The sequence below is a fragment of the Psychromicrobium lacuslunae genome, assembly GCF_000950575.1.
GTDB classification, from domain to species: domain Bacteria; phylum Actinomycetota; class Actinomycetes; order Actinomycetales; family Micrococcaceae; genus Renibacterium; species Renibacterium lacuslunae.
This window is the reverse complement of the sequence record NZ_CP011005.1, coordinates 803145-860815: the sequence shown is the minus strand read 5'-3', so window position 1 is coordinate 860815 and position 57671 is coordinate 803145. Positions and strand designations below refer to the sequence as shown.

General features: G+C 59.0%; 55 protein-coding genes (2 of these 55 cut by a window edge). 19 read left to right on the top strand and 36 right to left on the bottom strand.

Translation table 11 applies throughout. The annotated features are described in order from the left end of the window. Both UM93_RS03960 and UM93_RS03955 read left to right on the top strand, forming a co-directional pair. Positions 1 to 9, top strand: the 3' end of a protein-coding gene (locus UM93_RS03960; RefSeq protein WP_045073809.1) for an ABC transporter permease. 774 nt of this gene lie to the left of the window's left edge; the window shows 9 of its 783 coding nt (coding positions 775-783); its start codon lies beyond the left edge, outside the window; the stop codon is at positions 7 to 9. A 1-nt stretch (position 10) separates the two neighbouring features. Continuing rightward, on the top strand, positions 11 to 928 hold the full coding sequence (locus tag UM93_RS03955; protein ID WP_045073808.1) for a COX15/CtaA family protein: 918 nt from the start codon (positions 11 to 13) through the stop codon (positions 926 to 928). A gap of 94 nt (positions 929 to 1022) precedes the next feature. Here the strand turns inward: UM93_RS03955 and UM93_RS03950 are convergent, their stop codons facing one another. Continuing rightward, positions 1023 to 1976 carry a heme o synthase gene (locus tag UM93_RS03950; RefSeq protein WP_045073806.1) on the bottom strand — a complete coding sequence of 318 codons (954 nt, stop codon included), beginning with the start codon at positions 1974 to 1976 and terminating at the stop codon, positions 1023 to 1025. Between the two features lie 217 nt (positions 1977 to 2193). Between UM93_RS03950 and tkt the strand changes: the two genes are divergently transcribed. Genes tkt through pgl form a run of 6 tightly spaced genes read left to right on the top strand, consistent with a single transcriptional unit; the run spans position 2194 to position 10465 of the window. Then, positions 2194 to 4335 (top strand): transketolase, encoded by a 2142-nt coding sequence (gene tkt / locus UM93_RS03945; protein WP_045073805.1) that lies wholly within the window; start codon positions 2194 to 2196, stop codon positions 4333 to 4335. 30 nt (positions 4336 to 4365) lie between these two features. Next, positions 4366 to 5499, top strand: a complete 1134-nt coding sequence (gene tal / locus UM93_RS03940) for a transaldolase (RefSeq protein ID WP_045073803.1) — start codon at positions 4366 to 4368, stop codon at positions 5497 to 5499. A 1-nt stretch (position 5500) separates the two neighbouring features. Next, the gene (locus UM93_RS03935; RefSeq protein WP_045073801.1) at positions 5501 to 7117 is read left to right on the top strand and encodes a glucose-6-phosphate isomerase; all 1617 of its coding nucleotides are present in this window, start codon (positions 5501 to 5503) and stop codon (positions 7115 to 7117) included. Positions 7118 to 7124: 7 nt separating this feature from the next. After that, entirely contained in the window at positions 7125 to 8699 is a 1575-nt protein-coding gene (gene zwf, locus UM93_RS03930) for a glucose-6-phosphate dehydrogenase (RefSeq protein WP_082057010.1), read from the top strand. Continuing rightward, a complete protein-coding gene (locus tag UM93_RS03925) occupies positions 8696 to 9634 on the top strand; it encodes a glucose-6-phosphate dehydrogenase assembly protein OpcA (RefSeq protein ID WP_045073799.1) in 939 nt (312 codons plus the stop codon). Before zwf ends, UM93_RS03925 begins: the two co-directional genes overlap by 4 nt. Further along, positions 9635 to 10465, top strand: coding sequence for a 6-phosphogluconolactonase (gene pgl / locus UM93_RS03920; protein WP_045073797.1), 831 nt, complete (start codon positions 9635 to 9637; stop codon positions 10463 to 10465). It begins immediately after the preceding gene. Between the two features lie 112 nt (positions 10466 to 10577). On the opposite strand, the gene UM93_RS17910 is transcribed toward pgl, so the two are convergent. The 4 genes from UM93_RS17910 to UM93_RS03900 all read right to left on the bottom strand — a co-directional run bounded on the left by UM93_RS17910 (position 10578) and on the right by UM93_RS03900 (position 12875). After that, positions 10578 to 11063: a DUF5946 family protein gene (locus UM93_RS17910; RefSeq protein WP_267884342.1), complete on the bottom strand. Its 486-nt coding sequence runs from the start codon at positions 11061 to 11063 to the stop codon at positions 10578 to 10580. After that, positions 11060 to 11317: a preprotein translocase subunit SecG gene (gene secG, locus UM93_RS03910; RefSeq protein WP_045073794.1), complete on the bottom strand. Its 258-nt coding sequence runs from the start codon at positions 11315 to 11317 to the stop codon at positions 11060 to 11062. The genes UM93_RS17910 and secG overlap by 4 nt, the downstream gene beginning before the upstream one ends. A 98-nt stretch (positions 11318 to 11415) precedes the next feature. Continuing rightward, on the bottom strand, positions 11416 to 12231 hold the full coding sequence (tpiA, locus tag UM93_RS03905) for a triose-phosphate isomerase (protein WP_045073792.1): 816 nt from the start codon (positions 12229 to 12231) through the stop codon (positions 11416 to 11418). A 47-nt stretch (positions 12232 to 12278) separates the two neighbouring features. After that, complete coding sequence (locus UM93_RS03900; RefSeq protein ID WP_045073790.1) at positions 12279 to 12875, bottom strand: TetR/AcrR family transcriptional regulator; 597 nt, start codon at positions 12873 to 12875, stop codon at positions 12279 to 12281. Positions 12876 to 12968: 93 nt separating this feature from the next. Here UM93_RS03900 and UM93_RS03895 point away from each other — a divergent pair, with 93 nt between their 5' ends. Next, a complete protein-coding gene (locus UM93_RS03895; RefSeq protein WP_045073788.1) occupies positions 12969 to 13448 on the top strand; it encodes a DoxX family protein in 480 nt (159 codons plus the stop codon). A 15-nt stretch (positions 13449 to 13463) separates the two neighbouring features. Here UM93_RS03895 and UM93_RS03890 read toward each other — a convergent pair whose 3' ends face one another. The 6 genes from UM93_RS03890 to UM93_RS03865 are packed head-to-tail and all read right to left on the bottom strand — an operon-like array spanning position 13464 to position 18868. Continuing rightward, positions 13464 to 14435: an ABC transporter substrate-binding protein gene (locus UM93_RS03890; protein ID WP_045073786.1), complete on the bottom strand. Its 972-nt coding sequence runs from the start codon at positions 14433 to 14435 to the stop codon at positions 13464 to 13466. Between the two features lie 24 nt (positions 14436 to 14459). Further along, positions 14460 to 15425: an ABC transporter substrate-binding protein gene (locus UM93_RS03885; protein WP_045073784.1), complete on the bottom strand. Its 966-nt coding sequence runs from the start codon at positions 15423 to 15425 to the stop codon at positions 14460 to 14462. Between the two features lie 7 nt (positions 15426 to 15432). Further along, a complete protein-coding gene (locus tag UM93_RS03880; RefSeq protein WP_045073782.1) occupies positions 15433 to 16215 on the bottom strand; it encodes an amino acid ABC transporter ATP-binding protein in 783 nt (260 codons plus the stop codon). Beyond that, positions 16212 to 17174 carry an amino acid ABC transporter permease gene (locus UM93_RS03875; protein WP_045073780.1) on the bottom strand — a complete coding sequence of 321 codons (963 nt, stop codon included), beginning with the start codon at positions 17172 to 17174 and terminating at the stop codon, positions 16212 to 16214. The genes UM93_RS03880 and UM93_RS03875 overlap by 4 nt, the downstream gene beginning before the upstream one ends. Beyond that, positions 17171 to 17707: a GNAT family N-acetyltransferase gene (locus tag UM93_RS03870; RefSeq protein ID WP_422784948.1), complete on the bottom strand. Its 537-nt coding sequence runs from the start codon at positions 17705 to 17707 to the stop codon at positions 17171 to 17173. Before UM93_RS03870 ends, UM93_RS03875 begins: the two co-directional genes overlap by 4 nt. After that, positions 17708 to 18868 carry an LLM class flavin-dependent oxidoreductase gene (locus tag UM93_RS03865; protein WP_045073778.1) on the bottom strand — a complete coding sequence of 387 codons (1161 nt, stop codon included), beginning with the start codon at positions 18866 to 18868 and terminating at the stop codon, positions 17708 to 17710. It lies immediately after the preceding gene. Positions 18869 to 19138: 270 nt separating this feature from the next. Between UM93_RS03865 and UM93_RS03860 the strand changes: the two genes are divergently transcribed. Further along, positions 19139 to 21022, top strand: a complete 1884-nt coding sequence (locus UM93_RS03860; protein WP_045073777.1) for an FAD/NAD(P)-binding protein — start codon at positions 19139 to 19141, stop codon at positions 21020 to 21022. A 98-nt stretch (positions 21023 to 21120) separates the two neighbouring features. On the opposite strand, the gene UM93_RS03855 is transcribed toward UM93_RS03860, so the two are convergent. From UM93_RS03855 to UM93_RS03790, 14 genes are all read right to left on the bottom strand, one after another. Then, complete coding sequence (locus UM93_RS03855) at positions 21121 to 22233, bottom strand: LLM class flavin-dependent oxidoreductase (RefSeq protein ID WP_045073775.1); 1113 nt, start codon at positions 22231 to 22233, stop codon at positions 21121 to 21123. Then, positions 22230 to 22793: a flavin reductase family protein gene (locus UM93_RS03850; RefSeq protein WP_045073773.1), complete on the bottom strand. Its 564-nt coding sequence runs from the start codon at positions 22791 to 22793 to the stop codon at positions 22230 to 22232. The genes UM93_RS03855 and UM93_RS03850 overlap by 4 nt, the downstream gene beginning before the upstream one ends. A 166-nt stretch (positions 22794 to 22959) precedes the next feature. Beyond that, complete coding sequence (locus UM93_RS03845; protein ID WP_045073771.1) at positions 22960 to 24204, bottom strand: phosphoglycerate kinase; 1245 nt, start codon at positions 24202 to 24204, stop codon at positions 22960 to 22962. Between the two features lie 216 nt (positions 24205 to 24420). Further along, positions 24421 to 25428 (bottom strand): type I glyceraldehyde-3-phosphate dehydrogenase, encoded by a 1008-nt coding sequence (gene gap, locus UM93_RS03840; RefSeq protein ID WP_045073770.1) that lies wholly within the window; start codon positions 25426 to 25428, stop codon positions 24421 to 24423. 262 nt (positions 25429 to 25690) lie between these two features. After that, a complete protein-coding gene (locus UM93_RS03835) occupies positions 25691 to 26320 on the bottom strand; it encodes a superoxide dismutase (protein WP_045076830.1) in 630 nt (209 codons plus the stop codon). 118 nt (positions 26321 to 26438) lie between these two features. After that, a complete protein-coding gene (whiA, locus tag UM93_RS03830) occupies positions 26439 to 27419 on the bottom strand; it encodes a DNA-binding protein WhiA (RefSeq protein ID WP_045073769.1) in 981 nt (326 codons plus the stop codon). A gap of 39 nt (positions 27420 to 27458) precedes the next feature. Beyond that, positions 27459 to 28475 carry a gluconeogenesis factor YvcK family protein gene (locus UM93_RS03825; RefSeq protein ID WP_045073768.1) on the bottom strand — a complete coding sequence of 339 codons (1017 nt, stop codon included), beginning with the start codon at positions 28473 to 28475 and terminating at the stop codon, positions 27459 to 27461. Further along, positions 28475 to 29365, bottom strand: a complete 891-nt coding sequence (rapZ, locus tag UM93_RS03820; RefSeq protein ID WP_045073767.1) for an RNase adapter RapZ — start codon at positions 29363 to 29365, stop codon at positions 28475 to 28477. The genes UM93_RS03825 and rapZ overlap by 1 nt, the downstream gene beginning before the upstream one ends. A gap of 80 nt (positions 29366 to 29445) precedes the next feature. Then, the gene (gene uvrC / locus UM93_RS03815) at positions 29446 to 31428 is read right to left on the bottom strand and encodes an excinuclease ABC subunit UvrC (protein ID WP_045073765.1); all 1983 of its coding nucleotides are present in this window, start codon (positions 31426 to 31428) and stop codon (positions 29446 to 29448) included. A gap of 109 nt (positions 31429 to 31537) precedes the next feature. After that, complete coding sequence (locus tag UM93_RS03810; protein ID WP_045073763.1) at positions 31538 to 32212, bottom strand: lysophospholipid acyltransferase family protein; 675 nt, start codon at positions 32210 to 32212, stop codon at positions 31538 to 31540. Next, entirely contained in the window at positions 32199 to 32921 is a 723-nt protein-coding gene (locus UM93_RS03805) for an HAD hydrolase-like protein (protein WP_045073761.1), read from the bottom strand. The genes UM93_RS03810 and UM93_RS03805 overlap by 14 nt, the downstream gene beginning before the upstream one ends. Positions 32922 to 33008: 87 nt before the next feature. Further along, the gene (gene uvrA / locus UM93_RS03800) at positions 33009 to 35918 is read right to left on the bottom strand and encodes an excinuclease ABC subunit UvrA (protein WP_045073756.1); all 2910 of its coding nucleotides are present in this window, start codon (positions 35916 to 35918) and stop codon (positions 33009 to 33011) included. 37 nt (positions 35919 to 35955) lie between these two features. Next, positions 35956 to 36336 (bottom strand): GntR family transcriptional regulator, encoded by a 381-nt coding sequence (locus UM93_RS03795; RefSeq protein ID WP_045073754.1) that lies wholly within the window; start codon positions 36334 to 36336, stop codon positions 35956 to 35958. Positions 36337 to 36456: 120 nt separating this feature from the next. Beyond that, positions 36457 to 36918, bottom strand: a complete 462-nt coding sequence (locus tag UM93_RS03790; RefSeq protein ID WP_234399376.1) for a MarR family winged helix-turn-helix transcriptional regulator — start codon at positions 36916 to 36918, stop codon at positions 36457 to 36459. A 78-nt stretch (positions 36919 to 36996) separates the two neighbouring features. On the opposite strand from UM93_RS03790, the gene UM93_RS03785 reads away from it, so the two are divergent. After that, positions 36997 to 37653 carry an MBL fold metallo-hydrolase gene (locus UM93_RS03785; RefSeq protein WP_045073750.1) on the top strand — a complete coding sequence of 219 codons (657 nt, stop codon included), beginning with the start codon at positions 36997 to 36999 and terminating at the stop codon, positions 37651 to 37653. 34 nt (positions 37654 to 37687) lie between these two features. Here UM93_RS03785 and UM93_RS03780 read toward each other — a convergent pair whose 3' ends face one another. Beyond that, entirely contained in the window at positions 37688 to 38467 is a 780-nt protein-coding gene (locus UM93_RS03780) for a trans-aconitate 2-methyltransferase (RefSeq protein WP_082057008.1), read from the bottom strand. Positions 38468 to 38600: 133 nt separating this feature from the next. Here UM93_RS03780 and UM93_RS03775 point away from each other — a divergent pair, with 133 nt between their 5' ends. From UM93_RS03775 to UM93_RS03765, 3 genes are all read left to right on the top strand, one after another. After that, positions 38601 to 39044 carry an SRPBCC domain-containing protein gene (locus tag UM93_RS03775; RefSeq protein WP_045073748.1) on the top strand — a complete coding sequence of 148 codons (444 nt, stop codon included), beginning with the start codon at positions 38601 to 38603 and terminating at the stop codon, positions 39042 to 39044. A gap of 4 nt (positions 39045 to 39048) precedes the next feature. Further along, on the top strand, positions 39049 to 39363 hold the full coding sequence (locus UM93_RS03770; RefSeq protein WP_045073746.1) for an ArsR/SmtB family transcription factor: 315 nt from the start codon (positions 39049 to 39051) through the stop codon (positions 39361 to 39363). A gap of 86 nt (positions 39364 to 39449) precedes the next feature. Then, positions 39450 to 41987 carry a DEAD/DEAH box helicase gene (locus UM93_RS03765; protein ID WP_045073743.1) on the top strand — a complete coding sequence of 846 codons (2538 nt, stop codon included), beginning with the start codon at positions 39450 to 39452 and terminating at the stop codon, positions 41985 to 41987. On the opposite strand, the gene UM93_RS03760 is transcribed toward UM93_RS03765, so the two are convergent. Next, the gene (locus UM93_RS03760) at positions 41964 to 43250 is read right to left on the bottom strand and encodes an MFS transporter (protein ID WP_045073741.1); all 1287 of its coding nucleotides are present in this window, start codon (positions 43248 to 43250) and stop codon (positions 41964 to 41966) included. The two genes, UM93_RS03765 and UM93_RS03760, sit on opposite strands and share 24 nt — an antisense overlap. Continuing rightward, positions 43247 to 43834, bottom strand: a complete 588-nt coding sequence (locus UM93_RS03755) for a winged helix-turn-helix domain-containing protein (RefSeq protein ID WP_045073739.1) — start codon at positions 43832 to 43834, stop codon at positions 43247 to 43249. Before UM93_RS03755 ends, UM93_RS03760 begins: the two co-directional genes overlap by 4 nt. Before the next feature lie 72 nt (positions 43835 to 43906). Between UM93_RS03755 and UM93_RS03750 the strand changes: the two genes are divergently transcribed. Beyond that, the gene (locus tag UM93_RS03750) at positions 43907 to 44383 is read left to right on the top strand and encodes a GNAT family N-acetyltransferase (protein ID WP_045073734.1); all 477 of its coding nucleotides are present in this window, start codon (positions 43907 to 43909) and stop codon (positions 44381 to 44383) included. Then, the gene (locus UM93_RS03745) at positions 44380 to 45681 is read left to right on the top strand and encodes an alpha/beta fold hydrolase (protein ID WP_045073732.1); all 1302 of its coding nucleotides are present in this window, start codon (positions 44380 to 44382) and stop codon (positions 45679 to 45681) included. The genes UM93_RS03750 and UM93_RS03745 overlap by 4 nt, the downstream gene beginning before the upstream one ends. On the opposite strand, the gene UM93_RS03740 is transcribed toward UM93_RS03745, so the two are convergent. The 3 genes from UM93_RS03740 to uvrB all read right to left on the bottom strand — a co-directional run bounded on the left by UM93_RS03740 (position 45641) and on the right by uvrB (position 50364). Next, on the bottom strand, positions 45641 to 46990 hold the full coding sequence (locus tag UM93_RS03740) for an MFS transporter (protein WP_234399375.1): 1350 nt from the start codon (positions 46988 to 46990) through the stop codon (positions 45641 to 45643). The genes UM93_RS03745 and UM93_RS03740 overlap by 41 nt on opposite strands. Before the next feature lie 88 nt (positions 46991 to 47078). Then, positions 47079 to 48116 carry a TerC family protein gene (locus UM93_RS03735; RefSeq protein WP_045073731.1) on the bottom strand — a complete coding sequence of 346 codons (1038 nt, stop codon included), beginning with the start codon at positions 48114 to 48116 and terminating at the stop codon, positions 47079 to 47081. A 166-nt stretch (positions 48117 to 48282) separates the two neighbouring features. Next, positions 48283 to 50364 (bottom strand): excinuclease ABC subunit UvrB, encoded by a 2082-nt coding sequence (gene uvrB, locus UM93_RS03730; RefSeq protein ID WP_045073729.1) that lies wholly within the window; start codon positions 50362 to 50364, stop codon positions 48283 to 48285. 148 nt (positions 50365 to 50512) lie between these two features. On the opposite strand from uvrB, the gene UM93_RS03725 reads away from it, so the two are divergent. Together UM93_RS03725 and UM93_RS03720 are read left to right on the top strand one after the other, a co-directional pair. Beyond that, positions 50513 to 50845, top strand: a complete 333-nt coding sequence (locus tag UM93_RS03725) for a hypothetical protein (protein WP_052663603.1) — start codon at positions 50513 to 50515, stop codon at positions 50843 to 50845. 107 nt (positions 50846 to 50952) lie between these two features. Then, a complete protein-coding gene (locus UM93_RS03720) occupies positions 50953 to 51303 on the top strand; it encodes a hypothetical protein (RefSeq protein ID WP_052663599.1) in 351 nt (116 codons plus the stop codon). Positions 51304 to 51326: 23 nt separating this feature from the next. Here the strand turns inward: UM93_RS03720 and coaE are convergent, their stop codons facing one another. From coaE to UM93_RS03695, 5 genes are all read right to left on the bottom strand, one after another. Continuing rightward, positions 51327 to 52517, bottom strand: coding sequence for a dephospho-CoA kinase (gene coaE / locus UM93_RS03715; protein ID WP_045073727.1), 1191 nt, complete (start codon positions 52515 to 52517; stop codon positions 51327 to 51329). 25 nt (positions 52518 to 52542) lie between these two features. Then, positions 52543 to 52986, bottom strand: coding sequence for a hypothetical protein (locus UM93_RS03710; RefSeq protein WP_045073726.1), 444 nt, complete (start codon positions 52984 to 52986; stop codon positions 52543 to 52545). A gap of 187 nt (positions 52987 to 53173) precedes the next feature. Then, positions 53174 to 54649 (bottom strand): 30S ribosomal protein S1, encoded by a 1476-nt coding sequence (gene rpsA, locus UM93_RS03705; protein ID WP_045073724.1) that lies wholly within the window; start codon positions 54647 to 54649, stop codon positions 53174 to 53176. A gap of 120 nt (positions 54650 to 54769) precedes the next feature. Next, complete coding sequence (locus tag UM93_RS03700; RefSeq protein ID WP_045073723.1) at positions 54770 to 56101, bottom strand: GNAT family N-acetyltransferase; 1332 nt, start codon at positions 56099 to 56101, stop codon at positions 54770 to 54772. Next, positions 56101 to 57417, bottom strand: coding sequence for a GNAT family N-acetyltransferase (locus UM93_RS03695; protein ID WP_162183375.1), 1317 nt, complete (start codon positions 57415 to 57417; stop codon positions 56101 to 56103). Before UM93_RS03695 ends, UM93_RS03700 begins: the two co-directional genes overlap by 1 nt. A gap of 53 nt (positions 57418 to 57470) precedes the next feature. Between UM93_RS03695 and UM93_RS03690 the strand changes: the two genes are divergently transcribed. Next, a protein-coding gene (locus tag UM93_RS03690; RefSeq protein ID WP_157874089.1) for an ABC transporter permease crosses the window boundary here: on the top strand, positions 57471 to 57671 show its beginning. 555 nt of this gene lie beyond the right edge of the window; the window shows 201 of its 756 coding nt (coding positions 1-201); it begins with the start codon at positions 57471 to 57473; its stop codon lies beyond the right edge, outside the window.

The window sequence follows — 57671 nt, the reverse complement described above, 5'->3', positions numbered from 1 at the left end:
TGGAGTTGAAATGAGTACCCTGTATCGGTCGTTGCTGGCCAAGCTACCCACCACGGTCAACACCACCGTCCGGCGGCTGACCATTGCCTCGCTGATCGGCCAGATCGTGCTGGTCGGCACCGGCGGTGCGGTGCGGCTGACTTCCTCAGGATTGGGCTGCCCAACCTGGCCTAAGTGCACAACTGATTCTTTGGTGAACACCCCGGAAATGGGCATCCACGGCTTCATCGAGTTCGGTAACCGCACCCTGACCTTCGCGCTGGCCCTCGTCGCGGCAGCAATGCTGATCTCCTTGCTCGGAATCCGCAAAGAACAGCCGGTCATGTTCTGGCTGTCTTTCGGCTTGCTGGCCTCCATTCCGGCGCAAGGCGTAATCGGCGGGATCACCGTGCTCAGCAACCTCAACCCCTGGGTGGTCGGCTTTCACTTCCTGGTCTCGGCGACCCTGGTGATTTTCTCCATGCTGCTGGTCAACCGCGCCTATGGTCGGCCACCGGAAAGCCAAAAGCCGGTACGCAGCACGCTCCGTCAGCTCTCTCTGGTCGCCGCGATACTGGTTGGTGTAACGGTGGTTCTCGGCGTGATGGTGACCGGTTCCGGCCCACACGCCGGCGACGCCGATGCGCCTCGTAATGGACTTGAGCCCGAGCTGATTACTCGCATTCATGCCCTGCCGGTCTACCTTTTGGTGGCCTGCACCTTGGTGTTGATCCTCTTGTGCTGGCGCCGTGGCGGCGGAGATTTGCTGCGCTCCGCGACGCTCTGGCTCCTGGCAGTGGTGATCTTGCAGGCCGCAGTTGGCTTTGTGCAGTACTTCACTGGGCTGCCGATTGTGCTGGTTGGCTTGCACATGCTGGGTGCTGCGGCGCTGCTGGCGGTCGGCACCAACCTCGCCGACGTCGCACTGCGGGCCCGACGCACCGCCTGAGAACTTGCCGCGGCAAGCTGGGGTTCACGATAGCGAACAGCTGAGAAACCGCAGAACGCGTAGTGACCTCTAAGCAGGCAGAACGGATGGGCGCTTAGCCCATGAGCGGCTGGCCGATGAAGGGATCAGCGGCGAGCGCAACGAAGAGGAAAGTCAGATAGCTGATTGAGCCGTGGAAGACCTTCATGGCGCCCTTATTGGTCAACGTATTGTGCTGTGCTTTGCTGTACAAGCGGTGCGCCTCGACTAAGAACCAGGCACCAGCCGCCAGCGCGACGACTGTGTAGACAATTCCGGCACGTCCCAGCGGTATCATCAGCAGCGAACAAGCCACCATCGCCCAGGCGTAGAGAACTACCTGCACTGAGACGATGCGCGCGCCAGCTACAGCGCCCAGCATCGGCACTTTCGCGGCGTTGTAGTCCTCGCTGTAGCGCATTGAAAGCGGCCAGTAATGCGGCGGCGTCCAAAGGAAAATCACGCTGAATAGAATGACTGCGGGCCACTCGACCCGGTTGGTCACCGCGGCCCAGGCGATCAGCACTGGCATGCAGCCAGCAATGCCACCCCAGACGATGTTCTGCGCGGTACGCCGCTTCAGCACCAAGGTGTAAACCACCACGTAGAAGAAAATCGCGGCCGCACCGAGCACGCCGGAGAGCGGATTAGCGCCAAACCAGAGAATCACAATGGCGAGCACTCCGAGCGCCCAGGAGAAAATCAGGGCTTCCCGCGGGCTGATCGCACCGGTGACCAGAGGTCTGTTCTCGGTGCGGTGCATTACTTTGTCAATATCGCGATCAATGTAGCAGTTGAACGCTCCAGCACTACCGGCGGCGAAGGCACCACCCACCATGGTGGCAATAATCAGCCAGATATCGGGGAACGAGCGGGCCGCGAAAATCATCGTCGGCAAGGTGGTCACCAGAAGAAGCTCGATCACTCGCGGCTTGGTCAGAGCGAAATAAGCCTTAGCCTTAGCGCTGAAACCTAGTTTCTGCGGAGTCGTCGACTCCAGCGGTGTCGTTGCACTCTGCGTTACACGCACGTCTCACCCATATTTCTCATCCAGCTGGTATCTAAATTCATTCTACCTCGGATAGAAACCGCTCAATTGCCCTTCGGCGCCAGCTGCGTGGTGGGCTGCTCAAGTCAGTGTGACGAGTTAGACGCCATATAGTTGCGGGGGCCACAGGGCTTAAGCACTAAGCTGGAAGTCGGAGTTCAAGAATGCACGATATTCGCAAGAGAGGGCACAGTTTTCGATGCCACAGCAAGCGCAAGAATTTTCATGGACCGAGCTAGACCAGAAAGCCGTTGACACCGTTCGAGTGTTGGCCGCCGATGCGGTGGAGAAGGTGGGAAATGGCCACCCGGGCACCGCAATGTCTCTAGCCCCTGCCGCTTATTTGATCTTCCAGAGGTTACTCAAACACGATCCTGCGGATCCCCTGTGGGCTGGCCGTGATCGTTTTATCCTCTCCCCCGGGCACACCTCGCTGACCCTTTACATCCAGCTCTTCCTTTCCGGCTACGGGCTGGAATTGAGCGATCTGGAGTCGCTTCGTACCTGGGGTTCACTCACTCCGGGGCACCCCGAGTACAAGCACACCAAGGGCGTGGAAATCACCACCGGCCCGCTGGGCCAAGGCTTGGCTTCCTCGGTGGGCTTCGCTTACTCGCAGCGCCGGATGCGTGGCATGTTCGACGCCGACGCCGCCCCGGGCAGCAGCCCCTTCGATCACAATATTTGGGTGATCGCTTCCGACGGCGACTTACAGGAGGGTGTCACCTCCGAGGCCTCGTCGCTTGCCGGGCACCAGGAACTCGGCAATCTGGTGGTGCTCTACGACCAAAACCACATCTCGATTGAAGATGACACCGACATTGCTTACTCCGAGGACGTGCTGAAGCGCTACGAAGCTTATGGCTGGCACGTGCAGCGGGTGGACTGGACCAAAACCGGCGAGTACGTCGAGGACGTCGCCGAACTCTACCGGGCTCTGATCGAGGCGAAGAACGAGACCTCAAAGCCCTCGATTATTGCGCTGCGCAGCATCATCGGCTGGCCCGCACCGACCAAGCAGAACACCGGTAAGATTCACGGTTCTGCACTGGGTGCTGAAGAGGTAGCTGGTTTGAAAAAGTTCTTGGGCTTCGACCCGGAGAAGAGCTTCGAGGTCGACGCTGAGGTGCTGGCCCATGCCCGCCAGGTCGTCGAGCGAGGTGCCGCCGAGCACAAAGAGTGGGACACCGCCTTCGGTGAGTGGCAAAACACCCATCCGGAGGACGCCAAATTATTGGCTCGAATTGAGTCCGGCGCGCTACCGGAGAACTGGACCGCGGCGCTGCCGAGCTTCGAAGCTGGCAAGGACGTCTCCACCCGCGCTGCCTCCGGAAAGGTGATCAATGCGATTGCCTCCGAGTTGCCGGAACTCTGGGGCGGCTCCGCGGACCTGGCAGAGTCCAATAACACCACTATCGAAGGTGCCGCTTCCTTCGTGCCGAGCGATCGGCAGACCAACGCCTGGTCAGGCAATCCCTATGGCCGGGTGCTGCACTTCGGCATTCGTGAGCACGCCGCCGCCGCGATCGTGAACGGTATTCACCTGGGCGGACCGACCAGAGCCTTCTCAGGCACCTTCCTGATCTTCTCCGATTACCAGCGTCCAGCCATTCGACTCGGCGCTCTCATGGGTGTGCCCAGCATTTATGTCTGGACTCACGATTCCATCGGCCTCGGCGAAGACGGGCCAACCCATCAGCCAGTCGAGCAGTTGGCTAGCCTACGCGCTATCCCCGGCCTGGACGTGGTGCGTCCGGGCGATGCCAATGAGGTAGCCCAGGCCTGGCGCGGCATTCTGGAGAACCGTGAGAACCCAGCCGGCATCGTGCTGACCAGGCAGAACATTCCCACCTACCAGCGCGGCAGCGGCGTTGCCACGGCAACCGAGTTCGGCTCGGCGGAAGGCGTGCTGCGCGGTGGCTATGTGCTCGCTGAAGCGGTGCGTACCGATGGCTCAGGAAACACCTCCATCGTCACCCCCGATGTCATCCTGATTGGCACCGGTTCCGAAGTTCAGCTCGCCGTCGAGGCCCGTGATGCACTGGCTAGCGAAGGAATCGCGGCCCGCGTCGTCTCGATGCCCTCGATCGAATGGTTCCACAAGCAGGACGCAGCCTATCGCGAGTCGGTATTGCCTTCGGCAGTCAAGGCCCGGGTTTCGGTCGAGGCCGGCCTGGCCTTGCCTTGGCGGGAATTCGTCGGTGACACCGGGCGTTCCATTTCGCTGGAACACTTTGGCGCCTCGGCCGATTACAAGCGTCTGTACGCCGAATTCGGCATAACCTCTGAGGCGGTCGCCACCGCGGCCAAGGACTCGATTCAAGCCATTCAAGCCGTTTAGTCTTTTGCGAAGAAATTTTAGGAGAGAGTAATGAGCGATCTAACCCCCACAGCACAACTTTCAGCGGCCGGTGTCTCCATTTGGCTCGACGATCTTTCCCGCGAACGGCTCAACAGCGGAAGCCTGCAGAAGCTGATCGAGGAGAAGAACGTGGTCGGCGTGACCACCAACCCGTCGATCTTCCAGGCCGCGATCTCCAACGGTGGCCCGTACTCCGAACAGGTCTCGGAGCTTGCCAGACGCGATGCCGACGTCGAGACGGCTGTTTTTGAGATCACCACCCAGGACGTTGCCAATGCCTGCGATTTGTTCGCGCCGATCGCCGAAGCCAGCAAGGGCGTCGACGGGCGGGTGTCCATCGAGGTCGACCCGCGCAAAGCCTGGGACACCGAGGGCACCATCGCCGAGGCCAAACGACTGCATGAGAAGGTCGGCAAGTCCAATGTGCACATCAAAATCCCGGCGACGCTAGAAGGCCTGGAAGCGATCACCGAGACTTTGGCCGCGGGCATCAGCGTCAATGTCACCTTGATTTTCTCGTTGGAACGCTACCGTGCGGTGATCAACGCTTTCCTGCTCGGCATCGAGAAGGCTAAAGAAAACGGCCACGACCTCTCCCAGATCCACTCGGTGGCGTCGTTCTTCGTTTCCCGGGTAGATACCGAGATCGACAAGCGACTTACTGCGCTGGCCGAAAAGGGCGAGCGTAGTGATGAGGCCAACGCGCTGAAGGGCAAGGCGGGCGTCGCGAATGCTCGGCTGGCCTACCAGATCTACCAGGAGCAGTTCGGCTCCGAACGCTGGAAGTTGCTCGCCGAAGCGGGCGCGCTGCCGCAGCGCCCGCTCTGGGCTTCCACCGGGGTGAAGGATCCGGCGTACCCGGACACCCTCTACGTCACTGAGCTAGTGGCTCCGAACGTGGTGAACACGATGCCGGAGAAGACCCTCGATGCCACCTTCGATCACGCAGTCGTTACCGGCGACACGGTAACTGCACACTATGACGAGTCGAATGCGGTGCTGAACGCCCTGGAAGGCCTCGGCGTGCACTACGACGACGTCGTAGCGCTGCTGGAGAAGGAAGGCCTGGAGAAGTTCGTGACCAGCTGGAATGAGCTGCTCGAAGATGTTCAGCAGACCCTCAATAGCGCAAAGGAAGCCTAAGATGTCGAGCCTTTCTTTCGCTGCCAGTGGTGCCGCGCTGGCGGCAGCCGAGCTGCATTTGCCAGCCTTGGTCGCCGACGAGGTGGCCTCCCGGATCTTCGCTCAGGACCACACGCTCTGGGGTAAGGACGCCGAGTCCGAAGCTTCGATTCGACTCGGCTGGGTGGAAGCTCCAGCGATTTCTGCTCCGTTAGTTGAGCAGATTGTCGCGCTGCGCGCCGAGCTGCAGGCCGAGGGTGTCAATCACATTGTGCTCGCCGGGATGGGCGGCTCCTCGCTGGCCCCCGAGGTGATCACCAAGACCGCAGGCGTCGAGCTCACCGTATTGGATTCCACCGACCCGGAGCAGGTCCGTGACGCGGTCAAGGATCGGCTTCAGGAAACCGCCCTGGTGGTGTCCTCGAAGTCCGGTTCCACCCTGGAAACCGACTCACAGCGGCGTATTTTCGAGCAAGAATTCAATGCTGCCGGGATCGATGCCAAGCGCCGCATCATTGTAGTCACCGACCCGGGTTCGCCACTCGATGCCTCGGCCCGCGAAGCCGGTTACCGCGCGGTATTCAATGCCGATCCGAATGTCGGTGGACGTTATTCGGCCTTGACTGCTTTCGGTCTGGTGCCTTCTGGCTTGGCCGGTGTGGATATTCAGGCTCTGCTTGATGACGCCGAGGAAGCTGGCGAGATTCTGCGTGATAACGACGCCGATAATATTGGCCTCGGCTTAGGCAGCGCCTTGGGCGGCACTAACCCGCTGCGCAATAAGATCGTGATCGTCGATGAAGGTTCCGGCATTATTGGTTTCGCCGACTGGGCCGAGCAGCTGATCGCCGAGTCGACCGGCAAGCTGGGCACCGGCGTCCTCCCGGTGGTTGCCGATCCGAACTCGCCCGAGGTCTCCTCCGGCGCTGAGGATGTGCTGGTAGTCCGGTTGGTCTCCCCCGAGGAGGAGGTCGACCCGAGCGGCGATCAAGTAGTGCTCTCCGGTGGCTTAGGCGCCCAGATGATGCTCTGGGAGTTCGCGGTGGCGGTCGCTGGCCGACTGCTCGGCATCGACCCCTTCGACCAGCCCGACGTCGAGGCGGCCAAAAAAGCCGCCCGCGGTCTACTGGACGCCCGCCCGGAGCCGGTGCCGGCTAACTTTACTGACGGCGCCATTGAGGTGCGTGGCGGCGATTGGCTCGGTTCGGCAACAACAGTGACCGAAGCGCTCAAGGCCCTCTTCGGCGAGCTCAGCGGCGACGGTTATCTGAGCGTGCAAGCCTACTTTGATCGTTTGACGCACGCCTCGCTGGCTGGTGTCCGCGATCAGTTGGCCGCGATCACCAACCGCCCGGTGACCTTCGGCTGGGGGCCACGGTTCTTGCACTCCACCGGTCAGTTCCATAAAGGCGGCCCCGCAATCGGAGTGTTCTTGCAGATCACCGCGGCAGCCTCCGAGGATCTAGCCATCCCGGATCGGCCGTTTAGCTTCGGTCAACTGATCGAAGCGCAAGCCGCCGGTGATGCTCAAGTACTCGCCGAGCACGGTCGGCCGGTATTGCGACTGCACTTAACTGAGCGCGCGGACGGCGTCGCGCAGTTGGAATCCGTGATCGCACAATTGCAACAGGAAGCCTAAGAAGCAGATGACTGATTCAGCAGCTAGCTCGCATGCTGCCTCATCCAACGGCAAGAATCATCGCAATAACCCACTGCGCGATCCGCGCGACCGGCGGCTCTCCCGGGTCGCCGGGCCTTCCTCGCTGGTGATCTTCGGCGTCACCGGAGATCTCTCCCGCAAAAAGCTGATGCCGGCGGTCTACGACCTGGCTAACCGCGGCCTGCTACCGCCCAGCTTTGCGCTGGTCGGCTTTGCCCGCCGACAGTGGGAAGATGAGGATTTCGCCGCCGAAGTCAAAGAGTCGGTACAGGCCCACGCCCGTACCCCCTTTGATGAGGCGGTCTGGAATCAGCTAATGGACGGCATTCGTTTCGTGCAGGGTGAATTCGATGACGACGATGCTTTCAATCGGCTCAAGGAAACCCTTGAAGAGCTGGATGCTGATCGCGGCACCCGGGGAAATCACGCTTTTTACCTGTCGATTCCGCCGAAGGCCTTCGACTTGGTCTGCCGTCAGCTCTCCAAGCACGGGCTAGCCCAGTCCACTCCCGGGCACTGGCGACGAGTGGTGATTGAGAAGCCCTTCGGGCACGATCTGGAATCGGCACGGGCGCTCAATGACGTGGTCGAGTCGGTCTTCCCGCCGGATTCGGTGTTCCGCATCGACCACTACCTGGGCAAAGAAACAGTGCAGAATCTGTTGGCCCTGCGCTTCGCGAATCAGCTCTTCGAGCCGCTCTGGAACGCCAACTACGTCGACCACGTGCAGATCACCATGGCCGAGGACATTGGCACCGGTGGCCGGGCAGGGTACTACGACGGCGTCGGGGCGGCTCGGGACGTGATTCAGAACCACTTGCTGCAACTACTCGCGCTGACCGCGATGGAGGAACCGATTTCCTTCAACGCCGAGGATCTGCGGGCCGAGAAGGAAAAGGTGCTGGCCGCGGTCAAACTGCCAGAAGATCTCTCCACCCACTCCGCTCGCGGCCAATTTGCGGGCGGCTGGCAAGGCGGCGAGAAGGTTCTCGGTTATTTGGAGGAAGAGGGTATTCCCGCCGATTCCACCACCGAGACTTACGCCGCGGTGCGACTCGATATCAACACCCGGCGCTGGTCGGGTGTGCCCTTCTACCTGCGCACCGGTAAGCGGCTGGGCCGCCGGGTGACCGAAATTGCAGTGGTTTTCAAGAAGGCGCCTAATCTGCTGTTCACCGATCACAGCGACGATGAGTTCGGTCAGAACGCGGTAGTCATCCGGGTGCAGCCGGATGAGGGTGTCACCATTCGTTTCGGATCCAAGGTGCCCGGCACCCAGATGGAAGTCCGCGATGTCACGATGGACTTCGGCTATGGACACGCTTTCACCGAAAGCAGCCCGGAGGCTTACGAACGCTTGATTCTCGATGTTTTGCTGGGTGAGCCGCCGCTCTTCCCGCGGCATCAAGAAGTCGAACTGTCCTGGAAGATCCTTGACCCCTTTGAGAAGTTCTGGGCCACGGAGGGTAAGCAACCCGAGTCCTATCCGCCGGGCAGCTGGGGTCCCGCCTCAGCCGACGAACTGATGAACCGTGACGGACGAAGCTGGAGAAGGCCGTGATTATTGATCTACCCGATACAACGACGTCCAAGGTCTCCAAGGAGATCCAGTCAATGCGGGAAAAAGGTGGCGTGGTAACGCTAGGTCGAGTGCTTACCTTAGTGGTGCTGACCAAGAGCGGTTATGAAGAGGAAGCCATTGAGGCTGCCAATCTGGCCAGCCGGGAGCACCCGTGCCGGATCATTGTGCTCGCTGATGCTTCTGAGCAGGACGAAACTAAGCTCGATGCCCAGATTCGGGTGGGTGGCGACGCCGGTGCCTCCGAGGTGATTGTGCTGCATGGTTACGGCGACCTCGCTAATCAGAGCGAATCGCTGGTCTCCGCGCTCTTGCTGCCGGACGCCCCAATCGTGGCTTGGTGGCCACACGGCATCCCCGCGGTTGCTTCGGAAACGTCGATCGGTAAGATCGCGCATCGCCGGATCACCGATTCCGCGAATGAGCCGAACCCGCGTGAAGCTCTGGAACACATTAGTCAGAGCTACACCGAGGGCGACACTGATTTAGCCTGGACCCGTCTAACGAACTGGCGGATTCAGCTGGCTGCGGCCTTCGATCAGCTCGACGACGAACCGGTGACCTCACTGCTGGTGGAGGGTGCCTCGGACTCGCCAAGCACGATGCTGCTGGCCGCTTGGTTGCATGAAGCTTTGCAGGTGCCGACCACGGTGATCGAGGATCCGGCCGGTACCGGGATTCGGCGCGTGGTGCTGGAACGCCAGGGTGGATCTATTGAGTTACTGCGGCCGGGAACCCAGGAAGCCACCCTGACTCAACCGGGACAGCCAGTGCAGCATATTTCCCTGCCACGGCGTTCTTTGCAAGACTGTCTTTCGGAAGAACTTCGCCGACTTGACCCAGATGAGGTTTTTGGCGAGGTTATCACCGAAGGCTTAAGCAGTTTGCTGGCCAATGAACAGCGCGAGGTAGGCTAAATGAGTTCAGCACCCGGACCAGTTCGGATCAATATTCACCCCAGCTTTGAGGTGCTAGCTGCCACCACAGCGGCCAGATTGATCACCAAACTGCTCGACGTGCAGAACGAGAGAGGCGAAGCCACTGTGGTGCTGACCGGTGGCACGGTGGGCATTGCCACCCTCAAAGCGGTGGCGGATTCAGCGGCCTGCCTAGCCGTTGACTGGTCAAAGGTCAATTTCTGGTGGGGCGACGAACGTTTTCTGCCCGCTGACGACGCCGACCGCAACGCTCGACAAGCCGAGGATGTGCTGCTCTCGAAGATTGGTGTGGACCCGGAACGAGTGCACCGAATGGGGAGCTCCGACGAGTTCGCCGATTCCCAGGCCGCTGCTGAGCGATATGCTCAGCAGCTAGCTCTCGCGGCAGCTGCTGAGCATCCTGACGAGGACCCGGAAGGCCTGGATACCACGGCCATCGTCTGGCAGGCCTTGCCCCGCTTCGATGTGCTGCTACTTGGTATTGGGCCGGACGGGCATATCGCCTCGCTCTTCCCGGAGATGGCCGGCATCCGCGTCAACGATGCCTTAGTGGTTGGCGTGGAAAACTCCCCCAAACCACCGCCCTCCAGAGTGTCCCTAACGTTGCCAACAATCAACTCGGCTCAAGAGGTCTGGATGGTGGTCGCTGGCGAAGATAAGGCTGGGGCCGTTGGTTTAGCTTTGGCGGGGGCTAATCCCGTTCAAGTACCGGCGGCTGGCCCCGCTGGCCGAATCAAGACTCTCTGGTTGCTGGACCAGGATGCCGCCGCAAAAGTGCCCGAGAACCTATTCCTTGGTGGTGCCAGCTAGAGCTAGGGGTGACAAACTAGCCCCTCGGGCCATCAAAGGTGGCAGTCTAGCTGTAGAAAGATCGCCATCTCCCTCCCGGTACCCTTGCGGCGAGAAGCTCCAGGCGGAGGAACTATTTCCCGGATGCTGAACTGCGCCACGCACGATCAAGCGATTTCGCCCAACGCAGCATCCGTTCGGAGTACCCAGGACTCGGAAAAGTGCCATCCACCGCGACGTCAAGAATGCCAAAATCTGGATCAACTGGAGGTCCAACCGGTAGCACCTCATTGACCAAAGCCTCACCTAGCGGTGCTGCTGGCGGTTGACGGTGGTTATTCGCCCGTACGGCTGCCTCAGTAAGGGAATGCACGCCCTGCAATCCTTCTCGTAAGAAGCATTGGAGTAGTGCCCATTCCCGCTCAAGCGAGGCTCTAGAACTGCGATCTGGAAACTGCAGAAAATAACAGGCAACATTGAGAGCGTGGAAACTCCCCCAAGGTTGCAATCTGGCATGGTCAAGGGCCAATAAGCGGTGAAATAGGTCCTCTGCGCTTAAAACACGATTCCCACCCGACGTCTCAGCCGGATGGGAATCGTGGGAAGCATACTCGTTCAGTTGGCCACCACTGTGCTGAACTTGATCACCAGGCCCAGCGCAATGATCACTGCGGCCCAGACTAGCCCCAGAATTACGGTGAACCGGTTGAGATTTCGCTCAGCCACACCCGAGGATCCGAGCGAGGAAGACATGCCGCCGCCGAACATATCGGAAAGGCCGCCACCGCGCCCTTTATGTAGCAGAATCAGCAGGGTCAGCAGGAACGAGGTGATACCCAGCAAAATCTGCAAAATGATGGTGAGAACTTGCACGGTGATCCGATTACCCTTCTGAGGTGTCCCGCTTCTGCGCTAAGCAGCCTTGGGTCAATAAGTCAGTGTAAAACTAAGTGAGCGCTAACGATAAAACTTTAGTCGGTCAGCAAATGCGACTCGAACCTAACAATATTAGCAAATTCGGCGACATCCAAGCTCGCCCCGCCGACCAGCACACCATCAACGTCACGTTCACGCAAAATTGATGCGACATTATTCGCCTTGACCGAACCACCATAGAGCAACCGGGCCTTTTCGGCGACCGATGTGTCAAAAATTTCTACTAGTTCGGCGCGCAGCGCGGCACACATTTCCTGCGCGTCCGCGGGCCCAGCCACTTCACCGGTGCCAATGGCCCAGATCGGCTCATAAGCTATCACCAATTCGGCGGCTTGCTGCTCGGTCAAGCCAGCGACGTCAGCACGCAACTGGGCCAAGGTATGCTCGACATGCTCGCCGGCCTGACGGACCTCGAGCCCCTCGCCCAGGCAGAGCACCGGGGTCAGCTGGTGCCGGTAGGCGGCATGCAGTTTGCGGTTCAGCAGTTCATCGGACTCGCCGTGGATGGTGCGGCGTTCGCTATGGCCAACCAGCACGTAGCGGCAAGCTAGCTTAGCCAGAAAGGCACCAGAGATGTCGCCGGTGTAGGCTCCAGAATCCTGATCCGAAAGGTCCTGAGCACCATAAACGACTTTCAGCTGATCGCCCTGAACCAGGGTCTGCACACCGCGCAGATCAGTGAAAGGCGGAAAAACCGCAACTTCCACCCTCGAATAATCATGCGAAGCATCGGAGAGAGTCCAAGCCAGTTTCTGCAGCAAGGTGATGCCCTGGACGTGGTCCATGTTCATCTTCCAGTTGCCCGCGATCAGTGGGGTTCGGTCAAATTTGCCGTTTGTTGAGGTGGTCACCTCAATATCCTATCCGGCTGAAGCGTTGTCGGCATGTTGATCGCGGATCACTGACCGCGATTAGTTGACTCTTCCTGATCTCGACCGAACAGCACGCCGGTAACGGCTCGCGCTCCAGTCAAAGGATCACCGTCGAGATTGCCACTCAGCCAAAGACTGGCATAGCCATGAACCAAAGACCAGGCAGCTAATGCGTTTGTGCGCTGATCCCCCAAGGGGCTGCCGTCACCGAGTCGGCTGATATTGTCTTTCAACGCGCGGTCGGCTCTGGCACGGGCTTCCTGCAGCGCCGGCTCGGCCGGATCGAAGAGGTCTTCACTGAACATCACCTCAAAATGGGCCCGGTGATTCACCGCGAATGCCACATAGGAAACCCCGACTTCCCGGAAGCTCTTGGTGAGTTGCGCAGTTTCTTCGAGCGAATCGGCGAGCAGCTGATACCCCTCGGCGGCGAGCGCGGTCAGTAAGCCTCGCTTATCACCAAAGTGGTGCTTCGGCGCAGCATGGGAGACATCAAGCTGACGGGCCAGCTCACGCAGACTGAGGTCACTAACCCCGCCGCGCTCAATCAAGTCGCTGGCACCGTCCAGCAGCGCGCGACGGAGGTCGCCGTGATGGTAGGAGCGTTCAGCAGCGTCGGTCATGTCCCCACTCTAACTCATCTTGACAATGGAAACATTCTATTTCAAGGTTATCTTGACAGTGAAAAGATTGAATATTTCCTCGGAGGATGACAGATGGAACCCCTGATTGCCCTGCTCGTTGCCTGGCCAGTACTACGTCTGATCGGTTACTTCGGTGTCCGTCGCCTTGCACACTGGCAAACTTCACTCCGCGGCGCTATCGCGGTGATGTTCACCATGACAGCGATAGTGCATTTCGTGGCCAAACGAGATGAGCTGATCGCCATGGTGCCACCCGGCCTGCCCGCACCTGAGCTGCTGGTGACAGTGACCGGGGTGCTTGAGTTCGCCGGCGCGATCGGACTACTTATCCCCCGCTTCGCGCGCAGCGCCGCAATCTGCCTCACCGTGCTGCTCCTAGTGATGTTCCCCGCCAATGTCTATGCCGCCCAGGCTGGCCTTGAGATGGCTCTGCTGCCGCGGACTATCCTGCAACTGATATTTTTGGCCGCCACCATCGCGGCCTCCTGGAAAACCTCGAGCGCGGCCGGCGAACCGACCGCGCCGAAGGCAAGCAGGGGCGTCCCAGGCTGATCTGCTAAGAACTGATTAAGATTTCGGCAGCCCCGGCGGGTTAGTCCGTGATGCACTGATGGCTTCGCTGCTGAGTCCCCAGCGTTCCAGCACCTTCTGATAGCTTCCATCCTTGATTAAGCCATTTATCGCAGCCGTGGTGGCTTCGACCAGTCCCGAGCCTTTCTTACTGGTCACCGCGATCTCAGCACTTAGCGGCCAGCCGCCTGGCACTAGGCCGAGAAGTTTCGTCTTTCCCGCTACCGCCGCCTTATAGGCACCGGTGGCGTTAGGTCCGAACGTGAGATCTGCTCGCCCGGATTGCAAAGCTAGCTCGCTGGCGGAATCGTCGTCGTAGTACTGAAACTCAATGGGAGCCAGGCCTTTCGCTTTATTCTGCGCGTCCCAGCTCAGCAGGATCTTCTCTTGGTTGGTGCCGCTACCGACGATGATCTTCTTTCCCGCCACATCGGCCGCCCCTTTGATTTCACCCAGCTTGCTGTCCGAACGAGCGTAGAAACCCAGAGTGTCATTGCGGTAGGTGGAGAAATCAAAGAGTTCCTTACGTTCCTCGGTCACCGTGACATTTGAGATAACCGCGTCGTATTTGCCCGAACGCACCCCGAGCGGCCAGTTGGCCCAGCTGGTGGCTTGCAAATCTAGCTTGAGCCCCAAGGCGTCCGCCAGTAGTTGGGCTAGGGCAGGGTCCGAGCCCACTATGTTCTTATTGCCCTCGGCATAAAAGGACAGCGGCGCGGTAAACGGGGCATTGCCGACCACCAAAGTGCCACGTTCCTTGATTGCTGCCGGTAGCAGGTCGTGGGCTTGCTGATTGAGCTTGCTTCGCAGCGGCGCGGCCTTCTCCGCCTCACTGACCGGATTAGCCGTAATCTCTGGAGCCCCGCTGCTAGCTGACTGTGCCCCAGTACCGGGGTCAGCGCAAGCGGTGAGTAAGGGAGCGAGCAGTGCCACGGCGAAGACCGCGGTAGTGAGAATCTTCTTTTTCATCGTCGTTCCTTCTGTCGATACTGGTCAGCGCACCACGGTCGAACTGGGAATGGCCTCATTGCTGAGCCCCCACCTCTGTAAGACCTGGCGGTAACTGCCGTCTTTGATGGCTGAGTTAATGGCGGCGCTCAAGGCGTCGACGAGTCCGTTGTTTTTCGCTGTGGTGGCTGCCACCAGGGTCTCACTGGGCCAGCCAGCATTGATTTGACCCACAATTTTCAGAGCACTGCTGGTGCTTTGCTGATAAACCGCACTTGGATAGGGCTGCAGCGAGACGTCGAGACGTCCGGCTTGTAGGCTGAGCAAAGTGTCACTAGCGCTACTGAAGTTCACCAACTCCGCTGGTTTCTTAGCTTCTTTTTCTAGTTGCGCGTTCCAAGCCAGCAGAATTTTCTCCTGATTGGTACCGCTTCCAACCGCCACCTTCAGCCCGGAAATATCCTCGGCCGAGTTAATCTGAAGGTTCGACTTCGTGGTGGCCAAGAACCCCATAAAGGCCGCCCGGTACGGTGCGAAATCAAAGAGTTTCTTACGTTCAGCATTAATACCGACGTTTGAGAACACCGCATCATAGTCACCGGACTGAGTTTTCAGTGGCCAACTCTCCCAGGAAGTCAGCTGGACGTTCAGGGAGAGTCCGAGTTTGTCGGCGACCAGCTGAGCCAGATCCACTTCCGATCCAATCACTGTCCGATCGTCGGTGGCGTGGAAGCTCAGCGGCGGGGTCGATCCGGTGGTAGCGACCACCAAGCTGCCCCGATTTTTAACGGCAGCGGGCACAAGTTTGGCCGCCGCAGGATCAAGCTGAGCACGGATTCGGTTTTGTTCCGGACCGGTATTAATCTGTGCACCGGAAGCAGCCGGTGAAACGGCGCTGACCGGGTCGGTTACTCCGCAAGCCACCAACGTCGATACCGCAATCAGTGACAACGTTAACGCGATAAGGCCTGAGGGAACTCGTCGCTGAACTCGAGTGAGTCGTTTTTTCATGTTTTTCCTAAAGGACTTTGGCCAGGAACGCCTGGGCACGTGGATGGGCAGCGCTGCTGAAAACATGTTCCGGCGAGCCTTGCTCAATGAGCTGACCGGCGTCCAGAAAAACAATCCGATCGGCGACTTCCCGAGCGAACCCGATTTCATGACTCACGATGATCATCGTGGTGCCGCTCTTGGCCAGGTTTTTGATCACATCGAGCACCTCGGTGACCAGCTCTGGGTCTAAAGCAGAGGTCGGTTCGTCGAAGAGCAAAACCTTAGGTTCCAAGGCAAGGGCCCTGGCAATGGCTACTCGTTGCTGTTGCCCTCCGGAGAGCTGACGTGGATAGGAATTAGCTCGATGTCGTAACCCCACTCGCTCCAGCAAATCAAGGGCCTTTTCGGTGGCTGCAGCCTTCTGCTGCCTCAAAGCTGCCCGCGGTGCCTCAATCACGTTCTCCAGCACACTCAGATGCGGGAACAGATTGAAGTTCTGGAAGACCATGCCAATCTGAGTCCGCTGCCTGAGGACTTCGCGCTCGGGAAGTTCGTGCAGCGCATCACCGCGACGTCGATAGCCAATCAGTTCACCATCAATTTCAACACTGCCCCGGTCAAGCTTCTCGAGATGGTTGATGGTGCGTAGCAGAGTTGATTTACCGGAACCTGAAGGTCCCAGGATAACCACCACTTCGCCGGGCTCGATCTGCAAATCAATGCCCTTGAGTACCTCAACGTCGCCGAAACGCTTATGCACCGAATGCAGCGCCACCTGGCCACGGCTCAGAGTCGCCGGGCCGCTCATCGGACAGCCTGCCGCTGACTGGGCCGGAATCTGGTCAGGCTGCTACGCAGTCGCTGCCAGGGGGTCTCCGGCATGTTCCGCGAGCTGCCCCGAGCGAAACGACGCTCAATGTAGTACTGCCCGACGCTGAGCACCGAGGTGATCAGCACATACCAAAGGGTGGCGACAAGAAGCAGCGGCAATACTTGCTGGGTACGGTTGTAGATCACCTGGATGGTGTAGAAAAGCTCATTGAAGGCGAGCACATAGACCACAGAGGTGCCCTTGACCAGACCAATGATCTCGTTGAAAGCGCTGGGCAAGATCGCTCTGAGCGCTTGCGGCAAGACGATCCGCAGCGCCCGGCGGCGACGCGGCAGGCCGAGCGCCGCTGCGGCCTCAAGCTGACCTTGATCTACCGAAAGAATACCGCCACGAATAATCTCGGCCGAATAAGCCGCTTGATGCAGGGTCAGCCCCAGCACGGCGGCGGCGAACTGACTGATCAAAGTAGTGGTCTGCACCTCGAAGAACACCGGGCCGAAAGGTACGCCCAGCTGGATCTTCTCGTAAAGGTAACCCAGGTTGTACCAGAGCAAGAGCTGCACTAGTAATGGCACCGAACGGAACAACCAGGTGTAAGCCCAGGACACCAACTGAAGCACCGGAGAGGCAGATATTCTCATCAGGGCCAAAAGGAACCCGAGCACGAAACCAGCGCTGCCAGCAATCGCGGTCAGCAGCAAGGTGGCGCCGAGCCCCCGCAATACCGACTCTGCGGTGAACCATTGGGCAACCACTCCCCATTCCCAGCGCGGGTTGCCAAGCACCGAGATGAACAAGGGCACCAGTGCCACGATGACCGCCACGGTAGCCACGGTGCGCCCGGGATGTCGGGCGGGCACGATTCGCAGCTCTTGATAACCATTCGGCGAAGGCGCATGCGGCCTCGCGGCAGCTCTACTCAAGGTCGTGGTCATGTGCTCAATTCCTTCCGAAAAGGCAACGGCCCGATGCTCTCGGGGTCGGCCTGCAGATCAAATTCAGCCCGGTACCCGGCAGCCAAATAGAGCGCCTTAGCTTCTGGCTGGCGGGGGCCGGTGGTCAGATAAATTTGCTGATAGCCGCGTCGATCGGCTTCTGCTTCCAATTCCGCCAGCACCCGCACGGCCAAGCCACGGCGTCGGTGTTCCGAGTGCGTCCAAATCCGCTTCAGCTCAGCGGTTTCCCGGTCGTAGCGTCGAAACGCACCCCCTGCCACGGGCTGGCCAGCCTCGAGCAGTACCAAAAAGTCCCCGTCCGGCGGAGAGAATTCTGCCGCCGGGTAGTTCAGCAACTCCTGATGCACTTCTCGGCGGCTCTGGCCGTAACGGCTGCTGTATTCAATCGCCAGCTCCGCCAAGAGCGGCTGAATCAGACGATGTCGCTGATGCAGATGCCGAACCTCAAGTCGTAACGGTTCGGCTGTTTGCTGGTGGTGAGGAACCCGATTCTGCAAAGCTGGTGCAGCCACTCACGCCACCGCCCCTACGCTCTGCTGCGCTGCCGTCTGCTGCGCTGTTGTCTGCTGCGCTTCGCGCTGCTCGACAGCGGGCAATTTAGCGGCCTCCTCGCGAAGTAGCGGAATGACTTGTTCGCCGAAGTCCTTGGCATCTTGAAGTGTGTCGTAGCCCCTCACTGAGATGATGTCGATGCCGAGCTTGACATATTCAAGCAGCGCCTCGGCAACAACTTCCGGGGTCCCTACCAGGGCATTGGAATTCCCGCCACCACCGGTAATTTCCGCGGTCTTAGTCCACAGCGCTTTGCCAAAGCGCTCGCCCTGCGCCGCCAGTTCAAGCAAGCGCTGGGAGCCGCTATTTTCTGGCTGAGTGAGCGAGCGGCGGTGCCGGAAAGTGCTGGCCCCTTTGACGCGTTCCTCCAGCCGCTGGGCAATCTGTTCGGCCCGCTGCCAGGCTTGCTCCTGGGTGGGAGCCAGAATGGGCCGGAAAGCGACCTGAATTCGGGGCAAAGTCTCCCGGCCGGCCGCTGTTGCCGCCTGCCGAATGGATTCAATTTGCTCGGCCGTGCCGGCTAAGGTCTCGCCCCACAGCGCAAAAACATCCGCCTCGGCAGCACCAACCTGGTAGGCGGCGTCCGAGGAGCCCCCAAAGGAAATCAGCGGACGCGGCTGCTGCACCGGAAGGAAATCGAGCGCGAAGTCTTCGATCGAGTAATGCTCCCCCGAGTAATCAAAACGCTCGGTGCTTTGCCAGGCACGCTTAACGATCTGTAAGTATTCCCGAGTGCGCTGGTAGCGCTCGTCTTTACTCAGAAAGTCCCCCTCCGCGGCTTGGTCAGCTGCGGAGCCACCGGTAATGAAGTGCACGGCCACCCGGCCACCGGAAATGTGATCCAGGGTGGCATAGGTTTTGGCAGCAAAAGTAGGTGCCGAAACATTGGGCCGGTGTGCCACGAGGAGGCCAAGTGTGTCGGTCTGAGCCGCGGCGTAGGCCGCTGCTTGGGCGGGATCCGGGCTGCCTGAACTATAGGCGAAGAGCACCCTGGTAAACCCGCTGTCTTGATGCACCCTGGCCAGCTTCGCAATATAGTCGCGATCGAATGCCTCGCCGCTTCGCGGCTGAGTTTCGGTGCCGTCGTTGAGCGCACCCATGCCTAGAAATTCGAGAGCCATTGTGCTGGTCCTTCCCCTTGATCCCCGTTGTGGATGCCCGGTGGGCGTGTGGTGGATTGCTAGTGGCTCGAAGCTACGGGGCGCGCTGAAGCCGGGTCAAGGTCGGTGACTTCATCGGTCGCAGCGGGTCTTCCGATGACTTTTAGTGACTTGCTATGACCTCTTTATGACCCATCAATGACGACCTTTTACGCTCTTTGACCGTTCGACTGACAGCCCCAGCCGAGCTGGATACAGTCGGGAAAAAGTAACATCACCCCGGAGGACTCCTTGGCCAGCGATTCGTCGAACACTCATCGGCAGGCTCCTCGCGCGCTCGCATTCATCGGCGGCGGGCCACGGACCGCAGGCATCCTCGAGCGGTTGGCTAGCAATCTGACAGACTTTCCCTCGACGAATTTCACCATCCACATTTTCGACCCCTTCGAACCCGGTTCTGGTCGAATTTGGCGACGAGAGCAATCCCCTCTACTTCGGCTGAACTCAACTGCCGCCGATGTCACGATGTTTACCGATTCCTCGCTGAAAATGGCCGGCCCGGTGGCGGCAGGACCAAACTTATTCGACTGGGCAGTTGCCGTGCGCAATGGTTCGGTTGCTGATCTAGAGATCGACGACGCAGCGCTTTGGCAAGAACTTCTCAGCCTGCGCCCGGGGAGCTTCCCGAGTCGGCGCTTGCATGCCGAGTACCTGCAGTGGAGCTACCGCAAGACGGTGCGCAAACTGGCCCCCCGGGCCGTCGTGATTCACCACCCGTTCAGTGTCAAAGCAATAGAGACGCTCGATGATGGGCGCGAGAAGATTAGGTTCAGCGAGCCAACACGTAGTCTGGTCGTGGACGCCGCAGTATTGGCTTTGGGGCATACCGACGCAGTGCCGGATCAGCAAAGCGAGGAGTTGCTCGACTTCGCACAACGCCACCAGGGTTGGTATCTGCCGCCCTGCTATACCGCTGATAGCGACCTCTCTGCGGTGCAGCCCGGTCAGCCGGTGCTGGTTCGCGGCCTGGGGCTTGCCTTCATCGACCTGATGGTGCTGCTCATGCAGGGCCGCGGCGGCCAGTTTCGAGAAAACCCTGACGGAAGCCTGAAGTACTTGCCCTCCGGTCGCGAGCCACGGCTCCTCGTTGGCTCCCGACGCGGCGTGCCCTATCACTCAAAGACACCAACCGTGCTCCATGGCGAGCCCTTCGCGCCACGTTTCTTTAGTGCTTCGGTGATCGAGGAACTCCTGCTCAGCCGCGAGCTGCTCGATTTCGACCAGGATTTGTGGCCGCTGATCAGTAAGGAACTGCTCTACGGCTACTACCGGGAGCTGAGTACCGGGCACCCAGAGCGGCTCAACGGACACTGGACGGATATTCAACGGCTCTTCGAAGCACCGGGGCTGCCCGCCCGGAGTACGCTCCAAAAGTTACTCTCCGATCCCGCAGATTACCTCGATCTGAACCGGTTAGACCGGCCTTTCGAAGACACCGAGGTTGAGGATCTGCAGGGCTGGCTGCGGAACTACATCCTGACCGATCTCGAGCGGCAGAGCACCGATCAGCACAGCGAGGCTTACGGCCTGTTTCTGGCGCTGTTAAGCTGCTACGGAGCGCTGGTCCAGATCCCCCATGATCGGCTGAGCCTGGATTCCCACCGTAAGCTTCGGGGGCGCTGGCATAGCTTCTTCAGCTTTCTTGCCAGCGGACCCCCGCCACGGCGATTGCAGGAGTTACTGGCTCTGCAAGAAGCTGGCCTCATTGAATTCCTCGGCCCCGAGGTACGCATCGACCTCAACGAGCTCAGCGGCTGCTTTGAGGCGACTTCGGCCTGGCAGAAAACCCCCAGGAGCGCCAAAGCATTGATCGATGCTTTCCTTCCCCGGCAGGACGCGCGCTACTCAGTGGACCCTTTGATCTCCGCGGGTGCCACGGCCGACCGAGTTCAAGTGGATGGGCAGAACCGGGTGCTCAATCAGCACGGAGCTAGTGTCTTGAACCGCTTCGCTGTCGGTGCTTTCACCGATTCGATGGTGACCGGAGCCTTCCCTAGGCCGGGGAGCAACGCCCCAGTATTCCGGGATAACGACGCCCTGGCGCGGCGACTGCTTGAGTTAATAGCCGCACCGAAGGCAGCACAGCCCCAGCTCTCAGAACGGCTCAGTGCATAGAGAAAGAGCCTAGATATGCTGTCGAAACGTTCCACCCCATCACGCCCATCGAAATCGCTTGCCTAGCAGGCACTGGTCGGTGAATAGTTCGGCTTTTGTCAATGGCTCAGCACGGGCACTGCGGATCGCCCACCGGCAAAGGCCGGCCGCTGGGCGTGTGGGTCACCGGCACCCCACAAAGTGGTGCTGACCTCTGCTTGAACAGCCGGAATAACTTCAGTGGCGAAGGCTTCAAGGATCTCAAGCTGCTGTTCTAAGGGCACCGTACTTGGTAGTGATACCGACTGCAGGTCGTGGCTGAAAGCATCATGGAACCGCAGGATCTTCTCCGTGACCTGCTCGACAGTGCCAACTAAGGCGGGGCCTTCGGCAACAGCATGGTCAATATTGCGGAACGGCGTATTGTTTCCCGGCACATCACGCCGCGCGACTAACCCTTCATAAACTGGACCGAACTCCTTTTTGGCTCGTTCGGAGGTTTCCGCAATGAATAAGCCCCCGGCACCTGAACCAGCACCCAGATAGGCGCGGGCCGGGTCATGCCCGTGCAGCTCGTACTCTTCAAAGTAATGAGCGATCAGCGCGCGATAAGCCCCCAGTGGCTGGATCGCATTGGCACTAAAAAGCGGATCACCCCAGCGGGCGGCAAGTTCGACGGCGGTGCGGGAGGTCGCCGAACCGTGCCAGATGCGGATCGGTCCAGCGAATGGCCGCGGCAAGGAGGTGGCCTGTCGCAATTCGCTGCGGAACTTCCCGCTCCAATCAATCGATTCCTCGCTCCAGAGCAGCCGGAGCAATTCATATTTTTCGCTCAGCAACTCATATTGTTCGTTCGATTGCAGGCCGAAAAGCGGGAAGTGGGCCAGCTCATTGCCCTTACCAATGGTTATTTCCAAACGGCCCCGGGAGAGCTGGTCAATGGTTGCGTAGTCCTCGGCCACTCTGAACGCATCATGCAAGGAAAGCACTGTGACACCGGTCTGCAGCCTGATCCGGGAGGTACTGGCGGCAATTGCACCGAGCACTGCCACCGGTGAGCTGGAAAGGAAACTCCCGGCATGACGCTCCCCCACCGCAAAAGCATCAAAACCCAATTGCTCCGCCCGCTGCGCGAAAAGCAATGTCTGCGCCAAACGTTCCGCCGGATTGACCAGGCGACCGGTGAGTGGATTGCGTTGATGCGGAATAATATCGAGAAGCTGAAATTTCATGCGCTCAAGGCACTTGCTCGGGAGTCGCCCAACACCTCGCTGCGCTGACGAAGTGGTGAAACTGCGGGCTCGTTGTGCAAGGCCGCAAAGTCACCTCGAAAAAACAGCAAAGGTTGCTGCACAGTATCTGAGGCACTGAGCTGCCTCACCCGGGCGATGGCAATGGTGTGATCTCCGGCATCATGTTCCGCCTCGAGCTCACAGTCCACCCAGGCCAGCGCCCCAGTCAAATGCGGGTTTTCAGCGGCAGAGGGTCGCCATTCGATGCCTTCGAACCTGTCAATGCCGCGGCGGCTGAAACTCAGCGCAAGCTGTTCGGCGCCGGTGGGCAAAATGTTCACCGCGAAATGACCTACTTGTCTGATCTTCGGCCAGCTACTCGAGCCTTTGGTGGGATTGATCGAGATGAGCGGCGGTTCGAGCGAAAGCGAAGTGAAGGACTGGCAGGTAAAGCCCACCGGCCCGCTCGAGTCAAGCGCTGTCACCACGGTCAGTCCAGTAGCAAAGTGGCCCAGCACCGTGCGCATTTGCTGCGGTGTCACCTGGTCGGGAAATCCCATATTCGCTCCTCTGCACGGTTCCTCTTCTGTCAGAAAACCATGCGTCCGGTAGCCAAGCAACACCGAGGCAACCTCAGGAAACACAAGGACTTATTACGCAACAGCGGCGGGCCGCACAAGAGTGCGGCCCGCCGCTGTTGCCGAGACCGGTTGAAGTTATTCTGGGTCAGTCGCGCTGCAGCGCGTCCAATCCCGGAAGTTCCTTACCTTCCAAAAATTCGAGGCTAGCCCCACCCCCGGTGGAAATATGACCGAATGAGTCCTCAGCGAAACCAAGGGTACGAACCGCGGCGGCTGAGTCGCCGCCACCGACCACGCTAAAAGCTGAACTGTCCGCCAGAGCTTGCGCGACTGCCTTGGTGCCAGCGGCAAAGGCTGGGAACTCGAAGACGCCCATCGGACCGTTCCAGAACACTGTTTTAGCGGCCAAAATCTGCTCGGCAAAGCTCTTGGCCGTTTCCGGACCAATATCTAGTCCGATTCCTTCGGCACCGAAACTACTGGATTCAATGGCATCTGCGGCGACTAGTTCGTGCGCGGCGTCGGCGGCGAATTTCTCCGCCACCACTACATCGCTCGGCAGCAAGAATTCGGTGCCAGCGGCAGCGGCTTTAGCCAGGTATTCCCTGACGGTGTCGATCTGATCGGCTTCCAACAGACTTGCGCCGACCGAATGTCCTTGAGCCGCGAGGAAGGTGAAAAGCATCCCGCCGCCAACCAAAATCTTGTCCGCTTTACCGATCAGATTGGCTATCACCGCGAGCTTATCGGAGACCTTAGAGCCACCCAGCACCACTACATAGGGACGCTCGGGGTTTTCGGTGAGCTTCTGCAGCACTTCAAGTTCAGTGCGTACCAAATCGCCTTGGTAGCTTGGCAGCGTCTTGGCTAAGTCGTAGACACTGGCGTGCTTGCGGTGCACGGCACCAAAAGCATCATCGACAAAAGCGGCGTTCGCTCCGCCAAGGGCGGCAAATTCAGCCGCCAATTCCTGACGTTCTTCGTCCCCCTTGGAAGTCTCACGGGGGTCAAAGCGCACATTCTGCAGCACCAAAACTTGGCCATCTTGCAGTGCGGCCGCGGCGGCCTGCGCCGCACTTCCGGAAACATCATCGGCGAGTGAGACGGACACCTCGGTTAGCTCAGCGAGCCGTTCAACGGCTGGTTTCAGCGAATACTTCTGCTCCGGAACGCCTTTAGGGCGGCCCAAATGTGCCAGCACTAGTACCCGCGCACCGGCAGCCGCAAGTTTTTCGATCACCGGCAACGAAGCCCGTAGTCGACCGTCATCGGTCACCGTTTGTTTTCCATCTTCAGCGCCAGAAAGCGGAACATTCAGGTCACTACGGACCAAGATGTACCGCCCCTGAACACCTTCGGCGAGCAGTTCGTCAAGGGTGTGTAATGTCATACCCCCAGCTTATCGCCCGAGGGGCCCTGGCTGAACTTATGAAGCTGGGGAGGGCGAGAAGCGTTATCCCCACTTCCTCCCAAGACTCGTCCCTCGCCTCGGGGCCCCCGGAAGCGTGGGCCCAGCCCGAGGGGCCCTCGCTGACACATCGAGTGTGCAGATCTACACGTTTTGAGCCATGTTTAAGATGTAGATCTGCACACTCGGCGGCCTACTTTAGAGCTTGGATGCCACCAGTTCGGTCAAATCCACCAAGCGGTTCGAGTAGCCCCACTCGTTGTCGTACCAGGAAACTACCTTGACCTGATTGCCAATCACCTTGGTCAGACCCGAGTCGAAGATCGAGGACGAGGGGTCAGTGACGATATCCGAGGAAACGATCGGATCCTCGGTGTAGCTCAGGTAACCCTTAAGCGGGCCTTCGGCGGCGGCTGCCTTGTAGGCGGCGTTGACTTCCTCAACCGTCACCTCACGGGAAACCGTCGCGGTCAGATCGGTCACTGAACCGGTCGGCACCGGAACCCGCAGCGCGTAGCCATCAAGCTTGCCCTTAAGCTCTGGAAGCACCAGACCGATAGCCTTGGCGGCACCGGTCGAGGTAGGCACGATATTGATTGCGGCAGCGCGCGCCCGGCGTGGATCTTTGTGCGGGCCATCCTGCAAGTTCTGATCCGCAGTGTAGGCGTGCACGGTGGTCATCAGGCCACGCTCAATACCGAAGTTATCGTTCAGCACCTTGGCTAGCGGGCCGAGGCAGTTAGTGGTGCAGGAAGCGTTGGAGATGATGTGATGCTTCGCCGGATCGTAATCACCGTCGTTCACGCCGAGCACGATGGTGACGTCCTCGTCGGTAGCCGGAGCGGAAATAAGTACCTTCTTGGCGCCGGCATCAATGTGCTTCTGAGCATCGGCGGCCTTGGTGAAGAACCCGGTGGATTCAATCACGATCTCGGCGCCCAGTTCAGCCCACGGAAGATTGGCTGGATCACGCTCGGCCAATACCTTAATGGTCTTGCCATTGACCACTAGGTGACCGTCAACGACCTCAACGCTGGCCTTGATCCGGCCGGTCACCGAGTCGTATTTGAGCAAGTGAGCTAGGGTTTCTGGGCTGGTCAGGTCGTTTACTGCAACGACTTCCAGATCAGCGCCCTGTTCAAGAGCTGCGCGGAAGTAGTTGCGGCCAATGCGGCCGAAGCCATTAATGCCAATCTTTGTGGTCACGCTTCAATCTCCTAGGTGCTTGTGGCCCGGGGGCTCACACAGTTCAAAGGTTCATTGCCGAACCCTTGATATAACGGTTCTCGCACGACTCTGGGCAGAGATGATTTACCAGTTGAAGGTTTACGCCAAGTTACGGCGACGAAAAACCTTCCGTGATCCATCTTACGTTTAACTGGCTTTGCCCCCGCAAATGCGAGGGCAAAGCCAGCACGTTTTCACGGTTATGTGACGTAAGTTACAGTCACTTTCCGGGTAACCGAGACTAAAGGACGATCAACCCGGTGGCGTTTGCGCGCGCCGCGTCGAAGCGCTTGGCAACATCGACCCAGTTCACGATATTCCAGAAAGCCTTGACGTAGTCGGCCTTCACATTGACGTAATCCAGGTAGAAGGCATGCTCCCACATATCGAGCATCAGCAGCGGCGTAGTGCCGACGGCGACGTTGCCCTGCTGATCGTAAAGCTGCTCGATCAGCAAATTGCCGCCGATCGGCTCATAGGCCAGGAATGCCCAACCGGAACCCTGCAAACCCAGCGCCGCAGCGTTGAACTGGGCACGGAAGGCGTCGAATGAACCGAAAGCATCGTCAATAGCAGCTGCCAGCTCACCCTCGGGCTTGTCGCCACCATCCGGAGAAAGATTATTCCAGAACACCGAGTGATTGGTGTGTCCGCCGGTGTGGAAAGCCAGATCCTTGGAAAGCCGGTTGATATTCGCGAAGTCATTCTTTTCCCGAGCTTCGGCCAGTTGAGCCAGCGCATTATTAGCGCCGGTGACATAAGCCGCATGGTGCTTATCATGGTGCAGTTCCATGATTCGGCCGGAAATATGGGGCTCAAGAGCCGCATAGTCATAAGGCAGATCGGGAAGTGTGTACTCTGTAGCGCTCACGGTTCCTCCATAGAATTCGATAATTTCAGTGACAAGCACTGCCACCTCTCGTAATAACGTCACATTTTTGTGATGTATTTCGGAATGGCAGATCTTTTTTTGAAACTCTTCTCCTAGGCTATTCCTCAAGCATCTCGAGTGTCACATTGGCCTCGGTTCCCGGGATGCCAAGATCCGAAGCGCGCTTGTCCGCCATCGCCAGCAACCGACGAATTCGCCCGGCAATCGCGTCCTTGGTCATCGGCGGATCGGCTAGCCGACCCAATTCATCAAGCGAGGCTTGTTTGTGCGCAACCCTCAATTCACCGGCATATTTCAGATGATCCGGCACGTCCTCGCCAAGGATCTCCAAAGCCCGATCCACTCTGGCGCCGGCGGCCACTGCGGCCTGAGCCGAACGGCGTAAATTAGCGTCATCGAAATTCGCCAAACGGTTAGCGGTGGCGCGCACTTCCTTGCGCATTCTGGATTCTTCCCAGGTCAAAAGGGTCTGATGAGCGCCCATTCTGGTCAGCAGCGCTGCGATGGTGTCGCCATCCCGAATCACCACTCGGTCAATGCCTCGGACTTCGCGGGCTTTGGCCGCAATGCCCAGGCGACGGGCTGCTCCTACCAAGGCGAGCGCGGCTTCCGGTCCCGGGCAAGTCACCTCGAGCGAGGAGGATCGACCGGGTTCGGTGAGAGAACCATGAGCCAGGAAGGCACCGCGCCAGACAGCTTCCACATCAGCCATCGAACCGTTCACCACCACCGAGGGCAAGCCTCGCACCGGCCGCCCCCGGCTGTCCAGCAGTCCAGTCTGCCGGGCTAAGGCTTCGCTTTCCCGGACCACCCGGACCACGTAGCGATTTCCGCGGCGCAGTCCACCGCCGGAGACCACGATGATCTCGCTTTGATGACCGTACAGTTCGGCAATAGCCACTCGCAACCGGCGTGCGGTAGCGGCGAGGTCGACTTCCGCCTCGATGACAATCCTGCCGGAAATGATGTGCAAGCCGCCCGCAAACCGCAGCATTGCGGAAACCTCGGCCTTACGGACCGGTGCTTTACGCACTTCGAGCCGAGACAGCTCCTCTTTAACCGCCGCTGTCAATGCCATCTACATTCCGTTCTGTCTATCTGCAAATCTCATCATCGGCTAACCACCAGCAAAAATGTCGTGGAACGCCGCCGCCAATCGTAGCGGATCATGCACCGGTTGCCGATTGCTCACCCGCACTCGGCTCAACACCACCTCGGCCCCCAATGCGGAGGCCGCCAGTTCAAACTCGGCACGATCACCGACACTAGTGGGATCTGCTAACACTACATCGACGCCAAATTCTGGCGCATACTTGGCAATCACCCGAAGATGGTCGGCAGCACTCATTCCCGCGGCTTCTTTGTCATTCACATCCAGGTTCATCGCCAAACAACGCTTAGCTGGGGTGGCACACAGCGCCTGACGTAGCTCTGGCAGCAACAAATGCGGCAGCACCGAGGTATACCAGGATCCGGGCCCTAGGATCACCCAATCGGCCAATTCAATTGCTTCCAGGGCCTCTACACAGGCCGGGGCGGTCTCCGGGATTAGCCGGACCTGATCCACCACGCCGACGCTGGCTAAGGCTGCCTGCCCGGTCACCGTGCGGACAGTTTCCACGCCCTGCGAGTCGATGTTCCGGCTCTCACCTTGAATCGTCAACGGCACGCTAGCCATCGGCAACACCTGACCACGGGCGCCGAGTAATGCGCCAGCCCATTTCAAGCCATCGACGGTATCACCCAGCAGCTCCCACAGTGTCACGATTAGCAAATTTCCCATCGCGTGCTGATCGAGGGAACTTTCTTTGCCTGGCTTGGCCGCGAAACGATGCTGCATCACATCCCGCCAGGTGCGCCCCCAGTCGGTATCGTCGCAGAGCGCAGACAGCGCCATCCGTAGATCTCCGGGTGGTAGCACGCCTAGTTCCTCGCGCAACCGTCCCGAGGAACCGCCGTCGTCGGCCACCGTGACGATGGCTGTCAATTCGCTGGTTAGCAGCCGCAAGGCGGACAACGAAGCGGAGAGCCCGTGCCCGCCGCCTAAAGCCACCACCGAGGTGTCGTTTCCGCCGCCGTCGCTTGCCCTATTTTTCGGCGGAATAAGCGGCAGCGGTCCGGTGAGCAACCCCACTATTCGCGCCCTAAATCACGGTGCCGGGTACTGACCGCGACGCGGGGCAGCTGAGCTAGTCGTTTGGCGAGCTCGACCGAGACAGCTACCGAACGGTGTTTGCCGCCGGTGCAGCCGACGGCGATGGTGGCATAGTGTTTATTCTCACGCCGGTAGCCTTCGAGCACCGGCTCCAGCGCACGAACGTAGCGGGTGACGAATTCATTGGCGTTATTGTCAATCAAAACGAAATCGCTGACGTCCTTATCCAGCCCGGTATGCGGACGCAGTTGCGGCACCCAATGTGGGTTCGGCAGGAAACGCACATCGGCGACATAGTTAGCGTCCACCGGTAATCCGTATTTAAAGCCAAAGCTCATCACAGTAAGCCGGAGCACCACCGGGCCCGAATCTGAGAACAAATCGGTAACCTGGCTGGCCAGTTCATGCACGTTCCGGGCCGAGGTGTCGATCACGATATCGGCGGCATCCCGCAACTGAGCCAGTAACTCCCGCTCGGCGGCAATACCGTCGAGCATCCGGCCATCACCTTGCAAGGGGTGCGGTCGCCGGCCCTGCTCAAAGCGACGCACCAGGGTATCGTCATCAGCATCGAGGAAGAGCACCCGATAACTAATCCCGCTGGCAGCCAGCATATTCAGGGAATCTCGGATATCGGCGAAGAAAGCTTTACCGCGCACATCGACGACCACCGCCAGTTTGGGTAGCGCCTGAGGCGTCCTAGCCACCAGTTCAGCGAGCGTGCCGAGCATCTGCGGCGGCAAATTCTCCACCACATACCAGCCGTGATCTTCCAGCGCATTGGCAGCCGTGCTGCGCCCAGCACCCGACATACCGGTGACTACCAGCAACTCTGATTCTTGCGGTTTCACCGGGGTGAGGTCTGCCATCTCCACCTATCCTTTGATCCGGTTCTAGCCGGTCGCGATTGCGCCAAGCTACCTTCCAGCCTAGTCAAGATTCAGCCTAGCTAAGTTTCCAGAATTTCGCCGGTACTCATATTCACCGCCGGTGCAGCTTGCGCATCCTGCAGTGCCTGGTGGATAGCCTCACCGAGCACCGGACCTACTCCCTTGACCTCAGTGAGCTCCTGAACGCTGGCCGCCCTCAGTTTTTTCACCGATCCGAAATGCTTCAACAGGGTCTTGCTTTTCGACTCCCCCAGTCCGGGGATTTCGTCCAGCAGCGAAGCGGTCATTGACTTGGCGCGCTTTTGACGATGGAAGGTGATGGCAAAGCGGTGTGCCTCATCACGAATCCGTTGCAGCAGGTAGAGCCCCTGCGAGCTACGCGGCAGGATGACCGGAAAATCATCGTTCGGTAACCAGACCTCTTCCAGGCGTTTCGCCAGACCAACCACAGCGACGTCGCTAATGCCTAAATCGGCTAGCGCTCTGCTGGCAGCCGCGACCTGCGGTGGGCCGCCGTCGACCACTACCAAATTTGGTGGATAAGCGAATTTACTCTTCGACCCGGCTTCAATGCCTTCTTCGGTGATCTCATAGGTCACCTCAGTGCTCGCCAACGCCTCGGCGCGTTCCTGCTGCTCCTGCAGGTAATGCCGGAACCGTCGGCTGATCACGTCGTACATTGAAGCGGTGTCGTCCTGCGCAGCAGCTCCGCTGATGGAGAACTTCCGGTACTCGCTCTTCTTGGCTAAGCCGTCCTCCACGACCACCATTGAGGCCACCACATTGGTGCCCTGTACGTGCGAAATGTCATAGCACTCAATCCGCAGCAACGGCATTTGAAGACCGAGCGCGTCTTGCAATTCCTTGAGCGCCAATGAGCGTTGGTTCAGGTCCCCGGCACGCTTGGATTTATGCAGTTTCATCGCCTGTTCGGCATTGGATTCGACCGTTTCCATCAGCGCCGCCTTGTCGCCGCGCTGCGGAACCTTGATCTCCACCCTTGATCCGCGCAGTCCGCTCAGCCAGGTGCTCAGCTGCTCGGCGTTACTTGGCATTTCAGGCACCAGAATCTGCCGCGGAATCTTATCGTCGGCATCACGTTGACCGCTTTCTTCGCCGTAGACCTGTTGGAGCAGATGTTCGACCAGCTCTGCGGGCTCCAGATCTTCGACCTTTTCCACTACCCAGCCCCGTTGACCGCGAATCCGGCCGGCGCGCACATAGAAAACCTGTACCGCTGCCTCAAGCTCGTCTTGGTGCACCGCGAAGATATCGGCGCTGGTGTCCTCAGGTAGCACCACCGCGTTGCGCTCGAAAACCTTCCGTAACGCAATAATGTCATCGCGCAGTCGAGCGGCCTGTTCATAATCCAGTTCAGCCACCGCCGCGGCCATCTGCTTCTCCAGCGAGCTAATAAAACGCTTCGCTTCCCCGGCCATAAAAGAGCAGAACTCCTCGGCAAGCTGCCGATGATCCTGCTCGCTGATCTTTCCAACGCAAGGTGCCGCGCACTTATCGATGTAACCGAGCAGACAGGGACGACCACTCTGTTGGGCGCGCTTGAGCACACTCGGGCTGCAAGTACGCACCGGGAACACTCGCAGTAGGGTATCCACGGTTTCCCTGATGGCGCCGGCCGTGTACGGGCCAAAGTAACGGACTCCCTTGCGACGCTCGCCTCGCATCACCTGAACCCGTGGGAATTGCTCGCCCATGGTGACAGCAAGATAGGGGTAGCTCTTGTCATCACGAAAGGCGAGATTGTATCGAGGGGCGAATTCTTTAATCCAGGTGTACTCGAGCTGCAAAGCCTCCAGCTCGCTGCCCACAATGGTCCATTGCACGCTGGCCGCAGTATGCACCATTGCATAGGTCTTAGGCAGCAGCGTTGCCGGGTTGGCGAAATAGGAGGTCAGCCTGGCCCGCAGGTTCTTAGCTTTGCCAACATAGATCACCCGACCGTGTTCATCACGAAAGCGATAGACACCAGGGTTAGTGGGGATTTCACCGGTTTTCGGCCGGTAACTCAGCGGATTTGCCACATATTTATCCTAGTCCCCGGCACCGACATCCGACGTGCTCAGCGGATCACCACCGGACTACCACTGGACTACTACTGAGCTGTCACTGAACTGATGTTACGGGGCCGCTTCAGCCCTCGTCGCTCGACTTGCTCTTGTTGTAGCCCTCGGCGCGTTCCTGGCCACTCAGCTCGGCAATTGCATCCATAATGGCGTCGGTGGCTGCCCGACGGGCTGGCAATGAGTGGTCAGTTCCGGTCTTCTCGAACTGTAGGGGCTTGCCGACAATCATCGAGAAGTGTTGCGGTCGAATTCTATTGCTTCCAGCCGGCTGAAGTTTTTCGGTGCCCTTCAGGCCCACCGGAATCACCGGGGCTCCGGTGGTGAGCGCTAGCCAGCCAACTCCGGTGCGGCCGCGGTACAGCTTGCCGTCACGTGATCTGGTGCCCTCCGGGTAAATTCCGACGCCGTCGCCCTCGGCCAAGATGTCCAATAGTGATTTAAGGGCCGCTACGCTAGCAGCCTGTTCGCCTCTTTCAACCGGGATCGAGCCGACTGCAGAGAAAAAGGACTTCATCATTCGGCCCTTGAAACCTTTTGTAGTGAAGTATTCAGCTTTAGCGAAGAAGGCGACCTTACGCGGCATCAAGGTCTGCACCAGTACGCTGTCCAAAAAGGACAGATGGTTGGGCGCAACAATAAACGGACCGTCCTTGGGCACGTTCTCCAAACCGGTAATGGTGGGTCGGCAGGTCAGCGCAATCGCACCACGAGCCGTCCCCCGGGCGGCGTCATAAAGAGCCATTCGCCACCTCCAAAGCAAAATATTCGCTGATTCTCGCCAACAGTTCTTCCGCCGAATCCACGGTGTGGATCGCACCGGCCTTCTCAAGTTCCCCGGTTGCAGAGAATCCCCAGTTCACCCCAAGACAGTCCAGGCCATTAGCCCGCGCCCCCAGCACGTCATGCGCCCGGTCACCAACCATAATTGCTCGCGGGGGTGAGGACAATTCTTCGAGTGCGGTTTCAATAATGCGCTGCTTTGGTGGCAAAGAATCTGCAGTGTTCAGGGCCTCGTTCTCTGCCGCGCCCGAAACTGCCTGAAAAAAACCACTCAACCCGTGAGTATCCAACAGCACCCTAGCCAGCGAGAGCGGCTTTTGGGTCGCCAGCCCGATTAAGAAACCGCGACGACGTAGCGTCTCCAGCAACTCAACCATGCCCGGGTAGGGCCGACCCATGGCGATGCCACGGGCCGAATACCACTCTCGGTACGCGGCGACTACAGCCGAAAGCTTATCGGCCGGAAAATTCGGCAGGGCTAATAAACCTTCGGAAAGCTTCGGGCCAACCATCGCGTTGAGAATGTCTTGTTCCGGAACCGGCAGAGCCATGCTCTGCAGTGCATATGCGATTCCTTGGGTGATACCACCCGCTGGATCGACCAACGTTCCATCGAGATCGAATAACACCGCAAGGCGATTATTCTGTTGGTCGAGCGGCAGGTTCGTCATCACCGACCTAGTTTCTCACGACAAGCTGCCAGCAGCCGCACGCATGCCAAATCTGGAATATACACTCTCGAAGTGATAGCCGATCGACTAAAGAACTTCCCGCAGGAAGGTCGCGGTATAGCTTTCTTTTGACTTGGCGACTTGCTCCGGGGTGCCGGTGGCGATCACCTGGCCACCACCCGAACCGCCGTCCGGTCCAAGGTCAACCAACCAGTCAGCACTCTTGATCACATCGAGGTTGTGCTCAATGGTGATAACGGTATTGCCCTTTTCCACCAAGCCCTGCAGGACCAAAAGGAGCTTGCGAATATCCTCGAAGTGCAAGCCCGTAGTCGGTTCGTCCAGAACATAGATGCTTCGACCGTTGGAACGCTTCTGCAACTCGGACGCCAGCTTCACTCGCTGCGCCTCGCCACCGGATAACGTGGTGGCGGGCTGCCCGAGTCGAACATAGCCCAGGCCAACATCGACAAGGGTTTTTAGGTGCCGTGCGATAGGGGTAAAGGCCGCGAAGAACTCGGCCCCTTCTTCAATCGGCATATTAAGCACATCGGCGATTGTCTTGCCCTTGTAATGCACCTCAAGGGTTTCCCGGTTGTAACGTGCGCCGTGACAGACCTCGCAGGGCACATACACGTCGGGCAGGAAGTTCATTTCGATTTTGAGCGTGCCGTCACCGGAACAGGCCTCGCAGCGACCACCCTTGACGTTGAAGGAGAACCGGCCCGGCTGATAACCGCGGACCTTTGCTTCAGTGGTTTCCGCGAAAAGCTTACGGATATTATCGAAAACGCCGGTGTAGGTGGCCGGGTTGGAGCGCGGCGTGCGACCGATAGGGCTCTGGTCGACGTGCACCACCTTATCGAGATGCTCAAGGCCTTCGACCCGAAGATGCCGGCCAGCCACCTGCTTCGCCCCATTGAGTTTATTGGCCAGTACCTTATAAAGGATTTCGTTCACCAAGGTCGATTTGCCAGAGCCCGAAACCCCGGTGACGGCGGTGAAGAGCCCGAGCGGAAACACCGCGTCAATATTGCGCAGATTGTTCTCCCGCGCCTGCACTACCTTCAGCACGCGCGACTTATCGAATTTGCGCCGTTTCTTCGGCACCTCGATCTTCTTGCGTCCGGAAAGATAATCGCCGGTAAGCGATTTAGTGTTGGTAAGCAGATCGGCCAGCTGGCCAGAGTGCACCACCTCACCGCCGTGCTCCCCCGCGCCAGGTCCAATATCAACCACCCAGTCAGCTTCGTGAATGGTGTCTTCGTCGTGCTCAACCACGATCAGGGTATTACCCAAGTCCCGCAAGCGAGTCAGGGTCTGAATGAGCCGTCGATTATCGCGCTGATGCAAGCCGATTGACGGCTCATCGAGCACATAGAGCACCCCGACCAGCCCGGAGCCGATCTGAGTAGCCAAGCGAATTCGTTGCGCTTCGCCACCGGAGAGCGTCGCTGAGGCCCGTTCCAAGTTCAGGTACTCAAGACCGACGTCCAGCAGGAACTTCAATCGGGCCTGAATTTCTTTAAGCACCTGCGCGGCGATCTGCGCTTCCCGGCTGCTAAGTTCCAGCGAGGAAAGGTACTCGTAGCATTCCCGCATCGGCATCGCGGCAACCGAGGCAATCGACTTGCCATTGATCAGCACCGAGAGCGATGCGGGGTTTAGCCGCGCGCCGCCGCACTCGGGGCAAGGGATCTGCCGCATGTATTCTTCGTAGCGATCCCGCGCATAGTCGGATTCGGTCTCTAGGTGCTTGCGGTGGATGTACTGCACCACGCCTTCGAAGCCCGTGCTGTATTTACGTTCGCGACCAAAACGGTTGCGATACTGCACGGTCACCTTGTGATCCTTGCCATACAGAATCGACTGTTTGGCGAGATCAGAAAGCCCCTGCCAAGGGGTGCTCATCTTAAAGCCGAGTTCCTTGCCCAAGCCTTCCAGCAAACGGTTCCAATACTCGGTGGTCGCGGTGCCCAAGGACCACGGCGCAATCGCTCCTTCGGAAAGCGATAGCTCCGGATTCGGCACCACGAGTTCTTCGTCGACCTCAAGTTTCGTGCCGATCCCGGTACAGGCTGGGCAGGCGCCGAAGGGGTTATTGAAGGAGAACGAGCGCGGCTCGATTTCATCAATAGCAAGCGGGTGTTCATTCGGGCAGGCCAGGTTCTCGGAAAAGGCCCGCACCCGGCCGGGCTCCCCTTCATCCAGGTCGACTAGTTCCACCAGCACTCGTCCCTCGGCAAGCAAGAGCGCGGTTTCCACCGAATCGGTGAGACGCTGCTGAATGCCGGAACGCACCACCAGACGATCGACCACAACTTCAATGGTGTGCTTGTACTGTTTGCCCAGTTTGGGCGGCTCGGCGAGTTGGATCTGCTCGCCGTCCACCTTGGCCCGTGAATATCCCTTAGCGGAGAGTTCCTTGAAAAGATCGACAAACTCGCCCTTGCGGCCACGCACCACTGGGGCGAGTACCTGGAATCGGGTCCCTTCCTCCATTTCCAGCAGCTGATCAACGATTTGTTGCGGCGTCTGCCGAGTGACTGGCTCGCCACAGATCGGGCAGTGTGGTCTGCCGACCCTCGCCCACAGCAAACGCATGTAGTCATAGATTTCGGTAATGGTGCCTACCGTGGACCGAGGGTTTTTCGAGGTTGATTTCTGGTCAATCGAGACCGCAGGTGAGAGGCCTTCAATGAAGTCGACGTCCGGCTTATCAACTTGGCCCAAGAACTGGCGCGCGTAGGCGGAAAGCGATTCCACGTAGCGGCGTTGCCCTTCGGCGAAGATGGTGTCGAAAGCCAAGGAGGATTTACCCGAGCCAGAGAGGCCGGTGAAAACAATCATGGAGTCCCGCGGCAGATCGAGATCGACGTTGCGCAGGTTATGCTCGCGAGCACCTTTAACGACCAGCCGGGACATATCGGGTTTCTTGACCGGGGCCAGCTCGTCAAGCGAAGAAGTCATCAGGTCAGATTCTTGGGCTTTGGGCACACGCATATCCTAATCGAAAATGTCTTCGAATGAAAAGCTAGGCTTTGAGCGCTTCGGTAATCATCGCTAGTGCCTCTCGATGGCTGAGACCCTGTTGATGGACGACGGCGGCGAAAGTCTCGGCGGCCTCCGCCACTCGGGCTCGGAGCTGGTCTCCGGCCGCGCTGATCACGGTGCCATTCCGACCTTGGGTGCGCACGATGCCAGCCTGCTCAAGTTCCTTGATCGCCCGGGCCACAGTGTTAACTGCCAGCCCGCTACTGGCCGCAAGCGCCCGCACCGACGGTAGCCGATAACCCACCGGCAGCACTCCGCGGCTGGCCAAATCAGCTATCAGCTGACGCAGTTGCTCGAAGGGAGCCACGCTGGATTGCGCCGAGGGCTGCCAATTACTGAGGGCCTGATCCGCTGAGCTCATCGAAGCACCGCCGTCTCATCGGTGGGTAGATCATCGATCCGAGACATCTAAAGCTCCTGATAAATTTTGATCACTCGGATGAAGTGATCAATCACTAAGCAGCGCCGCTCAACAGCGCCACTATGCTGAGAGAGATTCGCCTTTGGGTGAATTTAATAACGCATCGGTGAGTCGAGAAACCGCCTGCAATGCCTGTCGCGCCTCCCCCTCGTCCCAATCCGTGAGCTGAGCGCGCAATCTTGCCGAGCGTCTGGCCATCACCCTGGCCAGCAATTCGGTACCCTGTGGAGAAACCTCGATCAAGGTCGCCCGGCCGTCCTCTGGATCGGGGCGACGAGTCACATAACCTTGCTCGTCAAGCTCCGCCAACTGCCTGGATAACGCACTGGGACCGATGCCCATGGTTTCCGCCAAGGCGGTCGCCCGGCACTCGCCGCTCTGTGAAAGCAGCCCGACAATACCGATATGCGCTACCCCGACGCCTTCAATCGAAGGTTCGTGCGAGGCGCTCTTGAGCGCGCGGAAAAGGCGGAATACCTCACTGACGAGCTCGGCGAGAGTTTGATCCTCGACAGCCATCATGCCTCCAAAGACTAGTTGCTTGACTTAGTCAACTATATACCCTCCGCGGCTGTCAGCTCGCCGGTCTATCCTGAAGCAATGCAGCAGAAAATCTGGCAACTCGACGCTCTCAGCATTCGGCGCATCGTGGTAGGTGAACTGGACAATAATGTCTACCTGCTCACCGCAAGGAATAGCGGTGCGCAAGTGTTGATCGATGCCGCCGATGACACTGCGGCGATCATTGAGCTACTCGACTCGGCTAAGGCCGATGTTGCCGCCGACATCGACACTCAACTGGTCGCCGTGGTGACCACCCACTCGCACCCTGATCACCATCGCGCATTGGCCGAAATGATCGAAAAAACCGGGGCCACCACGGTGGCCGGCAGCCTGGATGCGGCAGCCATTCCGGTACCAATCGACGTTCCGGTTGAGCACGGTGATCGCGGCGATTTCGACGGTTTCTCGCTGGAAGCCATCCACCTGCGCGGCCACACCCCGGGTTCGATTGCCCTGCTCTACCAGGCTCCCGGTGGGCCCGCCCAGCTTTTCAGCGGGGACTCACTATTCCCCGGCGGAGTGGGTAACACTCAGCGGGATCCAGAGCGTTTTGCACAGTTGTTTGGCGACGTCTGCGAGCGCATTTTTGACCGACTCCCCGACGACACCGTGGTACACCCGGGGCACGGTAAGGAAACTACCCTTGGCGCTGAACGTCCAGCCCTGGCGGATTGGCAGGCTCGGGGCTGGTGATTGGACACCTCAGCGAAGCGGGCTAACCGCGAGTTCAGCCTTTCTGCCCCACCACGAAGATCCGTCGGAACGGGAAAACCGTCCCGTACTCACGCGGCGGGTAGGCCTGATCCAGCTGGACCGAATATTCGGCCTCAAAACGCTCCGCTTCTTCGGCACTCAGTGCATTGAGCACCGGACGCAAGCCGGTGCCGCGCACCCAGTTAAGCACCGCAGAGTCGCCCTGCAACACTTGCTGATAGGTGGTTTCCCAAGCGTCCGCTCGCATCCCGGCGTCGATGAAGATTTGGAGATATTCTGCCGGCTCCGACACCGCATCCCGGTGCCGCAGCACCCCCGCCAGCCGCTCGGACCAGGCCGCAGATTCCGCCAATTCCCGCATGAGCCGATGCGAGTCTGCGCCGAAGTTCCCCGGTACCTGCATAGCAAACCAGGCACCTGGTTTGAGGGCAGCCAACCAGCCTTTGAGTAATTCCTGATGCCCGGGCACCCACTGCAGCACGGCATTGGTGGTCACCACATCCACCCGCTCGGGCGGAGTCCACTCCGCAACATCGGCGAGCGCAAAGGAAAGGTTTGCTGGATGCGCTTGTTGCTCAGCAGCGGCGACCATCTCAGCAGAGGAATCGAGTCCAAGCACCTCGGCAGCGGGCCAGCGTTCTGCCAGAGTTGCGGTGAGATTTCCTGGTCCGCAACCGAGGTCTATGACTTGCTTCGGCTGCTCGGCCAGTACCCGAGCAGTTAGGTCAAAGAACGGACGGTTGCGAAAATCCCCGAACTGCACATACTTCTTGGGATCCCAGGTAATGGCCATACTTCCTCCACGATGAGTTGAGTTACTGCCTTGAGAGTACCGCTATTTTCGACGCTCAACGATTCGGTCGGGGACTTGCAGAAAATTTGGTAATCTGCAACCATATAGTTGCAGATTACGTCCAGGAGGAATCATGACAGAAGCACTTTCGATTACCCGCACAGTACAGATCCAGGCCAGCCAGCAGAAGGTCTGGCAAGCGCTCACCGAAGCCGATTTGATCGCCCAGTGGTTCGGCAACCACGCCACCATCGACTTGCGGCCGGGCGGCGCAATGTGGCTCCGCTGGGACGAGTACGACGCCGAGGGGCGCGCCGAAGTGGTCGAGGTCTCGCCGATCAGCCGCTTTTCGTTCCGCTGGGAACGCACCCCGCAAACCGGCCCACTCCGCGAGGACAACCTGACCCTGGTGGTGTTCGAGTTGAGTGAGCAGGATGGCGGCACGTCCTTGACCGTGACTGAATCCGAATGGGAAAAGCTCGCGCTCAGTGAGACCGAAATTCGCTCGGCAATGGAAGATAACCGCGGTGGCTGGGTTGGCGAGCTTAACGATTTGATCGCTTTCCTGGAAAAGTAGGCCGGTGCGCACCGACCTGGTCAGCCGTTGTGCCGCCCTGGGAGACGCCAATCGCTGGCAGATTCTGGAGTTATTAGGCAGCCAGAGCCTTTCCGCCTCGGCACTCGCTGCAACTCTGCCGATTAGTCGGCAGGCAATAGCAAAACATCTCGCAATCCTCACCGAAGTTGGCCTGGTCAACAGTCAGCGATTTGGCAAGGAACTCCGCTACACCGCGCTCGGCGCAGAACTTTCGAAATTAGCTGCATTGCTGGAGCAAAGCGGTCAGGAATGGGATCGCAGACTAGCGGCAATCAAGCGGATTGCCGAAAGCCTCTGAGCCTTCGACTTTCGAACCATCCGACAGCCAGTCCGCTGCAGGTCTGCCGCCCTGCGAATCTTCAGCTGACGATAGGCTTAGCAGTGATGAACCTTCTCGATCAGCTCCCGGCCGCCTCGGCCGACGATATCTATCAGGACTTCGTCGACTGGACCCTGGACCGAGGCATCGAGCTCTACCCGGCACAAGAAGAAGCCGTGATGGAACTGGCCAGTGGCAGCAATGTCATCCTGGCCACCCCGACCGGCTCCGGGAAGTCTCTGGTGGCGGTAGCCGCGCACTTTGTGGCCCTAGCCGCTGGTCAACGAAGCTATTACACCGCCCCGATCAAGGCCTTGGTCTCGGAAAAATTCTTCGCGCTCATCGAGATCTTCGGTGCGCAGAATGTCGGCATGGTGACCGGCGACTCCGCGGTTAATCAGGACGCCCCGATCATCTGCTGCACCGCCGAGATCCTGGCGAATATTGCGCTACGAGAGGGAGCGGCTGCTGAGTTGGGCGTGGTGGTGATGGATGAGTTCCATTACTACGCCGACCCACAACGTGGCTGGGCTTGGCAGGTCCCACTGCTCGAACTCCCGCAAGCCCAGTTCTTACTGATGAGCGCCACGCTGGGGGATGTGAGCAGCTTCGAAACAGAGCTCACCGAACGCACCTCTCGGCCTACCGCCACGGTAACCTCGGTGGAACGCCCCATTCCGCTGAACTTCTACTACGTGGAAACACCGGTGCACGAGACTCTTGAGGAGCTGCTGAGCACCCATCAGGCCCCTATTTACGTGGTGCATTTCAGCCAGGCCGAGGCGATTGAACGTGCTCAAACCTTAATGAGCATCAATATGTGCTCTAAAGAGGAGAAGCTGCAGATCGCCGAGCTGATTGCTCAGTTCCGTTTCTCGGCCGGCTTCGGCAAAACTCTCAGCCGATTGGTCCGGCACGGCATTGGCGTGCATCATGCAGGCATGCTGCCAAAGTACCGACGGCTCGTCGAACAACTAGCACAGGCTGGTCTGCTCAAAGTGATTTGCGGCACCGATACGCTGGGCGTCGGTATAAATGTGCCAATCCGCACGGTGCTTTTCACCGCGCTCAGTAAGTACGACGGGGTACGCACCCGGGTGCTGCAGGCTCGGGAATTTCATCAGATCGCTGGCCGCGCCGGTCGGGCTGGCTTCGATACCGCCGGAACTGTCGTGGTGCAGGCACCGGAACACGTGGTGGAGAATGTGCGTGCAATGGCCAAAGCACAGGCCAAGTTTGGCGACGATCAGAAGAAACTACGCCAAGTGGTGAGAAAGAAACCACCAGAAGGTTTTGTCTCCTGGGGAGAACCAACCTTCAACCGCTTAGTGGAGGCCGAGCCGGAGCCGCTGACCTCAAGTTTCACGGTCAGCCACGCCATGCTGCTCAATTTGCTCGAGCGGCCTGGCAATCCCTTCGTCGCGGCCCGGCGGTTACTCACCGAGAACCGCGAGTCCCGCAGTAAGCAGCTCGGACTGATCCGAAAGGCCCTCGGCATTCTGCGGGAATTGTTGACTGCGGGTGTGCTGGAACGAATTCCTGCCGAGGAACAAGGCAGTGACGGCCGGACCTTACGGCTTACCGTGCATTTACAAATGAATTTTGCACTCAATCAGCCGCTCTCCCCTTTCGCGTTAGCGTCCTTAGAGCTCCTCGACCCCGAGTCACCGAGTTACGCTTACGACGTCGTCTCAGTGATCGAATCCACCCTGGAAAACCCGCGCCAGATCCTCTCGGCGCAGCTCAAATATGCCCGTTCAGAGGCCGTTGCCGCGATGAAAGCCGACGGCGTTGACTACGACGCCCGGATGACGGTACTTGATGAATTGAGTTATCCGCAACCCTTGGGCGAGCTCCTCAGGCAGGCTTTCGACACTTACCGCAAAGCTGCACCCTGGCTTGGTGACTTCGAGGTCGCTCCGAAGTCGATCGTCAGGGACATGATTGAGCGTGCGATGAACTTCGGCGAGTTCGTGCGCTTCTACTCGCTGTCCCGCAGCGAAGGCATTGTGCTGCGCTACTTGGCGGACGCTTATCGTGCGCTGCGGCAAACAGTACCGAGCAACGCTTTGACCGAGGACCTTTCGGATCTGATTGCGTGGCTCGGTGAGACCGTGCGTCAAGTTGATTCGAGTTTGATCGATGAATGGGAGGCGCTGGCCTCCGGCACGGGCGAGGACATTGCTGAACTGGAAGGAGCCACCGACTCGCTCAGCACGGCGCCACCTGCGCTGAGCAAAAACGAACGCGCCTTCCGGGTGATGGTACGCAACGAGCTATTCCGCCGGGTGGAACTGGCCTCCAGAGATGATTACCAGGGCTTGGGCGAATTGGATGCCGAAGCGGGGTGGGACGCCGACCGCTGGGCCGACGCACTCCAGGATTACTGGGATGAATACGATGAACTCCCCGCTGATTCGGCGGCCCGCGGCCCAGCGCTCTTCGTGCTCAGCGGCACTGACAGCAGGACCTGGTCGGTGCGACAGATTATCGATGATCCGGCCGGGAATCACGACTGGTCAATCACCGCGACAGTTGATCTCGATGCTTCAGACGAAGAGGGCTACGCGGTGCTGCGGTTAACTAACTTCGGCTCGGGCTAGCCTCGCCTTGGCCAGATCCTTCGCCTCCATCTTTCGGAAGCTAGGGATAGCCAGCGGGGAGAGGGTCACCACGGTATAGCTCACCCCGATCACTAGGAAACATAGGGTGAGGCTGAAAGTATCGGCGGCCAAGCCGGCGATAAAAGCACCAAGCGGCATGCCCGCCCAGGCCCCAGCCTGGCTGAGCCCGAAAACCCTGCCGCGCATCCCTGGCGGCACCAGCTCTAACTGCACCGTGCCCAGGATCGGATTGAGCGAACCGGCCGCCAGCCCGGATACTGCGCAGCCCACAACTAGCCACTCCAGCGGAAGATTTGCGGCAAAAAACGCGATAGACGGTCCGCCGGCCAGCGTGAAGCACAGCACAAAAGTCAGTCTCCGAGGCAGCCGATGGGCGAGGAATCCGAAGAGGATAGAGCCAAGAAGTGCTCCGCCGCCAAAGACCGAGAGAATTAACCCTAGTGCGGCCGCGCCACCGAGTTCCTGCTGGGCATAGAGCGGCATCAGCGTAGACATCCGGGCGGCATCGAAAAAGTTGGTAAGCAGCACCAACACGGTCAGAGCCAGCAGCAAAGGACTGTCCTTCACAAAACGAAAGCCATCGGCTAGCTCCGCCCAGTAACTAGAACGGGCTACCTGCTCAGGAGGATTTTTCGAGGTACTTGCTGTTACCGGATGAACTATTGTCCAGGTCAACAAAGCCGAGACGGCGAAACTCACCGCATTGACGAAGAGCGTATTCGTCGCACCCAATCCTGCCACTAATAGTCCGGCTAAGGGAGCGCCTAACATGCTGGCCAAGCGCTCCATACCGTCGATAAATCCTACGGATCGTTCCAACCTGATATTGCCGGCCGCGGACAGTTCTGGCAATAGCACACGGCGTGCCGTCTGCCCTGGTGTGTCCAAGAGGCCGCTAAGAAAAACCAGAGCGAGTAAAGCCCAGAACGGTAGCCCGACGGTCAACGCCAGGAGTGGGATCGCTAACACGGTGATCCCACTGGTCAGGTCCGCGGCAATGCTGGCATTTCGATAGCCAATCCGGTCCGAAATCACACCGCCGAGCGGGCCTCCGATGACCACTGGGATGGCGGCGAACGCGGCCGCCAGGCCAACTTCCACGCCTCCCCCACCACTGGACAACACATAGAAGGGCACAGCAAAGAGGGTGACTACATTGCCGATTTGAGATACCGCGTGCGCCGAAAGTAGACCGACCAGGCTCCGTTTGCTTCGATGTTTCGCAGCGTTCTGGTAGTTCATGGGGTGCGAAAGGCTTGGTAGATCACGGTGACTGTTTCGGTCTCGCTGCTTTGCCCACGCTGATCGCTACGGGCCTGGAATTTGCCGACCACTTGATCCAGCTCGTCGCGCAGCTCCGCCAGCTCGGCAGCAGTCAGTTCCAGACTATGATCAGAACTCGCCGCAGCCGCTACCCAATCCGGGGATAACTCCGGCAAGACATCCAGATAGCTGTTCATCAAGCTGGCGTAGTGCTGCACGATCACCCGGTGCATGGCAGTGGCTGCGGCCAGACCAGCGGGATCATTGAGTAATTCAGCGGGCTTCCAACTGGTGAACTGATGTCGCGAGCGCCACCAACGTTCACGTTTATCGGCACTCTCCTCCGGCGCTTCTTCGATCAAGCCCACCGAGGCCAGTTTGCCCAGGTGATAGCTCACCGTGCCTGGAGCTTCATCGACAATCTCACCGAGCAATGCCGCGGTCTGCGGACCGTTAGTCCGGAGCATCCCGAGCAAGCGCAAACGAGTTGGATGGGCTAGTACGCGCATCGCCGCAACATCTGTTAACTCGATGACTTCCGGAGTCTCCTTGGCAACGTTCATTAACTCAGATTAGATCAACAACAACTGTTGCGCAATATCTCTTGTGGATATTTTCTAGGCTAGTCTCAAGGAATGAGTATTCGCCCCGCCGCTCGCACCGATGTGCCCGTCATTCTCGAACTGATCCATGATCTGGCGATCTATGAAAAGGAGCCGAACGCCGTCAAAACCACCGAAGCCATGCTCGAAGCCGCCTTGTTCGGCGACTCCGCAAAAGTTTTCGCACATATCGCCGAGAACCAGCATGGCGTTCAGGGCTTCGCTTTGTGGTTCCTGAACTACTCCACCTGGGAAGGCGTTCACGGCATCTATCTCGAGGACCTCTACGTTCGTCCCGAGGCGCGAGGTGGTGGCCACGGCAAGGCGTTATTGAAAAATCTGGCCAGCATTGCCATCGAGCAAGGCTACGCTCGGGTCGAATGGAGCGTCTTGAAGTGGAATACGCCCTCAATTGATTTCTATCGTTCGCTGGGGGCTGCCCCGATGGCAGAATGGGACACCTTCCGTTTGACCGGGAAGGCTCTTGAAAACTTCGGAGCACAGGCATGAATCCAGCACAGCACCGACTAGGTCAAACACACAGCAGAGAAGAGCATCTTTACCGAGAGCATTGGTTTTCGGTGCCACTGGATCATCAAAAACCAGAGGGTGAGACAATCGAGGTCTTTGCCAGGGAAGTCTCGCGCCACGATGCCCCCGAAGCACCGTGGATTGTCTATTTCCAAGGCGGCCCAGGGCATCGAGCTGACCGCCCGCTGGCCCCTAGCGGCTGGCTCAAAGAAGCCCTCAAGGACTACCGGGTGCTGCTTCTCGACCAGCGCGGCACCGGGCTCTCATCCCCGATCAATCAGCAGACGCTGCCGCTACGTGGCGATACTCAGCAGCAGGCCAACTATCTCAGTTTTTTCCGCGCGGACTCGATTGTCGCGGATGCCGAGGCAATTAGGTTCGCACTCAACAGCGAACCTTGGTCGATTCTTGGCCAGAGCTTCGGAGGTTTCTGCTCACTGAGTTACCTTTCCTTCTACCCGGAAGGGCTCCGCGAGGTTTTCATCACCGCTGGCCTAGGCCCACTGCAGGGGCACCCCGACCAGGTCTATAGGGCCACCTATCAGCGCACCGCTGCTCGGAACGATGAGTATTTTGAACGTTATCCGGAAGATCAGCCATTGGCCCAGCGGATCGCGCAACACCTGAGTCAGGTCATCGAGCTGCTTCCCACCGGGGAACGGCTCAGCGCACACCGTTTTCAAATGCTCGGCTCCTTTCTCGGCGGAAACAGCAGGATTGATGGGCTGCATTACCTGCTGGAAGACGCCTTTGTAGAAACCCCGGCCGGACTTAGGCTTTCAGATGCCTTCCTGGCCCAGGTCTCCTCGATCGTTTCCTACGCACAGAACCCGCTCTACGCTGTGCTGCATGAGGCTTGCTATGGGCAAGGCGCAGCAAGCAACTGGTCGGCGGCTCGGATTGCGGCTGAACGCGGCGATTTCGCTCCGGACTCCATCCCGTTTAGATTTACCGGTGAGGCGATTATGCCCTGGTATTTTGACGAGGATCCGGCTTTGCAACCGCTTCAGGAAGTAGCCGAATTGATCGCCCAAAAAGACGACTGGCCTGATCTTTATGATCTAGACCAGCTCGCCCATAACCAGGTCCCGGTTGCTGCCACCGCCTACTTCGATGACATCTACGTCGATCACGGCCTAGCGGTGCAGACCGCCCGGGCAGTACAAGGTCTGCAACTTTGGGAAACTGGCGAATACCACCACGACGGTCTGCGGGCTGATGGCGAGAAGATTTTCGCTACTCTACGGGGGCTGTTGCGAAACGGGTCGCCCGGCTGACCAAGGCCAGCCAGAGCAAAACCGCCAGCACCAGCAGTGCGGCGATCAGGTTCAGTCCGCTGTAACCCCAATAGGCCAAGGCCAGACCAGCCAGAATGCTGCCAATCGCCGCGGTAAACCCCATCAGGGTGTCTGACACCCCCTGGGTGAGTACCCGACTTTCCGGGGCGACGCTTTCGCTCAATAGCGTCGCCCCGGCAATGGTCGAAGCCGACCAGCCCAGGCCCAGCAACACCAGGCCAACGGTTACCGAGGTGCTGTCTTGCTGCCCAAAACCTGCAATAGCAGCAGAGCCCAGCAGTAACAGCTGTCCGGCGGCAATAACCTGAAGTCTGCCGAAACGGTCGCTCAGCCAGCCAAAGAGCGGCGATAGCGCGAACATGCCAGCGATGTGCAGCGAAATGCTGAAACCAATCACGGCCAGCACGTCAGTGCCGTGATGGCCCATCGCCGAATGTGCGTCCAGCTGTTGCAGATGCAGGGGCGTCATTGACATCACCGAGACCATCACGACGTGCGAACCGATCACCGCCAGCAACGCCATCAGCGCTCTGGGCGAGGTTCGAATGGCGGCGAGCCCGGTCCTTAAGGAACGACCGGGCCAGCCACCGACAGCACTCGGCGTGGCCGCGCTCCGCGCAGTCAAGGCCTGGCTGCGTTGCGCCAACCGCAACGGATCGGGGCGTAGCGCAAGACTGAGCAAGGTAATCGCGCAGAGTAGTGCGGCGGCTGAAAACAAGAAGGGGCCAGCCATTTCAGGTAGCCCGAAAAAGCTGCCGAGTTGCGCTCCGGCTTTGACCAGATTCGGTCCAGTCACCGCCCCGACAGTGGTCGCCCAGACCACAATGGAAAGATCCCGACCGCGATGCTGCGGGGATGCCAGATCGGTGGCCGCAAACCTCGACTGCAAGTTAGCCGTGGTGCTCAGCCCCATCGCAATACCGCCCAACAGTAACAGCGGGAAAGAACGCAGCGAGGCAGCCAGGATCATCAGCACAGCCCCTAACAGGGCGATACTGAGGCAGCTGACCAGCGAAATCCGCCGACCACGCCGGGCGGCCAGAGTCGCCATCGGCAGCGCGGTAAAGGCAGCGGCAAGGGTCAGCACGGTGGTGATCGAGCCAGCCCAGGCCTCGGAACCGCTCAAATCGACAGCGAGCAGCGAGCCAATGGAAAGCGCTGCGCCATTGCCGACGCCGCCAAGTAGCTGAGCGCCAGCCAGCACCCCAACGGTGCGGCGTTGCACGGCGATTAGCGGAGCACTCAACGACTCGTTTTCCGGAACCGAACCATCATTGAACCCAGACACTCATCCATCTTAAGACTCGGTTATGACTGAGGGTACGGTAGCGCCACCGCACCCTCAGCCGCCAAATGACCAGCCGCCTAGTGAGTGACTAGGCTTGAGGCTTTTCCTGCTCGTCTATTTTGGATAGCTCGCCGGCTTGCTGCAGACCGGCATCGACCTTACCCCGAGAAACCCATAGGCTCGCTACGGTGGCGATCAGAATGGTGGCAACAATCACCAGCAATGAAAGCCAAGTGGGGATCTCCGGTGCCCACTCGATTCCCTTACCACCGTTGATGAAGGGCAACTCGTTCACGTGCATGGCGTGCAGAATCAGCTTGACGCCAATAAAGCCGAGAATGATCGACAGCGCGTGCTTCAGGAAGACCAGGCGAGTAAGCAAACCGCCCAGCAAGAAGTACAGCTGGCGGAGCCCCATCAAGGCGAAGATATTGGCGGTGAAGACAATGAACGGTTCCTTGGTCAGCCCGAAGATCGCCGGAATCGAGTCAACGGCGAACAGCAAATCGGTCAGGCCCAGGGCGATGAACACGATCAGCATCGGGGTCCAGACCTTTCGGCCATCAACCACGGTGCGGACCTTCGCGCCGTCGAAATCTTGCGACATCGGCAACACTGAACGGATTTTGCGGATCAACGCGTTGTCGCCCGCATGCCCCTCGTCCTCGCCTGAATCACGGGCCTGCTGCCAAGCAGTATAGAGCAGGAAGAGGCCGAAGATGTAGAAAACCCAGCTGAGGTTCTCGATCACCGCAGCGCCTATCAGAATGAAGATGCCGCGCAGTACCAGCGCCAAAATAATGCCCACCATGAGGGCTTCTTGCTGATACTTTCTGGGCACTCCGAAGCGCGCCAAGATAATGATGAAGACGAAGAGGTTATCGATGCTCAGACTGTATTCGGTGATCCAGCCGGCGATGAACTGTGAGCCATGTTCAACACCTGTGAAGACAAACATCAAAACGGCAAAAATCAGCGCCAGTCCGACGTAGAAGGCGATCCACAGACCGGCTTCCTTCATCGATGGTTCATGTGGTCTCTTCAGGACTAACAGCAGGTCGAAGAGCAGAATAAGCCCGAGAACCACGAAGGTTCCAATTTCAAAGGCAAGAGGTAGCTCGGTCACGAGACCCTTTCAGGTAGGCGAAATCGCCGCAAGTCTCTCCGCCGAATCACTTCGACCGCTACGCCCGGCGGAGCAACTATGCTCTGCGTGTTGACGTTCGTAGCACTTGGGATACTCCCCTACGCAGCTACTATTCTACCGCACCGAAACCTTAGCGTTGCGCGGCTCAGGCGTGTCCGGCATTCTGCATTTGACGCAGCTCCTTCTTCAGATCGCCAACCTCATCCCGCAGCCTCGCGGCCAACTCGAACTGCAATTCGGCGGCTGCACCATGCATCTGCGTGGTGAGCTGCTCAATAAGATCGACCAGGTCCTCGGCCGGCACCGCGGCCAAGCCATCATGACGTACTGGAGTGGGTGCCTTGCCGCGCGCTTTACCCTTGGCCGCGCTTTCCAGCAGGCTCTTGGTATCCGCGTCTTCTCGTGCCAGCGAGTCAGTGATATCGGCGATTTTCTTGCGCAGTGGCATCGGATCAATACCGTGTTCGGTGTTGTAAGCCACCTGAACCGCACGACGACGATTGGTTTCATCGATTGCGGTGGCCATCGAATCAGTAATCTTGTCAGCGTACATATGCACCTGACCCGAAACGTTCCGGGCCGCACGACCAATGGTCTGGATCAGCGAAGTCGCCGAACGCAAGAACCCCTCCTTATCAGCATCCAAGATGCTGACCAAGGAGACTTCGGGTAGATCAAGCCCCTCGCGCAGCAAGTTAATACCAACCAGCACGTCGAACGTGCCCAACCGCAGGTCCCTGAGCAACTCGACCCGCCTTAGCGTGTCGACGTCGGAGTGCAGGTACTGCACCTTAATGCCATGGCCGAGCAGGTACTCGGTCAGGTCCTCAGCCATCCGCTTGGTCAAGGTGGTAACCAAGACGCGTTCATTGAGCTCTACCCGACTCCTGATTTCACCGAGCAAATCATCAATCTGGCCTTTGGTGGGCTTAATAATCACTTCGGGGTCAATCAAACCGGTAGGCCGGATAATCTGCTGCACCACGCCATCCGACTTAGCCAGTTCATATTTACCCGGTGTCGCCGAAAGGTAAACGGTTTGACCGATCCGTTCCAGGAACTCGTCCCACTTCAGCGGCCGGTTATCCATCGCCGAGGGCAACCGGAAACCGTGATCCACGAGCGTCCGTTTACGGGACATATCGCCCTCGTACATGGCACCAATCTGCGGCACCGTGACATGCGATTCATCAATAACCAGCAGGAAATCGTCCGGGAAGTAATCGAGCAAGCAACTCGGCGCGCTGCCCGCAGTCCGCCCGTCAATATGCCGCGAATAGTTCTCGATGCCATTGCAGAAACCCATCTGCTGCATCATTTCCAGGTCATAGGTGGTGCGCATCCGGAGTCGTTGAGCTTCCAGCAGCTTGTTCTGCGATTCAAGCTCCTTGAGCCGCACCGCCAGCTCATCCTCGATGGTGGCAATGGCCCTGGCCATTCGCTCCGGGCCGGCAACATAGTGTGAGGCCGGGAAGACGTACATCTCAGTTTCTTCCCTTATCACCTCGCCGGTCAGCGGGTGCAGGGTATAGATTTTCTCAATCTCATCACCGAAGAACTCAATGCGAAGCGCCTGCTCCTCGTACATTGGGATAATTTCCACCGTATCGCCCCGCACCCGGAAGGTGCCGCGGTGAAAGTCGACATCATTTCGCTTGTACTGCATGCCGACGAATTTCCGCAGCAGATCATCGCGATTGACTTGCTCGCCCTGGTGCAGGGTCACCATTCCCGAGACGTATTCCTCCGGGGTGCCCAAACCGTAAATGCAGGAAACCGAGGCGACCACCACAACATCGCGCCTGGTTAGCAAGGAATTCGTGGCTGAATATCGGAGCCGCTCCACTTCCTCGTTGACCGAGGAGTCCTTTTCAATGAAGGTATCGGTCTGCGGAACATAGGCTTCCGGCTGGTAGTAGTCGTAATAGGAGACGAAGTACTCCACCGCATTATTCGGCAATAATTCACGGAATTCGTTGGCCAGCTGCGCGGCTAGCGTCTTGTTCTGCACCATCACCAGAGTGGGACGTTGCACTTGCTCGATCAGCCAGGCCGTGGTGGCAGACTTTCCGGTGCCGGTGGCTCCAAGCAGCACAATGTCCTTTTCGCCGTTATTGATCCGCTGGGTCAAATCCTCAATAGCGGCCGGCTGATCGCCAGCTGGCTGGAATTCGCTGACCACTTCAAAAGGCGCGACGACGCGATTAATCGGTTGTGCAAGACTCATACCCCTACGCTACTGCGTGGCACCGACAGTTTGCGAGGCGAGCACAGCCAAAGTTCTGTTCAATAATCCTAGGGTTTAGACACAGGATTCGATAAAGTGTTTAGGCAATCAACACCTCGCGCAATTTCAGCTAAGAAGAGAGGCCCTCATGACTGACACCTCCGGGCAACAGCCCGTCAATTACAACGCTCCTCAGGGCAGCTACCCGCCCGCGGCCGGCGGTGATTTCCCCGGCAAGACCCTGGGCATCGTTGGCCTGGTCTGCGCCATTCTATTCAGCGTGGTCGGCTTGATCATCTCGATTATCGCTAATAACCAGTCAAAGAAAGCCGGTTTCAAGAACACTCCCGCTTTTGTTGGCATCATCATCGGCATTATCACCACCATTGGCACGATCATTTCGATCATCGCCAGCATCGCCATGCTTGCCACCGTGTCGACCCAGTTGCAGAACTACAGCAACGTTTTGTTGGGTTTCTAAGCTCCAAGTGTCGTTACTTTCACCCGGGGTGGCAGCGCTGCCACCCCGGGTTTTTAATTAGCCAGCCCCCAGCTAGCCAGCTCAGCCATTAACCTCAAGGAGTTCAGATGTCCTACCAGCAGCCGCAACAGCCCGTCCCTCAACCGGTAGGGTACCCGGTCCAGGCGCAGCAGGACCCGGGCAAGGTGATGGGCATTCTGTCAATTGTGCTGCCTTTTGTCTTCCTCGGCCTGGTCGGGCTGATCCTCGGCATTATCGGGTTGAATAAATCGAAAAAGGCCGGCTTCAGCAATGCTCCAGCGGTGATCGGCATCGTCTTGAGCATTCTCGCCATCATCGGCAGTATCATCGTCGGCGTAGTACTTTTCGTCACCCTTCAGCACGTTTTACAGACCTGCGCCGAGCTCGGCCCGGGTACTCACGTGCGTGGCGGGGTCACCTATACCTGTGGTGGCTAAGGGCCTCCGATAGTCACCCCGTGCTAGTTAGCGCGAGCCAGCCAGGCAGCTAGGCCTGGCTCAGCCACTTCGGTGAACCACGGTTCCTTGGCCTCGGCATAGCCGCCGGTATTGGCGTCATTGGCGTGCAGTTCAGCGAGCCGTCGTTTCTCCTGAAGGTAGCGTTCCTTCATCTCGGTGTCAGCGCGCAACCAATCTCTGAAGGCAAGCGCGTAATTCGCGCCGGCCGAGCCGTCCACCCGAACATGCAGGTTTACTTGCTGGCCCGGATCGGCATTGCCATGCAATCGCTTAAGCCAATGCTCCGGGTCAGGGTCGAAACTCTTCGGGGTGTCCCGCCAATCCCCCTCCAGTGCCGGGAAACCAGCGGCGGCTAGTGCCGGCGCTAGCTGGTCGGCAATCTCCAGAGATCGCACCCTGAGTTGTAGGTCGATTACATCCTTGGCGTCAAGACCGGGAATCGAGGTTGAGCCGATATGGTCGACGCCAACCGCCTGATCCCCACAGGCCAGCATGATCCGGCTGGCCAAGCGATCCGCTATCTCCGGCCAACGCGGATCAGCGGGAGACAGCACAGCCGGCCCACATCGCTTGGCTCGCTGCCGCAGCAAGAGATTGTGGTTAAAGGGCTGCAAACGATTTTCCCAAACTTCGTCGATCTGGCTCAGTAGCTCCGCCTCGGTGCCGTTGTTATCGAGCACAATATCAGCAACGCTTAGGCGTTCTTGACGGCTTGCCTGAGCCCGCAGCCGGTCCTGAGCTTCGGCTTCCGACAGGCCGCGTAGCGTTACCATCCGGGCCACCCGTAGTTCATCGGCGGCGTCCACCACGATCACCAGGTGAAAATTAGCGCCTTGGCCGGTTTCTACCAGCAGAGGGATGTCTTGCACGATAATCGCCTCGCGACCGGCTTCAGCCCTTAGCTCGGCGGCTCTGGCTCGGACCTTGGGGTGCACGATAGCATTGAGCTTTTCCCGTTTGGACTGATCGGAGAAAATCAACTCGCCAAGCCTGGCTCGATTCAGCTCGCCCTCCCCCGAGATCAGCTCCGCGCCGAAGGTCTGACGAATCTCCGCCAGTCCGGCTGTACCCGGCGCAACCACTTCCCGGGCCAGCAGATCGGCATCGATCAACACCGCACCAAGTTCGGCCAGGCGTTTTCCGACGAGTGATTTTCCGGCCGCGATGCCGCCGGTCAGTCCAATGGAGAGCATGGTTTTATTCTATGAGCACCCAGGCTCAGTTCGGGATCGCTTTGAGGAACCGCGGCCCTGAATCACTGCCCTGCTGCAATCTGCCGGAGCGTTCCGGTAAGTCTAGGCTGATCACCGTGCCGAGCGGCTGAGCGTAGTCATAATCGTCGACCATCAGCAGCACGGCGGCCGGGGTAATCTCTCGGATGATCACGTCGACAGGCTCCGCGGCGTCATCCACCTCGAGCTTCCAACGCGCCGCAAGGTAGCTCAGGCCGCGCTCAATCAGCAGGTCCTCGGCGTCCTGGTAGTCCAAGAGCCTCGGCTGTGGCGCGAAGTTCGCCTGATTGGATTCCTCAGGCGCACCTTCGACTGGCACCGCTCGCCCCAATAAGTCATAAGGCACGAAGCCGTCCTCGAACATCTCAAGGTAACCCACCACTTCACGGTCCTCGGGTCGAATAACGCTGATCCATTCCTGCGGAATCACAACACTTTCCTTTCGCCGAGTGTCGATATATGGGGCTTAAAATCCGGTTTTAAGCCCCATATCTCGACACTCGACGGTGTGTGGTGGGGCGTTGGGTTGGTGGGGCACTGGTGTGGGGAGGGGCGATTTTGCTTTAACGACGGAGGGCCGCCACGCGAACGTGGCGGCCCTCCGAGCGAAAGGAAACTTAGTTTCCGGTCAGCTTCTCCCGCAGGGCGGCGAGAGCTTCATCGGAAGCCAAGGTGCCAGCGTCGGCGGCCGGAGCCTCAACAGCTGAGGAGTAGCTGGTCGGTGCAGCTTCGCTGCCAACCTCGGACTCGGCAGCTGCATCATCCGCGGCGTGCTGAGCAACCTGCTTCTTATGAGCTTCCCAACGGGTCTGGGCTTCAGCGTACTGCTGCTCCCAGGTGGCTCGCTGAGTCTCGAAGCCTTCGAGCCACTCGTTGGACTCCGGGTCGAAGCCCTCCGGGTACTTGTAGTTGCCCTCTTCGTCGTACTCAGCGGCCATGCCGTAGAGTGCCGGATCGAATTCGGTCGACTCGGGGTCAACACCCTCGTTAGCCTGCTTGAGCGAGAGCGAGATCCGACGACGTTCCAGGTCGATGTCGATGACCTTGACGAACAGCTCGTCACCAACGGAGACAACCTGCTCGGCCAGCTCAACGTGACGCACGGCCAGCTCGGAAATGTGCACCAAGCCCTCGATGCCGTCTTCGACGCGCACAAACGCACCGAACGGAACCAGCTTGGTGACCCGACCCGGGACAACCTGACCCAGTGCGTGGGTGCGGGCAAAGGTCTGCCACGGATCTTCCTGGGTGGCCTTGAGCGAGAGCGAGACCCGCTCGCGATCCAGATCGACTTCGAGCACCTCGACGGTGACTTCCTGGCCGACCTCGACAACCTCGGAGGGGTGATCGATGTGCTTCCAGGAGAGTTCCGAAACGTGCACCAAGCCGTCGACGCCGCCCAGGTCCACGAAGGCACCGAAGTTGACGATCGAGGAAACGACGCCGGGACGAACCTGACCCTTTTCCAGCTTGTTCAGGAAGGTCGAGCGAACCTCGGACTGAGTCTGCTCAAGCCAAGCGCGACGCGAAAGCACAACGTTGTTGCGGTTCTTGTCCAGCTCGATGATCTTCGCTTCGATCTGCTGACCGATGTACGGAGCCAAATCGCGCACCCGGCGCATTTCGACCAGCGACGCCGGCAGGAAGCCACGGAGACCGATGTCCAGGATCAAGCCACCCTTGACAACCTCGATGACCGTACCGGTGACCACACCGTCTTCTTCCTTGACCTTCTCGATATCGCCCCAGGCGCGCTCGTACTGTGCGCGCTTCTTGGACAGGATCAGACGGCCTTCTTTGTCTTCCTTGGTCAAGACCAAAGCCTCGACCTCATCGCCTACGGAAACGACCTCGGAGGGGTCGACGTCGTGCTTGATGGAAAGTTCACGGGAAGGAATAACACCTTCGGTCTTGTAGCCGATGTCGAGCAGAACTTCGTCGCGGTCAACCTTGACGACAGTGCCTTCGACGAGATCGCCGTCATTGAAGTACTTGATAGTCGCATCAATAGCGGCGAGGAAATCCTCAGAAGTACCAATGTCGTTCACTGCGACGACAGGGGTACTGGTCTTCTCTGGGGTGGTGATGGTCATGTAGTAGGGACTCCGATGTGGATAGTTTTGTGGAAAAGCTCTTGGATACGCGCAATACGCGCCCGTTTAGTCTAGTTGGAACTGCCAACTAACGCAAAACACAGACTTCACTCAGCGGAGTTAGAAATGGCTGGCACAGAACGGCGCTTTTTCTACCGCGAACATCCGCTGCGCCAGCAATGCGGCACCAGCCCGATGTTCCAGGATCCGGCCGGCTGCCAGTAAAGTACTGGGAAGCACCCCACCCAGGTAGATCGACGCCAGATCTGCCACATCGAGGCTGAGGTCCGCGTCACCGCTCGGCACAGCCGCTTGGCTTCCGCTGCCCTCGGTGCCCGGATCGAGCTGAATGACCTGAACTGCTCCACCAGCCACGCTCAACCGATAACTACCGCTACCAAACCCCAAACGGTCATGCACTTCAAGCGTCAACTCACCATCGGTTGAATACTCCCGCCCTTCGAGAGCAGCGACAACATCGAGAATGCGCAGCCAGAGCATGTCTTTTTCATCCACCAATCGCACGCAGCGACGATCTTCCAGGGCCCATTCCAGCGGATTCTCCGGCGGCGCAGTCGCCCAACTGACCCGTTCGACCAGATCATTGGACGCCAGAAAGCCCCATAGCGCCAGATAGGCCGCCTCGTTAGCCGTGACAAAGTCGACGATTTCGAAAGTTCCCGGGGAAACGTCCCAGCCCAGGAAACGGTACGAAACATAACCGTCGATGACGCCCGCCGCATCGTAGTGCAAAGCAGCCAGAACGTTATCGTCGTCCTCATTGCCCCAGCCGCCCATTCCGGCGGCCTGATAGCGATAGCCTTCGGAACGCCCCACCGAACCAGGTTGCGCAGCATGCCAGGAAGCAAAGATCTGCGCCGCCAGTTCAAGTAGCACTTGGCGTGGCACGCTCTCCACCCGGCCAGCGTCGGTGTGATTCAGCTTGAATTTCGGCCCGACGTCAACGGTGATCTTGCGTTCCTTGGTACTCACGCCGAAACCGAACCTCCGGTAAATCGCGGCCTCTGAAGCATTCAGCGCGGCAAGCGGGAGCCCTGCCTGCTGAGCCCGGCCCAGCTCTTCACGCATCACCCGGCTCAGGATGCCGCGTCGCCGATGCGAAGCGCGCACCGTCACGGCGGTGACCAACAGGGCCGGTAGCATTTTCCCGAAACCGATATTCACGTCCTTGCGCAAGGTACCGAAGGTGGCCACCGGACGTTCCGCCGGGAAGGAATGCTCAGCGACGGAACCGCGCTGGTACACCCCGAGCTGTTCACGATCATCGGCTAGCCGGACGCCAAGCGCCGTGGTGATCTGTTCAAGCGTGCGTTTCGGCTGGTGAAAACCGTGATTGACCGCACGAATCCACTCAACGGCCTGCTCAAATCCCGGCTCCCCTGGTCGGGCCGCCGGGAATCGCTGGATCTGGTAATTTTCGTCAAAAGTCATTAGAAGGAGCTCCTGCTCACCGGTGGTTCCGGGGTCTGGAAAATCTTGTCGAAAAGCTTGAGCGCGGCTTGCTCGCTCTGCGCCGTGATCCGTCCCGCCTGATGGAGGGTGCTGGCACTCACTCCGGCCAAATAGAGCGAACTGAATGCCGCTACGTCCAGTTCCAGATCCGCTGTCCCCTCAGCGCTCAGGCTCTCCGACTGGCCTTGGCCCGCTGCGACCCGCAAGGCGAAGCGGCCTCCGGCCAGCCCCAGCCGGTCATTGACCTTAATCACCAGCTCACCATCCGCATAATATTTCCGCGCCGCTAAGAGGGCAGGCACATCCAAGGCCCGCAGCCAGAGCGAATCCCCTTCCCGGGTGACCCGGTAGCGACGAGAGTCAGTAAGCGCCCAGAGTAACGGGTCGTTCATCGGTGCCCCCGGCATATTCACCGCCGCCGAAAGATCGACCTCGCCGAGGAATTTCCACAACGCCAGATAAGCGTTGGAGTTCAACGCCAAAATGTCGATGATTTCAAGACTTACCGGTTTGCTCTCATAACCGAGATGTTTATAGCTGACATAACCGTCGATCTTGCCGTCGACGTCATAGTGCGCGACAACGCGGACCTTACGATCGGGCTCCGGGTGATCGTAGCTGCCCTCACCCGCGACCATCGAACGATAATGGTCGGGCCGCGAGATTGAGCCAAAGGTTTCGGCATGCAGCAGGTCAAAGAGCCTGACTTGCAGATCGGCCGCCGAGCTTGTCGGAAGCATCTCCACGCTGCCGGTCACGGCGCTGCGCAGCGCGAATCCATTACTGGTGTCGACGGTGACAGAGCGGAAGCGGCTAGCTTCGCCGAAGCCAAACCTGCCATAAATAGTTGCCTCCGAAGCGGTCAGCGCAGCCATTGGCAGCCCTCGCTGCTGAGCGTCATGCAAATCAGCGGTGATCATCGCGGAAAGCAGACCGCGACGGCGATGACTGGGCCGCACCGTGACGGCGGTGATCATATCCGCCGGCACGGTTCGCTCGCCAACATTGAGCGTGCCGTCAAAGGAGGCGTACGTGGCCACCGGGTCGAGCTGGGGCAGGCTGTGCTGAAGGACCTCGGTGGCATAAACCCCGTAAATTCTTTGCTGATCAGCAGCAGCCGTGGTGATCAGTTTGGGTAGCCGGTCATCACTCGTCTCAGCCTCGTGGAAGCCTCTCGCCACCGCCTGGGTCCAGGCCTTGTCGCGTTCGTCGACCACACCCTCCGCCGGCTTTGTTGCGGTCCAACTTTCGAGTTTGTACGGGAAGTTCTCTTCGGGCTCTCGGATCACAGTCACAAGAATCCAGCCTAGTTGGCTCTCGGAGCCAATTGAAGTGGCAGGATGAAACGGTGCAAGAATCCACACTGCTGAACCTTGGACCTATCAGCTGGCTACTCCTTGCCCTCCTGATTGCGGCGGCAAGCCTGGTCTGGCGATTGCTGTTGGGGCGCCCCGCCAAGGACATTGTGTTCGCCTCGGTTCGCGCACTATTGCAACTCGCTATTGTGGCGTTGCTGATTTCCCAGCTCTCTGGCCATCTACTCTGGTCT

Coding starts and splice junctions, on each gene's coding strand:
- UM93_RS03955 (WP_045073808.1), top strand. CDS start 11: ATGAGTACCCTGTATCGGTCGTTGCTGGCCAAGCTACCCACCACGGTC.
- tkt (WP_045073805.1), top strand. CDS start 2,194: ATGCCACAGCAAGCGCAAGAATTTTCATGGACCGAGCTAGACCAGAAA.
- tal (WP_045073803.1), top strand. CDS start 4,366: ATGAGCGATCTAACCCCCACAGCACAACTTTCAGCGGCCGGTGTCTCC.
- UM93_RS03935 (WP_045073801.1), top strand. CDS start 5,501: ATGTCGAGCCTTTCTTTCGCTGCCAGTGGTGCCGCGCTGGCGGCAGCC.
- zwf (WP_082057010.1), top strand. CDS start 7,125: ATGACTGATTCAGCAGCTAGCTCGCATGCTGCCTCATCCAACGGCAAG.
- pgl (WP_045073797.1), top strand. CDS start 9,635: ATGAGTTCAGCACCCGGACCAGTTCGGATCAATATTCACCCCAGCTTT.
- UM93_RS03900 (WP_045073790.1), bottom strand. CDS start 12,875: ATGACCGACGCTGCTGAACGCTCCTACCATCACGGCGACCTCCGTCGC.
- UM93_RS03895 (WP_045073788.1), top strand. CDS start 12,969: ATGGAACCCCTGATTGCCCTGCTCGTTGCCTGGCCAGTACTACGTCTG.
- UM93_RS03890 (WP_045073786.1), bottom strand. CDS start 14,435: ATGAAAAAGAAGATTCTCACTACCGCGGTCTTCGCCGTGGCACTGCTC.
- UM93_RS03885 (WP_045073784.1), bottom strand. CDS start 15,425: ATGAAAAAACGACTCACTCGAGTTCAGCGACGAGTTCCCTCAGGCCTT.
- UM93_RS03880 (WP_045073782.1), bottom strand. CDS start 16,215: ATGAGCGGCCCGGCGACTCTGAGCCGTGGCCAGGTGGCGCTGCATTCG.
- UM93_RS03875 (WP_045073780.1), bottom strand. CDS start 17,174: ATGACCACGACCTTGAGTAGAGCTGCCGCGAGGCCGCATGCGCCTTCG.
- UM93_RS03865 (WP_045073778.1), bottom strand. CDS start 18,868: ATGGCTCTCGAATTTCTAGGCATGGGTGCGCTCAACGACGGCACCGAA.
- UM93_RS03855 (WP_045073775.1), bottom strand. CDS start 22,233: ATGAAATTTCAGCTTCTCGATATTATTCCGCATCAACGCAATCCACTC.
- UM93_RS03850 (WP_045073773.1), bottom strand. CDS start 22,793: ATGGGATTTCCCGACCAGGTGACACCGCAGCAAATGCGCACGGTGCTG.
- UM93_RS03845 (WP_045073771.1), bottom strand. CDS start 24,204: ATGACATTACACACCCTTGACGAACTGCTCGCCGAAGGTGTTCAGGGG.
- whiA (WP_045073769.1), bottom strand. CDS start 27,419: ATGGCATTGACAGCGGCGGTTAAAGAGGAGCTGTCTCGGCTCGAAGTG.
- rapZ (WP_045073767.1), bottom strand. CDS start 29,365: ATGGCAGACCTCACCCCGGTGAAACCGCAAGAATCAGAGTTGCTGGTA.
- UM93_RS03810 (WP_045073763.1), bottom strand. CDS start 32,212: ATGGCTCTTTATGACGCCGCCCGGGGGACGGCTCGTGGTGCGATTGCG.
- UM93_RS03805 (WP_045073761.1), bottom strand. CDS start 32,921: ATGACGAACCTGCCGCTCGACCAACAGAATAATCGCCTTGCGGTGTTA.
- UM93_RS03795 (WP_045073754.1), bottom strand. CDS start 36,336: ATGAGCTCAGCGGATCAGGCCCTCAGTAATTGGCAGCCCTCGGCGCAA.
- UM93_RS03790 (WP_234399376.1), bottom strand. CDS start 36,918: ATGATGGCTGTCGAGGATCAAACTCTCGCCGAGCTCGTCAGTGAGGTA.
- UM93_RS03785 (WP_045073750.1), top strand. CDS start 36,997: ATGCAGCAGAAAATCTGGCAACTCGACGCTCTCAGCATTCGGCGCATC.
- UM93_RS03780 (WP_082057008.1), bottom strand. CDS start 38,467: ATGGCCATTACCTGGGATCCCAAGAAGTATGTGCAGTTCGGGGATTTT.
- UM93_RS03775 (WP_045073748.1), top strand. CDS start 38,601: ATGACAGAAGCACTTTCGATTACCCGCACAGTACAGATCCAGGCCAGC.
- UM93_RS03765 (WP_045073743.1), top strand. CDS start 39,450: ATGAACCTTCTCGATCAGCTCCCGGCCGCCTCGGCCGACGATATCTAT.
- UM93_RS03760 (WP_045073741.1), bottom strand. CDS start 43,250: ATGAACTACCAGAACGCTGCGAAACATCGAAGCAAACGGAGCCTGGTC.
- UM93_RS03755 (WP_045073739.1), bottom strand. CDS start 43,834: ATGAACGTTGCCAAGGAGACTCCGGAAGTCATCGAGTTAACAGATGTT.
- UM93_RS03750 (WP_045073734.1), top strand. CDS start 43,907: ATGAGTATTCGCCCCGCCGCTCGCACCGATGTGCCCGTCATTCTCGAA.
- UM93_RS03745 (WP_045073732.1), top strand. CDS start 44,380: ATGAATCCAGCACAGCACCGACTAGGTCAAACACACAGCAGAGAAGAG.
- uvrB (WP_045073729.1), bottom strand. CDS start 50,364: ATGAGTCTTGCACAACCGATTAATCGCGTCGTCGCGCCTTTTGAAGTG.
- UM93_RS03725 (WP_052663603.1), top strand. CDS start 50,513: ATGACTGACACCTCCGGGCAACAGCCCGTCAATTACAACGCTCCTCAG.
- UM93_RS03720 (WP_052663599.1), top strand. CDS start 50,953: ATGTCCTACCAGCAGCCGCAACAGCCCGTCCCTCAACCGGTAGGGTAC.
- coaE (WP_045073727.1), bottom strand. CDS start 52,517: ATGCTCTCCATTGGACTGACCGGCGGCATCGCGGCCGGAAAATCACTC.
- rpsA (WP_045073724.1), bottom strand. CDS start 54,649: ATGACCATCACCACCCCAGAGAAGACCAGTACCCCTGTCGTCGCAGTG.
- UM93_RS03700 (WP_045073723.1), bottom strand. CDS start 56,101: ATGACTTTTGACGAAAATTACCAGATCCAGCGATTCCCGGCGGCCCGA.